We start from the raw sequence: 55199 nt of genomic DNA, 5'->3' as shown, positions 1-55199 counted from the left end.
TTGCGGCGAATGCGATCAGTGCAAACGCGGCAATTTCTCGGTCTGCGAAACCACCAATCGCAAGCGCCATTTGGCAGACAAGGCGTTCGGACACACGACAGCCGGCCTGTTCGGCTACACGCATCTGACCGGCGGATATCCCGGCGGCCAGGCCGAATATCTACGCGTGCCGTTCGCCGACGCCACCCATATCAAGGTGCCCGACGGCATACCCGACGAGCAATTGCTGTTTCTCAGCGACATCTTCCCGACCGGCTGGCAGGCCGCCGCGCAATGCGACATCGAGCCGACCGACACGGTCGCGATCTGGGGCTGCGGGCCCGTGGGACAGATGGCGATCCGCAGTGCCATTTTGCTCGGCGCAAACCAGGTGATCGCGATCGACTGCCTGCCCGAGCGGCTCAGCATGGCGGAAGCCGGCGGCGCCACCACCATCAACTTCGAAACCGAAAGCGTCCTGGAGCGGCTCGAGGAGCTCACCGATGGCAGAGGCCCCGAAAAATGTATCGATTGCGTCGGGATGGAGTCGCATGTGATGGCCTCCCTGCCCGACACGCTGCTCGACCGCGCCAAGCAGATGGTGATGGTGGAGAGCGACCGACCGCACGTGCTGCGCGAGATGATCTATGTCTGCCGGCCCGGCGGCATCATCTCGGTGCCGGGCGTGTATAGCGGATTCTCCGACATGCTGCCGATGGGCGCCTTCATGAACAAGGGCCTGCAGATGCGCACCGGCCAGACCCACGTCAACCGCTGGACCGACGACCTGCTCCGCCGCATCGAGGAAGGCCAGATCGATCCGTCCTTCGTCATCACCCACACCGTCCCGCTTAGCCAAGGCCCCGAGATGTATCAGGTGTTTCGCGACAAGCGCGACTCCTGCGTCAAGGTCGTGTTGAAGCCCTGAGGAGCAAAAACCATGTTTCATTTCTCCAACATCGTTCGCACCAAGGGCGACCCCAAGATCGTCGCGGGCGGGCCCACCCTCAAGAGGCCGGAAGACCAGCTCGCGCGTGCGCTCGGCTGGTTCAGCATCGGTCTCGGCGTCGTGGAATTCTTCGCGCCGCGACGCGTCACGGAAACGCTGGGCATGGAAGGCCATGAGACGCTGGTCCGTGCCTTCGGCGTGCGCGAGATCCTGGCCGGGATCACGACCCTCTCGGTCGAGAAGAACGCCGGCCTGTGGGCTCGCGTCGGCGGCGACGGCCTCGATGCCGCCGCGCTGCTTTCGGGGTTGACCGCGGACAATCCCAAAAAGGGCAATATTGCGCTGGCGCTGCTGATGGTCGGCGGAATTGCAATGCTCGACTACCGCGCCGCGCAGGACACCAAGCCGCGGCGGCCGCCGCGCGACGCACGGCGCAAGCTGTATCCGAACCGCAGCGGCTTTCCCAAGGGCATCGAGAGCGCCCGAACCGCGGCCAAGCAGATCGCGGCGCACGTCACGGCGGGGCGGACCTGAGGACGCACGACGAGGTAATGCAAGACGAGGTGATACAAGGCAATGAGCGAGCCGTCCCGTAACGAAGGTGCGTGGTGGGAATCCGCCGTCATCTACGAAATCGCACTGATCTCGTTCCAGGACTCGGACGGCGACGGCAAGGGTGATCTCGCCGGCCTGACATCGCGGATCGACTATCTGAAATGGCTCGGCGTCGACGCGGTGTGGCTGACGCCGATCTACAAGAGTCCGTTCCGCGACCTCGGCTACGACATCTCCGACTACTGCTCCATCGACCCTGCGTTCGGCAACCTCGAGGCGTTCGACCGCCTGCTCAAGGCCCTGCACGCGGCGGTGATCCGCGTGATCCTCGATCTCGTCCCTAATCATACTGCGAACGATCACGCCTGGTTCGTCGAGAGCAGCAGCTCACGGAACAGCGCGAAGGCCGATTGGTACATCTGGGCCGACGCGGCCGAGAATGGCGGCCCGCCCAACAACTGGCTGAGCCGCTTCGGCGGCAGCGGCTGGGAATGGTGCGAGGCGCGGCGGCAATATTACTACCATTCGTTCCTGGTCGAGCAGCCCGATCTGAACTGGCGCAACCCGCAGCTGCGCGCCGCGATCGCCGATGTCATGCGCTTCTGGCTCGATCGCGGCGTCGACGGCTTTCGCGTCGATGCCAGCGCCGTCCTGATCAAGGACGAGCTGCTGCGCGACAATCCGCATAACCCGCAAGCGAAAGGCAAGCCGCCGCCGCAGCGCCAGACGCCCGTCTTTACCGACGATCGCCCGGAGACGATGGATTGCATCGAATTCATCCGCGAGGTGATCGACGGCTACCCTGGGCGGATGTTGTGCGGCGAAGTCCAGGGCAAGACCGACCGCATCGGCCACTTCTACGGCAACGATCGACCGCGCCTGCATCTGCCGCTCAATTTCGCGCTGCTGGACTCGCAATGGGACGCGCTGTCCCTGCAAGCAACGATCGATGCGTATTTCAACGCCATCCCGGATCATGCATGGCCGGTCTGGGTGATCGGTGGTCACGACAAGCAGCGGGTCGCGAGCAAGATCGGCGAGCCGCAAATGCGCGTGCTGGCGATGCTGCTGATGACGCTGTGGGGAACGCCGTTCTTCTTCATGGGCGACGAGATCGGCCGCAAGCGCGTTCCCATTGCGCCCGACCGCGTCCACGATCCCTTCGAGAAGCTCGTGCCGGGGTATGGCCTTTGCCGCGATCCCGAACGCGCGCCGATGCGATGGGATGACAGCAGCAACGGCGGCTTTACCACCGGCGATCCATGGCTGCCGCTGGAGCCTCCCGAAGGGGCAGCCAACGTCGCCGCGCAGCAGCGCGACGGGCGTTCGATCCTGGCGCTGTTTCGCGCCCTGATGACGCTGCGGCGCGAGCACGTGTGCCTGCGTCACGGCGGCTACGAGCCGCTGCGCTCGCAGAACGACGTTCTTGCCTACAGGCGAACGGGTGACGGCCGCGACATTCTGGTCGCGCTCAACATCGCCGGCGAGCCGCGGAAATGGCACTGGCAAGGTCGCGGCCGCCTGCTGATGTCGACGCATCTCGACCGGCCGTCCGAGCCGTTGCCGGACGCCTCCATCCTGCTCCGCGGCAATGAAGGCGTGATCATTGCACTCGAGGCAAGATGACGCCGAGGAACCATCCGCGCGTCAGAGAGTCTCATCAACGCTTCCGACGCCCCCCTGCCGGAGGCTGAATAGACGAAACCGCGGCCCCGGCGCTCATCCCCCTTCAAGCGCCGGGGTTAGCGGCGTGAGCCTGGAGGCAGACCATGAGCAAGACCAAGGGCCTCGGTCAGCGGATCGCTGGCAAGGCGAAACAGGCGGTCGGCGAGATCGTCGGCGATCAGGATCTCCATGAGGAAGGCAAGGTGCAAGCGGAGCGCGGCCGGGACGAACAGGGCAAGCCGAGCGAGCTCAATCCATTGAAGAAACTCAATCAGCTGACGTGAACGCCGCCGCGCCGTCAACCATTTCCAATTCAATTCGCTCCGGTGATGAAGGCGCCTCACGGCGACGCTCGCGCTGGGTCGCCGCTGCCGAACTCGGCCTGATCAGCAGCACCTTCTCGACCATCGTCAGCCAGCTCTTCGCCGCGCGCATCGGGCGCGATGCCGCCGTCGACTGGATGACGGTCGCCGCCATCCCCGCGCGCGATTGGGCAATCAGCGCAGAGCCGTCGTGGAGCGCGATCCTTGCCGGGATCGCCTTCCACCAATGGGCCGACTTCTCCTGGGCGCTGGTGTTCTTCGGTGTGCTCGGGCGCTGGACCGCCGACCTGCGGCCGCTCACGATCCTGCTGCTCGCGCTGCCCTGGGCCGTATTCTCTTCGAGCATGGAATGGTTCGTGCTGGTGCCGCTGTTTCCGTTCTGGCAGCCGCTGTTCACGCTGCAGCAACCCTACTGGATCGGCCTGCTCGTCCACAGCTCTTCTGCCGTGATGTATCCGCTGTTCGCCCGGCTGCGCTGGAGGCGAGGCGCGGCACCTGCGCGCGATGTTCGCTTCACCAATGCCTGGATCACGGGCGCGCTGGCTTTGATCGCACTGCTCGGCGCGACCGCGTTGTTCGGCAGCCATGGTTACGAGCCGCCATGGATGGGCCGCGACAGGGACGCGGACCAGACTTACATCCGTCACATGACCGCGCATCACGCCCAGGGCATCGCGCTGGCGCGGATCGCCGCGGAGCGCGCGCAGGACCCGCATCTGCGAAAGTTGGCGATGCTGATGGCCGCAAGCCAGACCGGCGAGAACCGGATTTTGGAGACGTGGTGGCTGAGCTGGTTCGACACCGAGATGCCCGATTGCAGCTCGGACGAACGTGCCGCCATGCCGGGCTTCCTGACGCAGGCCGAGATGCGGCAGGTCAAGGCCGCGCCGGCGGACCAATTCGACCCGGTGTTCGTCGAGACGATGACCAAGCATCATGCCGGCGCGGTCAGGATGGCCGACCAGATGTGGCATAGCGGCGGCGATCTGCGCCTGCGTGTGATGGCCCACGCCATTCGCCACGAGCAGCAGGGCGAGATCGCGCTGATGCACGGCGCCAGCGGCATTGCCGCCGTCGCCACCGCGTTCCGCAACATGCTCGGCGACAATGTCAATTGAGCGGATCGTCCCCTACTCCCGCCAGAACTCCGCCAATTCCTCGGCGGTCATCAGGTCGACCTGGCCGTGAAAGCGGGTGCGGTACATCGTCATGAGCGCATCATGGCCGACGTCGGACGAGCTGCACAGCGCATCCTCGACGATGACGACCCTGAAGCCGAGATCGACGGCGCTCAGGACCGTCGAGAGCACGCAAACGTCGGTCTCTGCGCCCGTGATCACGACTGTGCCGACGTTCTTCTCGGTCAGGAGGCTCGCGAGGCCGGGATTGCTGAACGCCGAATAGGCCGGCTTGTCGATGACGGCCGACGGCGGAACGAACCGGCTCAGGGCCGGCACGAGTTCAAGACCGGATGGCGGCAGATGTTTGCGGGTCGCCTGTCGCCAGCGTCGAAAATAGCTTTGCCATTGCCCCGGACGATCTTCCGGATCTTCGGGCGTAATGAATCGCGTGAAGATCGTTCTGGCCTGATGGCGCGAAACGATCGAGGCGATCGTCGGCAAGACTCTCGCCATCCATGGCGTCTCCCAGAGACCGCCCGGAGCGAAGATGTTCTGCATGTCGATGCACAAGTGAACGGCGTCGCTGATGTCGGTCACTTCCGACGCGCTGTCTCTCATCGTCCTTCACTCCTGTGGGCGTGATCGACGGCGCTCACGACGCCGAGATCGGAGTCTCTCCGCTCTCGACGATCTCTGGAAGAATGTCCTTGAACAAACGCACCGGAATGGATTTCGCCGCAGGGACCTTGCTGCCCTCAGCCTGATGCCAGAGCGGAATGAGCACGTTGCACTCCGGATAGTAAGCCGCAATGCTCCTGCGTGGGATGCCATAGGGGACGATTTGGAGCTCGCTCAAGCTGCGCATGACGCCATCGCCCGCCTCCGTCACCAGCGTGACGGTATCTCCTGCTTTCAACCCGTCTTCCTCCATGTCAGCGGGATTCATGAACACGACGTAGCGGCCCCCTTCGATGCCGCGAAAGCGATCGCCTTCGGCGTAGATCGTCGTATTGAACTGTCCGTCGGCGCGCAGTGTCATCAGCTCATAGACGCCGTCGGTCTCGCGGGGTGGCGCGAAGGCCGACTTTGGAACGGTGAAGTTCGCCTTGCCGTTCGGGGTCTTCCACTTCCGCTCGCGCGCCGCGAGCGGCCGCGCAAAACCGCCAGGCTGAAACATGCGCGCATTGAAGTCCTTGAATTGTTCGGGATAGGTGCGCTCGATGGCGTCCCGAACCCGCGAATAATCGGCGACCCAGGCGTCCCAATCGATCTTGGGATTGGGCTTCAACGTCGCCTTCGCCAGGGCGGCGACGATCGCCGGCTCCGACAGGAGGTGGTCGGCCACCGGTTTACGCTGGCCGCGCGATCCGTGAATGCAGGTGGTGGAATCCTCCATCGACACCGCTTGTTCGCCGCTGGCCTGCCAGTCGATCTCGATCCGGCCGAGACACGGCAGCAGATAGCTGACCTCGCCGGGCACGAGGTGAGTCCGGTTGAGCTTGGTCGCGATCTGCACCGACAGGCGCAGGCCCGACCACGCGGGCTCCATCAGGGACCGCTCCGGAACGGCGCGCAGGAAATTGCCGCCGAGGCTGACGAAGCCGCGAACGTCGCCCTTCAGAATGCCGTCGCAGGCGTCGACGGTGGACAGTCCGTCCCACCGCGGCGGCTCGAAGCCGTAAAGCTCCGCAAGCTTGTCGAGCGGCACCAGCTTGGTCTTCTCGGAAATGCCGACGGTGCGCTGGCCCTGCACGTTGGAGTGGCCCCGGATCGGCGAAATGCCCGCGCCGGGCTTGCCGATATTGCCGCGGAGCAGCAGCAGGTTGACGATCATCTTGTTCGTCTCGACGCCGTGCTTGTGCTGGGTGATGCCCATGCCGTAATTGGCGATCACGGCCTTGGCCTCCATATAGGTGTTCGCGGCCTCGCGCAGGGCCCCGCGCGAGAGCCCCGAGGCTCGTTCGATCTCGTCCCAATCCTGCGCGCGGCAGAATGCGGCGAACTCCTCGAAGCCCGCGGTGTGCTGCCGGATGAATTCGACATCCACCACGCGCGGACTTTCATTCTCCCGCGCGAGGTCGTCCGCCTCGATCACCCATTTGCAAATCCCGATGATCGCCGCCGCGTCGCCGCCGACCCGCACCTGATAATATTGCGAGCTGATGCGCGTGCCGCCAGCGATCATCTGGACCGGATTTTGCGGATTGACGAAACGCTCGAGGCCGCGCTCGCGCAGCGGATTAAACGTTATGATCGGCACGCCGCGCTGCGCCGCCTCCTGGAGCGGATGCAGCATGCGCGGCGCGTTGGTGGTGGTGTTGTGGCCGAAGAAGAAGATGCAATCGGTGGTCTCGAAATCCTCCAGCAGCACCGTGCCGACCGGAACTCCGATCACCTCCGGCAGCGCCACCGACGTCGTCTCGTGGCACATGTTCGAGCTGTCGGGGAAATTGTTGGTGCCGTACATGCGGCCGAACAATTGGTACATGTAGCTGGTTTCGAGCGAGGCACGTCCGGACGTGTACATCACGACAGAATGGGGATCGAGCCGGTTCAGCTCGGCGCCGATATCCGCAAAGGCCTCGTCCCAGTCGACCGCTCGATATTTGTCGCTTGCCCGGTCGTAACGCATCGGCGTCGTCAGGCGCCCCTGCTCCTCCAGTTGATGATCGGACCAGGTTCGTAGTTCAGCCAGCGTATGTTGCGCAAAGAACTCCGGTGTCGCGGTCTTGCGCGTAATCTCCCAGGCGGTCGCCTTGGCGCCGTTCTCGCAGAACTCGAAGGGACGTGGCTTGGCCGGCTTGGCCCAGGAGCAGCTCACGCACATGAATCCGTCGGGCTTGTTCTGCTTGAGCAGGATCTCGCTGCCGAGAATGGCGACCTCTTCCTGCGTCAGGATGCTTGCAACGGCTTTGAGTGAGCCCCAGCCGCCTGCCGGCGCATCATTGTTCTCGACCTTTGCCTTTTGCCTCATGGCGTTTCCTTCAACCGCAACCCCCGCACGCAGAACCCGAGATGGGAGGGCAAGTTCCAAGCGTTCGGAACCTTGCTCCGGTTTGTGCGTCGATGAATCGACGTAGGACGAACACCCATGCACGGCTCTCGATCCGGCGCACCCGATCGCGCATCCATGCCCACGGCATCCGTGAGAATGCCCCGGCTCACGTCGAGCGGGACGCAGGATGAGCGGATGCTGGCCGAGGAATGTCCCGTGGCACTCGTCTACGACGGAACGACCGTCGCCGTTGTGATGGCCACTCCCGCCGATCTGACCGACCTTGCTGTGGGATTCAGTCTGACCGAAGGGATCATCGGCGACATCGGCGAGATCGAGGAGCTCACGGTCGTTCCCGGCCCCGACGGGATCGAACTGCGGCTATGGCTGCGACCGAACGCCGGGCGACGGCTGAAGGAGCGACGGCGACATCTGGTCGGGCCGACGGGTTGCGGCCTGTGCGGCATCGACAGCCTGCGCGAAGCCGGCCGGATCGCTCAGTGCGTCGAGCAACCGGCGAGCCTCACGCCGGAGCAGATCAGCACGGCCATCGCGGCCCTCACCGAGTCACAGATCCTCAACCACAAGACACGTGCCGCTCACGCCGCGGGTTTTTTCCGGCCAGGCAGCAAGACCATGATGGTGCGCGAGGACGTGGGGCGCCACAACGCCCTCGACAAGCTTGCCGGCGCTCTCGCCATCGAAGGCGCATCCGGCGGCGCCGGCGCCGTCATCCTCACCAGCCGGATATCGGTCGAGATGGTGCAAAAAACCGCCGCGATCGGCGCCGGCATCGTCGTTGCCATGTCTGCACCGACCGCGCTTGCGGTCCGAACGGCGGAGGCCAGTGGCATCACGCTCGTCGGGATCGCACGGGGCGACGAATTCGAGATCTTCAGCCATCCGGCGCGGGTGTTTATGCCCGCGGCCACCCAGATCGAGCCGGAGTTTCGACCGCAGGCAAACTAAGGGAACCCGGGCGTGAGGATAGCAAACTTCGCCACGCTCACCTTGCTTGACGTATGTCGATGGTGGAATCGGCTTGCGGTGCTTCCTCACGAAGCGTAATTTTCAACTCTACGTAGCTCATTCGAAAGCATCTATCGGGTTCGGCCAAGCGGGAGACAGCAATGGCGGATGTCCCATGGCACCTTTCCGGTGACTATTTCGAGAATTGCAATTGCAGCATCGTGTGCCCCTGCCTGGTGTCGGCGGCGCCGCCGTTGACCGCGCGACCGACCGAGGGCTTCTGCAACGTACCGCTGATCTTCCACATCGAGACCGGCCGCTATGGCGATATCGCGCTCGATGAGCTGAATGTGCTCGTCATCCTCCACGCACCTGGCGTCATGGCAGACGGAGACTGGTCGGTGGCCGCCTATATCGATGAGCGCGCCAACGATGACCAGACCGAGGCCCTGGCTGCAATCTTCACCGGCGGTGCCGGCGGTCCCATGGCCGCGTTCGCGCCGCTGATCAGCAAGAACCTTGGGGTGCGCAAGGTCCCGATCACGTTCCGGATCGAGGGCAAGACGCGGTCCGCGGAAATCCCGGGCATCCTGCACATGTCCGTCGATCCACTACCGACCATGCATCCGAGCGGCGAGATGTGGGTGAACATCGGCCATCCGGTCAGCCCCGACGCCATGGTGATGGCCGTCGGCGCCGCCGGCAATACCTTCAGCGATCATGGCATGCGCTGGGATAATTCCGGCAGGAACGGCCTCTATGCGCCGATCCGCTGGTCGAACCAGGCGTGATGTAAACTCCAGATACCGGCTTGCATCAGCGGCCGGCAACATCGATCGCACAACATCGATCGCAAATGACGGACAGCCCCCTGGAAGCCGTGCTGCGGCGCGATCGCTGGATCGTCGGCGGCGCGATCGTCCTCATTGTCGCGCTGGCATGGAGCTATGTGCTCTGGCTCGCCAACGACATGGACATGGGCGGCATGGACATGGTCGAATTCCGCATGATCCCGGCGGGGATCGGAATCATGCTGCCAGCCGACGAGCCGTGGCGAACGATCGAGTTCGCCTACGTGTTCCTGATGTGGGCGGTGATGATGGTCGGAATGATGGCTCCCTCGGCCGCGCCCATGATCCTGATGTACGCCCGCGTAGGTCGACAGGGCAAAGCGCAAGGCAAGCCATTCGCCGCGACCGGCTGGTTTGCCGCCGGCTATCTCCTGGCCTGGTGCGGCTTTTCGCTGGCAGCCACCCTGCTCCAATGGGCGATCGAGCGGGCCGCCCTGCTGGATTCCCGGATGGCGATCGCGAGCAACCTGCTCGGCGGCATCGTGCTGATCGCGGCGGGCGTCTATCAATGGACACGGCTCAAGGACGTCTGCCTCGCCCAATGCCAGTCGCCGCTTCTGTTCCTGATGCGCCACGGCGGCTTTCGCAGCGACCTGCGAGGCTGCTTGCTGCTGGGCTTTTGGCATGGAGGCTATTGTGTCGGCTGCTGCTGGGTCTTGATGGCGCTGTTGTTCGTGGGCGGCGTGATGAACGTGCTCTGGATTGCGCTTTTGTCGTTGTTTGTACTTTTGGAGAAAGTCACGCCGGTGGGACGCTGGATCGCGCGCGCTGCCGGCATTGCCTGTGTGGCCGCGGGCGCGTGGCTCCTGCTGACCTTGCCGAAGTGATTGCGAGGCGCGGACGACGATCGCGCCGACTCTCGGCCGCGAGATCGAACATCGGAGATTTGGGGAGGCCTCGTTCCAGGGTCCGCAGCGCGAACACGGCGGGCACCGAAAATCGCGAAACAATCTTTCGCGTGTCTGTTTGCTTGGTGCGCTCGGAGGGACTCGAACCCCCACGATTTTACTCACTGCCACCTCAAGGCAGCGCGTCTACCAATTCCGCCACGAGCGCTTTTGGGGATGCCGGCTTGAGGCTTTGAAGGCCAACCGGATCAACGGCGCCGATCTAACAAATCCATCAGAGGGGTACAAGCCTCCAAAGGCCCTGAATTCCACAAGCTTGGCGGGAAAGTTCCGGCTCCTTGCGCCGGGATCAGGCTTTTCCGCCTGCCCGGGCCGCTACCGCGTGCCCGGGATACGGGGCAGCATCTGCTTGACCTCGACCGCGATGCGGTTGCGGTCGACCAGCACGACGCCGGAGGCGACCGGCAGATTATTGGCCAAAACCTTGACCTCGTCGGCCTCGGTTGCGTCCAGCTCGATGATGGCGCCGCGGGAAAGACGTAATACTTGATGGATCGGCATGGTTGTCGTCCCGAGGACGACCATGAGATCCACGGTCACTTTGTCGAGAGTCGGCACTTCAGCACCACCGCAACTTGGGACTAGGACTAGGGACTTGGTATTTGCGCCTGGGATCATCACCCGGTTATGGTTAGCCAATGGTTAATTCACCCCAAAACCCCCGCCAAGAGCTCGATTTAACGTCGTTTTCCGCCTCCTCCGGCGAGCCCGTGGAGTGGCGGATTTCGGACGCGCCCGTGCCCTATCCGGAGGCCGTGGCCGAAATGGAGGCGCGCGTCGCGGCGATCGCAGCCGGTGAAGCTCCGGAGCTGGTCTGGCTGCTCGAGCATCCCCCGCTCTACACCTCCGGCACCTCGGGCAAGGAATCAGACCTGCTCGATGCCCGATTCCCGACTTTTGCCACCGGGCGCGGCGGCCAGCTCACCTATCACGGGCCCGGCCAGCGCGTGGCCTATGTCATGCTCGACCTGAAGCGCCGCCGGCCGGATGTCCGGGCCTATGTCGCGAGCCTGGAAGAGTTGATCCTGCGGACGCTCGCCGCCTTCAACATCCGTGGCGAGCGGCGCGAGGACCGGGTCGGCGTCTGGGTCAAGCGGCCTGACAAGGGACCCGAACACGAGGACAAGATCGCGGCGATTGGCGTCCGGCTGAAGCGCTGGGTCTCGTTCCACGGCATCGCCATCAATGTCGAGCCGGAGCTGTCGCATTTCGACGGCATCGTGCCCTGCGGCGTCGCCGATCCCCGCTACGGCGTCACCTCGCTGGTCGACCTCGGCCAGCTCGTGACGATGAGCGATGTCGACGTCGCGCTTCGGCAAGCCTTCGAGGAGCTGTTCGGGCCGACCCGGGCGCTGATGCCGGAAGCCATCGCCTAGGCGGGCGCCGGTGCGTTCGCCGTCAAGTCCTGGCTATCCGATTCAAGGCCGCAGTCATGCGGCCTTCTAGATAGCTTTTGGCGACGCTCAATGGAGTGAACACAGCTGCATCGGTCACCGACTTGTCGTGCTCAGACCGCCAGTCGAACCTCGGTCGCTCGCTGTCGGGTACCGCGAGTTTGGCTACCCCCCAATCTTCCTGTTTCAACTCACTCTGCTCAAAGATACCTCGATACAAGCAGGCTTGGGTCACGAGAATTCGCCAGAATATGGGCCGTGAACGCGGATGGAACTCGTCGATAAGGAAGCTGATCTCATCGAACTGCTTTCGCACACTGCTTGCTTTCTTCGCGTAGGCCGCCTCGCATTCCGAATAGGACAGCAGACGCATCTTGCCGTCCTCCGCAATGAGAAGAGCTTCGATTGCGCCCTCGATGGCCCCGAGCGGCAGACCTTGTCGGTAGTATTTTTCAGGATTTGCCCTGGCCTTTTGATCCGCGTCCTCGTCGAAAGGATTGTAGTCGAGCGTCGGATCGAGCTTTGCCAGCGAAAACTCTGCGCCGAATGCAAAGAAGGCTTGTCGTGCGAGGGCATACTGCCGCCAGATCAATGCATCCAAAGACAGATCCACAGACGTGATACTGCGCTGCAATAACTTGAGCGTCGCGGAGGGAGCCAAGAGCCGATAGAGTGTGGACGTATGATAGTATTCGTCACGCAAAAACGAATCCTCATCGTTGGGCTCTAGGTTGCCGGACTTCGCCGTCTCGGCAAGACCAACGATCCTGAAATATGCCGCCTCGCAATGCTCGACCAATTGAAAAAGGATCGGGCCACATTGCTCGTAAAGCCGTTTGCGCGCCTCATATTCGTAGTCGCGCTTGGCGTCTCTTTCGGCTTTTTCGCTGCCAATCTTATCCCGAAGCTCCTCGATGGCGACCTGGTTCCTGCGAGTGAAAAACTGTGAGATCACCGCGATGACGAGTGATGCTGTAGCGGCAACCAACGCAACAACTATCGATGGCTCGATCTTCACACCTATTATCCCCAAGCAATGCGTTACCGCTCAAATCATCAATCGCAGGCTGGATGGGCCGGCGCTTAGTGTCAATCAGTCGGGCCGGCGAACTTTTGGCCTCGCCCGCGAAATAGCGCCGCAGGTTAGGACGGTACGATCGCCTCGCTGTTCGACTCACCCGGCTCGTGACTATGGTCGATTTTGACACCGCGGTAAGGCCTTTGAGGAGCTGTTCGGGCCGACCCGGGCGCTGATGCCGGAAGCAGCGGCGTAACTTCCGGTCTCCCTCATTTTCCGAAAGCCCGGAATCAGCTACGCTTGATCTCGGTGTCGCCCACGCCTCCCCCCTCCGCCGGGAAAGTAGATGTCATGCCGGGCGAATTGATCATCGGACCGACTGTTCGAGCGCCAGGCATAAGGAGGGGTTGCGTTTCAGCTCGCAATGGGAGGTTTTTGCGATGAGACTGTCTGCACCCATCTATCATCTGAAGCGAAGAGCGAAGCGCCTGTCCCGCGGGGAAGGCATTCCGCTGCACGATGCGCTCGACCGCATCGCCGCGACGGAAGGTTTTTCCGCATGGAGCATGCTCGCGGCGAAAGCCGCCGCAGCGACGCCGGCCAACCGGCTTTTCCCGCAATTCCAACCGGGTGACCTGGTGCTGGTTGGCGCGCGTCCCGGCCAGGGCAAGACCCTGATGAGCCTCGAGCTTGCCGTGGAGGCGATGCGGTCGGGCCATCGCGCCGCGTTCTTCTCGCTGGAATACACCGAGAAAGACGTTCTGGATCGGTTCCGGGCGATCGGCGTGAACCTGGCGCAATTCGAAAAGCTCTTCGAGGTCGATTGCTCCGACGCCATCAGTGCCGATTACGTCGTCAAGCAGATGGCCGCAGCACCGCGCGGTACGGTCGTGGTGATCGACTATCTGCAACTGCTCGACCAGCGGCGGGAAAATCCCGACCTCACCCTTCAGGTGCGCGCGTTGAAATCTTTCGCGCGCGACAAGGGATTGATCGTCGTCTTCATCTCGCAGATCGACCGTTCCTATGATCCCTCGCTCAAGCCTTGCCCTGACCTCGACGATGTCAGGCTGCCGAACCCGCTCGACCTGAAGCTGTTCGACAAGACTTGTTTCCTGAACAAGGACGAAGTTCAGTTTCGAATAGCGAGCTGACGATCAGGAGGCCCAACCGGTTCAGGCCGCGGGTGCGGTTATTCACCCGCGGCCTCCCTCCTCACGCCTTCTCGGGCGAAACCTCGAGCTTGCCGGCGATGTAGCGCCGCTCCTGGGTCAGGCCGCCAAAGCCGTAGGCATCGCCCTTGACCTCGTCGACGTGCAGATAGGTCTCGTGATGCAGCGGGCCCAGGATCCCGGCCATGCGCTGGAACATCGCGGCGAGATAGGCGGCCTTCTCGTCCTTGGTGTTGGTGCCTTCGCTGACGTGGATGTCGATCCAGTAGCTCGCGAGCTTTTGCTCTGCGAGCGACTTGCCGCCGGCGAACCAGTCGGCCGCCTCCACCGACTTCACGATGATGGCGGTGACCTCGGGATCCTTGTGCAGGATTTTTGCGGTGAGCTCAGACACGGCGCTCGCGATGTCGGCCTTCAGCGAGGGCGACTGGCGGGAGGTGGTGTAGGACACGGTGATCAGCGGCATGGTCGTTCTCCTCGGATGTCGCGCAGGTGTTGCGCGGCGTTGGTGAGAAGCTAGACCCACCTCGACATTTTGGTATCTTATCTCTGTTGATACCAGTGATAAGATATCATAATGACAGCAACGCTCGACATCGCCACTGTCCAGGCCTTCCTGCTGGTCGCCGACCTCCAGAGCTTTACGCGGACCGCCGAAGCGCTCGGCACGACCCAGGCGGCGGTCAGTCTGAAGCTGCAACGGCTGGAAACGCTGCTCGGCAAGCGCCTCGTCGAGCGCTCGCCGCGCGCGGTCCGGCTCACGGCAGACGGCGCGACGTTCCTCGATCGCGCCCGCGCGCTGATCGCTGCACATGACCGCGCGCTATCGGGCGAGACCTCAGTCGCGCAGTCGCTCTCGCTTGGCATCTCCGACCATGCCGCGGGCCCGGAGCTGGTACCGCTGCTCGAACGCCTGCATGCGATGTCCTCGAACCTCACGCTCGCCGTCACCATCGGCTTCTCCCGCGAGATGCAGGAGGCCTATGATTCGGGCCGACTGGATGCAGTGATCGTACGTCAGGAAGGCAGCCGGCGCGGCGGCGAGAAGCTGGCCGAGGACGAGTTCGGCTGGTTCGCGTCACGACGCTTCACCGTGCCAAAAGGGCAGCCTTTGCCGCTCGCGACGCTCGCCCCGCCCTGTGGGGTCCGCGCCATCGCCGTGCGCGCGCTCGACAAGGCCGGCCTGAAATGGCGTGAGCGCTTCGTCGGCGGCGGCGTCACCGCCGTGGTTGCAGCCGCGCTCGCCGGACTTGCAATCGCGCCGCTGGCGCGACGGATCGCGCCCCCCGGGCTGGTCGACATCGGGCCGACCCACAAGCTGCCGAAACTCGGCAGCTCGAAGGTGATGCTACATTCGAAGGTCAGCGATCCCGGTAAGCTCGCGGCATTGCGCGCGGTGGCGGCGACGTTCCGGAGTGCGGCGGCGGTCTGACGCCGCACGGCCCTACAAGATCGCTTCAAACGCGCTGCGCAGCGTCTCGTGCCGGAACACAAAACCGCGGCTCAGCGCCTTGTTGGGCAGCACGCGCTGACCGCCGAGCAGGAGCTCGTCGGCGAAACCGCCGCCGATCCGGCGCAGCAGGCCGCCGGGAATCCGGAACACCGCGGGCCGATGCAGACGACGGCCTAGCTCCTCGCTGAACTTTGCGTTGGTGACGGGGATCGGCGCGGTGGCGTTGACGGGGCCGGCGAGATCGGGCGTCGCCATCACATAGGCGATCAGCCGGATCAGATCGTCGCGCTCGATCCAGGACATCCACTGCCGCCCGTTGCCGATGGGACCGCCGAGCCCGAACTCGAACGGCGTCAGCATGCGCGTGACGAAGCCGCCTTCGGTGCCGAGCACGAGGCCGATGCGCAAATTGACCACGCGGACGCCGAGCTCCTCCGCCGGCCGCGCCGCCGCCTCCCAGGCCGCACACAGCTCATGGCTGAAGCAAGCGTGCGACTTCGCCGATTCCGTCAGCACCTGGTCGGCCCACAGGCCATACCAGCCGATCGCAGACCCGCTGACGAGCACCTGGGGCTTGCGTTCGAGCCGCGCGATCAGCTTGACGATCTCGCCGGTCATGTCGATGCGCGAGCCGAGAATCTTCGCGCGCTTCGCCTCGGTCCACAGGCCGTTGCCGATGGGCTCGCCGGCGAGATTGACGACAGCGTCGATAGGCGCGTCAGAGGCGAGCTGATCGAGGCTCGTGATCAGCGTGACCGGGGGCGGCAGCATCTCCGCCTTCGCGGGATTGCGGATCAGCGCAATGACGTGATGCCCCGCTCCGCTGAGGCTCGCTGCGAGGCGGCTGCCGATGAAGCCGGTGGCACCTGATATCAGCACCGTCTTGCGGCCGGACAGCTTTTCGACGAGCCCATGCGCGGGAACGCTTTTCATGCGGCTGAGCCGGCGCATCGCCGCAAAATCCCTGACACCGCACAGCGCCGCGCCGACCGCACACGCCGTCGCGGCAATGCTGAGCAGGCCCTGATACACGACCATCACGCCGAGGGGCTGCGCGGCCCAATCGATCAGCACCGGCAACAGCAACACCAGGATGGCGCCGTAATTGATCGCGAGCAGCGTGTGATTGATCCGCTCGCTCGGAGGCAGTTTTCGGCTGAGATCCTCCTCGACGAAATCCATCAGTGTGATGACGACCTCGGCGACCAACACCGCGACGATCAGCAGCGCCAGCGCGCCATGGACTTCGAGCCAGCCGAGCACGAGGAACAGCAGCGCATAAAGCATGTTGCGAATGCCGTGCAGCTTCAATTCGAAACGCTGCGACGGACGCCAGGCCAGGCGCTCGGTGAATTCGTGGTGATAGAAGGTGTCGAACACGCCCATCACGATCTGGATGGCGATGAGCGTCCACAAGAGCGGTGTCATGACACGGCCTCCCTGAACATTGCGGACTGGTGGATCAGCGCGCCGTAACGCGGATGAATGACATCGAGGGTAAAGCGGAAGGCACCCTCGCCGAGATCGCTGTGCGTCACCGTGAGATCGCCCGGCGTCAGCCATCGCGGCAGCGGAATCCACAGGCGTCCAAACTGGAGACCGTAGCCGGCGCTGCGAAACGTCAGCGCTTGGTCCTCGACCGTGATGCGGAGCGCCATCGAGACGCCGAAGCCGACATATTCTTCCAGCCCGGTCGGGCCGGCAAAACGTTTGGCGGAATGGATCACTTGCGGAAAGCCGCGCTTGCGCGCGCAGATGCGGGTCCAGGTCTGGCCGCCGCCGCCGGCGTCTTCGGTCACCGTGACGATGATGGGGACGCCGGTGTCGCGGCCGGTCGGCAGCGGACCGCCGATCAGGCGCGCGGCTTGGGCGAACCACCAGCCGATGTCGCTGAAGCTGATCTCGTCGACCACACCGACATAGACGACGCTGTCGCCGTCGGCGACGCGTTTCGAAAAACGTCGCCACGTCGCCAGCGGCAGCCGGCCCCAATCCTCGTCCGACAGCAGCGCGCGGAAACGGCGATCGTCGAGCAGTTTTGTGTGAGCGAAGGTCGATGCGTTGGAGCCTGATAATCTTGCCGACGTCATCGCACCCTCCTCAAACCTATTTGGCCTTGCCCAGCGGCAGCAGATTGGCGATCTTCTCACCAAGCCGCATCAAGGCGGCCAGCCGCGGCCGCGGCACCTTCAGCATCTGCATGAACCAGTGGTCGGCGAGCTCGGTGAAGGCGAGCATCTCCTTCAGCCGTTTGCTCGCGACCGGATTGATGGTCGGATCGTCCGCGGCATCGGACACGCAGGCTCTGAGCGCTGTGATCGCCGGATCAAGCTCCCGCTCCTTGCGCCGCGCCGCGATCCTGGCCGCGACTTCCCAGATGTCGGTCTCGGCCTCGTAATGGTCGCGGCGATCGCCGAGAATCGGGACGCGCCGGATCAGGTTCCAGGCAAGCAGCTCCTTCAGCGAGTTGGAGACGTTGGAGCGGGCCATGCCGAGGGTGTCGGCGATGTCCTCGGCCGTCATCGGCGCCTCGGCCAGATAGAGCAGCCCGTGGATCTGGCTGACCGAGCGATTGACGCCCCACTCGTCTCCCATGTCACCCCAATGCAGGATGAAGCGCTCGACGGCGGCTGGGAGTTTCTTTCTTCCGGGTGTTTCTGTCATGACAGAAATATCTGGCGGATAGGATCGACTGTCAAGAGCATCCGCTCGCTTGCGTGCTGCATACGGGCTCGCAATATTGCCTAAAAACGTTCCAAGCTCGGGGAACAATCCGCCATCTGCGGCGTTTGCCCCCGTTGAGGCAGGGTCCGGGAATGGTCGAGAAGTCTAGTCAGCAGAGGGACTTGTTCGAAAGCGAACGCAGTTTCCGCCTGTTAGTTGAAGGAGTTGCCGACTACGCGCTCTACATGCTGGATCCCACCGGGAGAATCACCAGCTGGAACATCGGCGGCGAGCGCATCAAGGGCTATTCGCCCGGGGAGATCCTCGGCCAGCACTTTTCCCGTTTCTACACCGAGACCGACCGCGCCAACGGCAAGCCCGCCCGTGCGCTCGGCATCGCGCGGGACAAGGGCCGCTACGAGGAGGAAGGCTGGCGCGTCCGCAAGGACGGCACCTTCTTCTGGGCGAGCGTCGTGATCGATCCGATCTACGAGGACGGCAAGCTGGTCGGCTTCGCCAAGATCACCCGCGACATCACCGAGCGCCGCAATACCCAGATCAAGCTCGAGGCGATGCAGAAGCAGCTCGCCGAATCGCAGAAATTCGACGCGCTCGGCCAACTCACCGGCGGGGTCGCCCACGATTTCAATAACCTCCTGATGATCATCAGCGGCAGCCTCCACATGCTGAAGCGAGGGGCCGACGACGAAGCCAAGCTTCAGCGCGCGATCTCGGCCATCGAGACCGCCACCAGGCGTGGCGCCGCGCTGACCAACCAGCTCCTCACCTTCGCACGGCGGCAGAGCGTCAATCCGCAGGCGATCGACTTCGCCGATCGCATCGCGGCGATCCGCGAGGTGCTCGATGCCGGCGTCGGCAGCTCCGTGCGCCTGGCTTTCGACGTCAGCGGCGACGTCTGGCCAATCAGGACCGACGTTTCCGAGCTCGAGACCGCCCTGCTCAACCTCGTCATCAATGCCCGTGACGCGATGCCCGACGGAGGTACGGTGACGATCGCAGCGCGCAATCTCGTGCTCGACGAGGCCCCCCTCGTGGGCGAATTCATCGCGATCGACGTCACCGATACCGGCCTCGGCATTCCCTCCGACGTTCTCGACAAGATCTTCGAGCCGTTCTTCACGACCAAGCCGATCGGAAAGGGCACCGGCCTCGGTCTCTCCCAGGTGCACGGCTTCGCCCATCAGGCCGGCGGCACGATCCGGGTCGCGAGCGCGCTCGGCAAGGGCACGACGTTCACCATCCTCCTGCCCCGCGGAGAAGACGAACCATCGCGCGAAGCGGCGGGAGAACCGGCATTCCAAGGCAGCGGCACGGTGCTGCTGGTCGAGGACAATCCGGACGTCGCCGCCGTCAGCATCGGTCTTCTGGAGCAGCTCGGCTATCAGGTGCGCCGGGTCGCGGACGCCGAAGCCGCCTTGAGCGAGATCGAGAAGAACGGCGTCGATTTCGTGTTCTCGGATATCGTCATGCCCGGCAAGATGGACGGGCTCAGCCTCGCCCATCACCTTCGCCAGATCCGCCCCGGCCTGCCGATCCTGCTCGCCACCGGCTACAGCGAAGTCGCCGCAGGCGTGCGCGGCGATTTCCCGATCCTGCGCAAGCCCTACGAGATCCACGAATTGAGCGAAGCGATAGCCAAGCTGCCGCGGTGATTCTTTAGCTACACCGTCGGCAACACCGAAAACGCCTCGCCTGCCCGGCGCAAGTTCAGCTCATCGACGTCGGCCGTCTCGCTGGTGACGCTGTCGACGCGCGAGGACGGCGGGCCGTGGCGGCACAGCGCAACCATGTCGGCGACGTGCTTTGGCGGCCCCGCGAACAGCGCTTCGACGCTGCCGTCGCGGCGGTTGCGGACCCAGCCTTCGAGACCGCACGTCGTCGCCTGATGCTCGAGCCAGGCTCGATAGCCGACGCCCTGTACGCGGCCGCGGATCATGACCTGGAGGATCGCCCGGCTCATTGTTTCAGTCCGAGGACAAGGGCGCTGCGCGCCTTGACGTCGGCCTCGCGCGTGACGCGGCTGGTCAAGTCCGACGACGGCAGGCCTTTGAGATTCTTCGGCGCAGTGCCGTCGCGCAGCGCCTTCTGCGTCTCGTAGACGGCCTGCGTTGCGGCCGCGATCGGCGCGTGGCCCTGAAGCGCGATGCGCACGCGCTGGCCAGCGAGGTATTCGAGCACGTTCAACTCCTCCGGCGCGCCGCCGAGCACGATCGGCAGGCGCGTCGCGGATGCGATGGCTTCGAGCTCGGCGCGCGACTTGATGCCGGTGAAGAACAGCGCATCGACGCCGGCGGCCTCATAAGCTCTGGCGCGGCGGGTCGCGTCCTCGATCGAGGTGATCGAGGCCGCACCGGTGCGGCCCATGATGACGAGCGAAGGATCGCCGCGGCCGTCAAGCGCCGCCTTCATCTTGCCGACGCCCTCCTCCAGCGAGATCAGCTGGGTCTTCGCTTCGCCGAAGCCAGCCGGCAGCAGCGTGTCCTCGATGGTGAGGCCGGCGGCACCCGCCGTTTCCAGCTCCTGCACCGTGCGGCGCACGTTGAGCGCGTTGCCATAACCGTGATCGGCATCGACCAGCACCGGAAGGGCCGCCGCACGCGACATCCGCCGCATCTGCTCGGCAAGCTCGGTGAGCGTGATCAGCGTGATGTCGGGGTCGCCGAGCACCGCGAGTGAAGCCACCGAGCCGCCGAACATGCCGAGCGGGAAACCGAGATCCTCGGCGATGCGGATCGAGATGGCGTCGTAGACCGAGCCGGGATGGACGCAAGTCCCGCCCGACAGGATCGAGCGCAGTTTTTCGCGGCGGGAACGAAAGGCCATGGTGCCCTCTCAACTGTTGCGACGCAGCCGCAACATACACCGTCATTGCGAGCGCAGCGAAGCAATCCAGAATCTTTCAGCGGCGGCAGTCTGGATTGCTTCGCTGCGCTCGCAATGACGAAGTCAGTGGACCCCTCGCAAGAGTCCCACCCAAACCCTAAGCAAACTCCAGAATCAGCGCATCCACCGCCAGAGTCGCGCCGGCGCTGGCGTGGACTTTCTTCACGGTGCCGTCCTGCTCGGCGCGGAGCACGTTCTGCATCTTCATGGCTTCGACCACCGCGAGCGTCTCGCCGGCCTTGACCTCCTGCCCTTCCGTCACCGCGATCGAGACCACGAGGCCGGGCATCGGACAAAGCAGCTTCTTGCCGGTGTCGGCAGCCGTGGTCACCGGCATCAGCCGCGCCGAGGCAGCTTCAGCTTCGGTCCAGACATAGACCGGCACCTCGACGCCCTGATGCGCGAGGCGGATGCCGTTCGCGATCGGGCGTACCTGCACCGCGACGACGTGCCCGTCGATGGTGCCCTGCCAGACCGGATCGCCCGGCTTCCACGGCGACTGCAACAGATGCGCATTGCCGGCCTTGCCGTCGGCATCGAGGAAACGCACCGCGACCGCCTCGCCCTCGCGCGCGATCTCCAGCAGGATCTCCTGGCGCTCGAGCCAGACCGCTCGGCGACGCTCGCGTTGCACGATGCGGCCGCCCATCTGACCCGAGATCTGCCGCTTGCGCTCGCCCAGCACGTGATCGATGGCGGCGCCGACCGCGGCAAGCCGCCGTGCGATCTCGCCTTCCGGCACGCGCACGGTAAAGCCCTTGGGGAATTCCTCGGCGATGAAGCCGGTGGAGAGCCGGCCTTCGCGCCAGCGCGGATGATGCATCAGCGCCGACAGGAACGGGATGTTGTGGCGGATGCCGTCCACATAGAACGAGTCCAGCGCGGTGGCCTGCGCCTCGATCGCGGCCGCGCGCGACGGCGCGTGGGTGACGAGCTTGGCGATCATCGGATCGTAATGGATCGAGATCTCGCCGCCCTCCTGCACGCCGGTGTCGTTGCGCACGGTGATGCCGTCCTGGCTCGCTTCCGCCGGCGGACGGTATTTCACCAGGCGCCCGATCGAGGGCAGGAAGTTGCGGAACGGGTCCTCGGCGTAGAGGCGCGACTCCACTGCCCAGCCGGTCAGCGTGACGTCCTTCTGCGTGATCGCGAGCTTCTCGCCGGCGGCGACGCGGAGCATCTGCTCGACGAGGTCGACGCCGGTGACAAGCTCGGTGACCGGATGCTCGACCTGGAGGCGCGTGTTCATCTCCAGGAAGTAGAAGCTCTTGTCCTGCCCGGCGACGAATTCGACGGTGCCAGCGGAGTCGTAATTCACCGCCTTGGCGAGTGCGACCGCCTGCTCGCCCATCTTGCGGCGGGTGGCTTCGTCGAGCAGCGGCGACGGCGCTTCCTCGATGACCTTCTGGTTGCGGCGCTGGATCGAGCATTCGCGCTCGCCGAGATAGATCACGTTGCCGTGCTTGTCGCCCAGCAGCTGAATCTCGATGTGGCGGGGGTCGACGATGAACTTCTCGATGAAGACCCGGTCGTCGCCGAATGAGGCCTTGGCCTCGGCCTTGGCGAGGTTGAAACCCTCTGCGACCTCGGAGGTCGAATGCGCGATGCGCATGCCCTTGCCGCCGCCGCCGGCGGAGGCCTTGATCATCACGGGATAACCGATCTCGTCGGCGATCTTGACCGCGTGCGTGGCGTCCTCGATGACGCCGAGATAGCCGGGCACGGTCGAGACTTTTGCCTTCGCGGCGGCCTTCTTGGATTCGATCTTGTCGCCCATCGCTGCGATCGCGCCCGGGTTGGGACCGATGAAGACGATGCCGGCCGCCTCCAGCGCGCGCGGAAACGCCTCGCGCTCGGACAGGAAGCCGTAACCGGGATGCACGGCCTCGGCGCCCGTCTTGCGGCAGGCCTCCACGATCTTCTCGATCACCAGATAGCTCTCGGCCGCAGCTGGCGGCCCGATCAGCACGGCCTCGTCGGCCATCTCGACATGGAGGGCGTCGCGGTCGGCCTCGGAATAGACTGCGACCGTTTGAACTCCCATACGGCGAGCGGTCTTGATGACCCGGCAGGCGATTTCGCCGCGATTGGCGATCAGAATGCGTTTGAACATGCTTTTCTTGAGTCTCGACCTTGGGCGGGACCCTTCCCTGGCCGTTGGAGCCTATGGGACGGGCCGTGTGGCTCCCGTGGTACATCAAAATAGGCGGGAGGCAACGGTCAAAATCCGGCCCCTCTGGCGTACCAGCGCAAGACCAAAGCAAGACCGAAACGGGCCTGGCAGGCCCCTGGGTGGCCTACGGCTTCCCGGCCTTGCCCACATTCCGGACCAGGCCGTGAATGAAGCCGAGCTTCGCGACGACGACCGGCGAGAGAATGAACGGATAGAGGTCGCGCATGCCCATGGCGCGGTTGACGCTGTTCATGGCGAAGGTGAAGGGCAGCCATGCGCTGACGATCGCCTCGACGTCCCTCGCCTCGTAAGGGTTGAATCGGATGCGCGTCGTCAACTCCCCGTCGCGGTCGACCTTGGGGCGCACCTCCATGCCGAACTCGCTGGCCATCTCCAGGGTGTCGACGATGTGAAGATAGTGCGCCCAGGTTTCGGCGAAATCTTCCCAGGGGTGCGTGGTCGCGTAGGCTGAGACGTAGTTCTGCTGCCAGTCCGGCGGGGCGCCTTCGGCATAGTGGCGCTGCAAGGCCTGGCCATAATCGGCGGAATCGTCGCCGAACACGGCGCGGCATTCGTCCAGCTTGCCGCCGTCGCGCACCAGCACGTCCCAGAAATAGTGCCCGACCTCGTGGCGGAAATGCCCGAGCAGCGTCCGGTAGGGCTCGCCCATCTCCAGCCTGCGCCGCTCGCGCTCGATGTCGTCGGCCTCGGTCAGCGCGATCGTGATCAGGCCGTTGTCGTGGCCGGTCAGGACCTTCTGCCCGCTCTGCGGATCGTCGGCGAGGAAATTGAAGATCAGGCCATGTTCGGGATTGTCCTGCCGGGTCTGGAGCGGCAGCTTCCAGCGGATCAGGGAATAGAACAGCCGGTGCTTCGCCATCTCCAGCTCGCGCCAGCCAGCGAGTTGCGCCTGATCCGACAGGTCCGGCACGACGCCGTTATGGCGGCAGGCGCGGCAATAGCCGGTGGTGTCGCCCGCGTCCGTCAGCCAGTTGCAGGCATCATGCTCGGCATTGCTGCACAGCATGCGACTTTCGCCCTTGGTCGCCAGCGTCTTCCAGGCCTCTCCGTCGGGCTCGATCGCCGACATCGTCTCCTTCTCCGGCAGGAACGCGACGCGGTGGCCGCAGCGCTCGCAGGCGCGGTTCTCAAAATAGATGACGTTGCCGCAGGCCTGGCAGACAAAAAGCTTCAAGATTTAGCCTCTTCGGAAAGCGAGTCTTTATGAGTGAAAGTTGTGGCGCCTCGCGGATACGCGCGCGGAGGGCTCATCGTTCCAAGGTTCGGAACAAATAGCCAGACCCGGCGTTCTTTCATGCCCACCACACTGCATTCGGCGACGTCTTTCTTTCCATATACCCTTTGGGCAATGGCCATCACGCTTCGTCTGTGTGAATATCCGTCTGCCACGTGCGCTCTCGCATCACCCCGGCCAATGCCTTGAACGATCCTTTGCCCGAGACCATCGCCGCCGAAAGGCTGCGCCAGCACCTGGAAGACGTCGCGCGCGAGCGCGACAACGCCTATCGCGCGCTCCAGGAACGCGAAGCCGAGCTTGCGCGCATCCAGCGCATCGGCAAGGTCGGCGGTCTCGAGGTCGACTTCCGCGAAGGCTTCAAGAACCGCCGTTCGCCGGAATATCTGATGCTCCACGGCCTGCCGCCGGAAGCCGCCGACGAGTCGCACGAGGACTGGATCAATCGCATTCATCCCGACGACCGCGACGCTACGGTGAAGCACTTCATCGATGCGCTGTCCGGCTGCAGCGAGGACTACACCGCCGAATACCGCATCATCCGCCCCAGCGACGGCGAGACCCGCTGGATCCGCGTCGTTGCCAAGATCGAGCGCGACGGTGGCGGCCGCGCCCTGCGCCTCATGGGCGCCCATATTGACGTCACCGACCAGATGCTGGTGCGCGAGACCCTGCGCGAGAGCGAGGAGCGCTTCCGGCTGATCGCCGACAGCGCGCCGGTGCCGATCTGGGTCACCAAACTCGACCGCACACGGTCCTTCGCCAACCAAGCCTATGTCGATTTCGTCGGCCTGCCTTACGACCAGGCCATCTCCTTCGACTGGCGCAAGGTGCTGCATCCGGACGACCTGCCGCATGTGCTGCAGCAATCCGTTCAGGGCGAAGCATCGCTCAAACCGTTCGTGCTGGAAGCCCGCTACAAGAATGCCGACGGCGAATGGCGCTGGCTACGTTCGGAATCGCAGCCGCGCTGGGATCCGACCGGCAGGCATATCGGCTTCATCGGTGTTGCCCATGACATCACGGTGGCCAAGCAGGCCGAGATCGAGCTGCGGCAGCTCAACGAGACGCTGGAAGAACGCATCGCCGAGCGCACCGCCGAGCTCGAATCCAACGAGGCGCGGCTGCGCGCGATCCTGGAGACAAGCAACCAGTACCAGGGTCTTGTCAATCTCAGGGGCGAGCTGCTTTACGCCAACACGACCGTGCTCGACGCCATCAAGGCGAGTTCTGCGGACGTGATTGGAAAGCCGTTGTGGCAGACGCCCTGGTTCAGCACGACGGAGGGCATGAGCGCGCGGGTGCGCGAGGCCTTCGACACCGTGCTCAAGGGCGAAGCCGTGCGGCTGGAGATGCGCCTGCGCCTTCCCATCGGCGAGCGCGATTTCGAGTTCGGCATGCGCCCGGTGCTCGACCGCCATGGCAACATCACCGGCGCAGTGCCCGAGGCTGTCGACATCACCGAGCGCCGCCGCGGCGAGGAAGCGTTGCGGCAATCGCAGAAGATGGAGGCGATCGGCCAGCTCACCGGCGGCGTCGCGCACGACTTCAACAATTTGCTCACCATCATCCGCTCGGCTACCGATTTCCTGCGCCGCCGCGAGCTGCCGGAGGAGCGCCGCCGCCGCTATGTCGATGCTATCTCCGACACCGTCGAACGTGCCTCCAAGCTGACCGCCCAGTTGCTGGCGTTTGCGCGCCGGCAGCCGCTGAAACCGCAGATATTCAACGTCGGCAGCCAGGTCGAAGGCGTCGCGCAACTGGTACGGCCGCTAGTCGGTGGCCGCATCGAAATCGCGGTGGAGGTTCACGATGGCGACTGCTTCACGGTCGCCGATATCGCGCAATTCGAGACCGCGCTGATCAACCTCGCCATCAACGCCCGCGACGCCATGGACGGCGAAGGCCGTCTCACCATAGCGGTCCGGAAAGTTCAGGGCATCCCTAACCTGCGCACGCAATCGGCGCGCGGCGGCGACTATGTCGCGATCTCCGTTGCCGACACTGGCAGCGGCATCGCGCCCGAAAACATCGAGGCGATCTTCGAGCCGTTCTTCACTACCAAGGAGGTCGGCAAGGGCACCGGCCTCGGCCTGAGCCAGGCTTTCGGCTTCGCAAAGCAGTCCGAGGGCGACATCGCCGTGACGAGCACGCATGGTGAAGGCGCGACCTTCACCATCTATCTGCCGCGGGCGCATAGCCCCGCGACAGCTCAAGAAGCCGCGGCGCTGACCTATGAGGCCGCGGCCACCGGGCGCGGCTATCGCGTGCTCGTGGTGGAAGATGACGACGAGGTCGGCCGCTTCTCCACGGAGCTGCTGGAAGACCTAGGCTATGTCGTCCGCCGCGTCGCCAACGCCAACGCGGCGCTCGCCATCCTCGGCGAGAACGAGTTCGCGGTCGACCTCGTCTTCTCGGACGTCATCATGCCCGGCATGAACGGCGTCGAGCTCGCCGGCATCATCCGCGAACGCTATCCGGGCCTGCCCGTCGTGCTCACCTCTGGTTACAGTAACGTTCTCGCCGAGAACGCCGATCGCGGTTTCGAGCTGATCCAGAAGCCGTATTCGGTGGAATTGCTGTCGCGCATCCTGCGCAAGGCGATCACGGCAAAGCCGTCGGTGACGCGGTGAGTGCTATGATTGCACGAAGCTGGCACAAACTCCCTCATTGCGAGCGCAGCGAATCAATCCAGAACCTTTCCGCGGGAACAGACTGGATTGCTTCGTCGCTGCGCTCCTCGCAATGACGGCGCTCGCGCCTCCTCCAGCCCTACAGGCTTGTGAACAAATTGTGGACTGAAGCTCGGCCCGAGACGCGGCAAATCGCAGATGGCCGTCCGCGCCCGCGGGGGAAGACATCGGCATTGGCTTCCGCTATCGCTGCCGAATGAACCGACACATCTTAGGGATCGACCGTGCCGTCTGACGCCATCCTGGCCTGGAGCATCATCGTCGCCGCGACAGCAGGTGTCATCATCCGGCCCTTTCGCCTGCCGGAGGCGATCTGGGCTGTCATCGGCGCCAGCGCACTGGTGCTGCTCGGCTTGCTGCCGTGGCGGGATGCGCTCACGGGCATCGGGAAAGGCGTCGATGTCTATCTCTTCCTGATCGGCATGATGCTGATCGCCGAGCTGGCGCGGCTCGAAGGCCTGTTCGACTATCTCGCGGCGCTCGCTGTGGAATATGCCGGCGGTTCGCCGCAGCGGCTGTTCCTGCTGATCTATATCGTCGGCACGCTCGTCACCGTCCTGCTCTCGAACGACGCCACCGCGATCGTGCTGACGCCCGCCGTCTACGCCACGACGCGCGCCGCCGGCGCCAAGCCGCTGCCTTATCTCTTCGTCTGCGCCTTCATCGCCAACGCCGCAAGCTTCGTGCTGCCGATCTCCAACCCGGCCAATCTCGTCGTGTTCGGGGCGCATATGCCCGAGCTCACCGAATGGCTGCGCCTGTTCGCCCTGCCCTCGGCGGCTTCGATCCTGCTGACATACGTCGTGCTGCGGCTGACCCAACACCGCGTCCTGAAGGAAGAGACCATCGCGCACAGTGTGCCGCATCCAAAGCTCGGCCGCGGCGGCAAGCTGACGGCCATCGGCATCGTGGCGATCGGTGTCGTGCTGGTCACGGCCTCCGCGCTGGATAAGCAATTGGGCCTGCCGACCTTCTTCTGCGGCGTGACGACGGCCGCCATCGTGCTGCTGCTCAGCCGGCAATCGCCGCTACCCGTGCTGCGCGGCGTCTCCTGGAGCGTGCTGCCGCTGGTCGGCGGACTGTTCGTGATGGTGGAAGCGCTGATCAAGACCGGCGTGATCGGGCAGCTCAGCGCGCTGCTGCATGAAGCTGTCGGGCAATCCGTGACGAAGGCGGCCTGGAGCGTCGGCATCGCCACCGCGATCGCCGACAATATCGCCAACAATTTACCCGTCGGCCTCGTCGCAGGCTCGGTCGCCGCCAGCGATCATTTGCCCGCACCTGTCGTGAGCGCCATCCTGATCGGCGTCGATCTCGGGCCCAATCTGTCGGTGACCGGTTCGCTCGCCACCATCCTGTGGCTGGTGGCGCTGCGGCGGGAGAAGATCGAAGTCGGCGCCTGGCCGTTCCTCAAGCTCGGACTGCTGGTGACCCCGCCAGCCCTGATCGCGGCATTGGCTGCCGCGATCAGGTAACTCGCGAGATCAGTCGTTCTCGTAGCCGTAGACTTCCGGCAGGATGAAGATCGCGGCAAGCAATCCGATCAGCGGGAAGATCGCGACCATCAGCGTCGCATTCGCCTGCCCGATCGCAGCGAACACGGTCGGGAACAGGAAGATCGCCAGGAACGACGGCAGCTTCACGAACATGTAGGCGAAGCCGCTGGCGGTGCCGCGATATTGCGGCTTGGCGACCATGGTCGGAATCGTCATGCAGTTCGACGCATCCCAATAATGGCCCCACAGCATCGCGGCAGCCGCGAACGGCAGCAGGATCTTGTTGTCGGTGTAGAGCGCGAAGGCCGCGACCAGCAGCGAGACCAGCACGATCGAGAAGCCCGCGATCGAGATACCGCGATGGCCGATCTTCGGCGTCAGCAGCGGACCGACCCAGCCCGACACGGCGGCGAACGAGAACAGCGCCATCGTCACCAGATTGATGCCGAGCACGCTCGACACGCCGACCATCACAAAGAGCACCGGCAGGTAGAACGCGAAGGTCGAGAACTCGCTGGCTTGCGCGAAGCAGGCGACCCAGCCGTAGATCGTGGCGCGCCAGCGGATCGGATCCTTCTTGAGGTCGGCCAGGAACGCGCGGGTGGAGACCTTGGGCACCTCCACGTCATGGTCCGGCAGCATGGCGAGATCGTCGTTGAACATCTCGCGCGCGACCTGCTTGGCCTCGCGGTAGCGTCCCTTCTGCACCAGCCACACCGCCGTCTCAGGCACGTCGTGACGCATCACCAGGATGATCAGCGCCGGAAGCGCGCCGAGGCCGAGCGTCACCCGCCACAGCGTCTCGTGGTGAATGTCGAGCAGCAGGAAGATCACGATGACGCCGATCGTCAGGACCTCGCCGACCGCGAACATGAACTGCCAGCGGTTGCCCATGACTTCGCGCTCACCCTTGGCCATGGATTCCATGATGTAGGTGTAGCCGGTCGAAATGTCCGAACCGAGCGGAATGCCGAGCAGGAAGCGGATCACGACAAGCCAGCCGACGCTGGGGACGAAGGCCTGCGCCAGCGCCAGCACGATGAACATCACCATCGTCACCAGGAACATGACGCGGCGGCCGATCTTGTCGGAGAGCCAGCCGCCGAGCAGTGCGCCGATCATGGCGCCGCCTTGCGTACCGGCCGCGGCCAGGCCCAGCATCAGCGGATCGGGATTGAACTGCTCCTTGATGAAGATCAGCACGAAAGCGATCGAATAGAGGTCCCAGGCTTCGACCAGGATCGAGGCCATCATCAGCCAGCCGACCTTGTTGCCCTTGGGACTGTAGTTCGTGATGAGGTAGCGGACCGCGGCTTCGCTCGCGGTCGGTTGTGGCATCGCCATCGTCGACATCTTTGGTCCTCTCTTCAAAACTCTCTAAAGCGCGATGAGATCAGGATCGTCAACGCGCTTTGGCTTCATTGTTTGAGCATGATCTCTTCGGAAAACCGCTACACACTTTTCCGGATCATGCTCTACGTGCCAAGCAGCGGCTCGATGCTGCAATCGAGCAGGCGCGGGTCGATCCCGACCTCCATGCCGGTGAACATCTCGCCCATGTAGTCGATCAGTGCATCGCTCGCCTTCACCCCATCCTCGACACGACGATTGGCAACCGCATTAAGAATAGCCAGATGATGGTCGATTGTTCCTGACAGCTCGGCCTGTCCCGGCATGAACCGGTGGTGGATGTAGCCGATGCGCCGGTACAGCGTGTGCAACGGCCGCAGCGTGTGCACCAGAAACGGCTCGCCTGCCGCCTCCAGTACCAGCGCGTCGATGCGACGGTCGATATGATTGAACTCATCGAGGGTCAGAGTGGCGCGGCGTTCGCGCAAGAGTCGCTCGATATGCAGCGCCTGATTGCGATGCGAGAGGCTGGCGCGATCGGCCGCGAGTCGGATCACGAAGCGCTCCATGTCGCGGCGCAAGGCCAGCAGCATGCGCTCGCGTGCCAGATCGATCGGCGCGATGCGCAGACCGTGGCGCGGACGGATGATGATCAACGTATCGGCGGAGAGACGATTGACGGCGTGATGAACCGGCGTACGGCCGAAGCCGGTGATGTGCTGCAATTCCAGCATCGTCATGAACTGGCCGGGCTTGAGCTCGCAATGGACGAGCAGCTCTTCGATCCTCTGATAGGCGAGCTCGAAGAAGTTGAGACGGTTGCGCCGGGAGGGCTTGCCCTCGCCGTCGTCGTTCCTCACCACCTCGAGCGCGCGCTTGCGCGTTGCCATGTCGTCTCTCCCCTCAGCCCGCGCCGTCGTTGCAGAGCGGCGCCTTGTTGGTGATATCCCTAAAACATGTTGTGATATATTACAAGCGGGCGTAAGACTCCGCCCGTGCCCGCACCATGCTGCGGTGCAGAATGACAACAAGACGGCGCTGCGCGCGCCTGCGATGGGAGGAGTATTGCCGTGAAGATCACGTCGATCGAGACGCTGCGCACCGAAGAATTCTCCAACGTCATCTGGGTGCGCGTCCACACCGACACCGGCATGATCGGTCTCGGTGAAACCTTCTACGGCGCCGGTGCAGTCGAAGCCCAGATCCACGACACCTTTGCCGGCCGCCTGCTCGGCCGCAATCCGCTGCACATCGAGGCGATCCATCGCGACATGCTGAACCTGCCGATGGCGCAGTCGTCCACCGGCGTCGAATATCGCGCGGCTTCGGCAATCGACATCGCGCTATGGGACCTGTTCGGCAAGGTCTGCAATCAGCCGGTACACCAGATGCTCGGCGGCCTCTGCCGCGACAAGCAGCGCATCTACAACACCTGCGCCGGCACCCAATATGTCCGCTCGACCAATATCAGCCCGGTCGCGAATTGGAATCTCGGTGGCTCCAAGGGTCCCTACGAAGACCTCGACGGCTTCATGAACAACGCCGATGCGCTCGCCGAAAACCTGCTGGAGAGCGGCATCTCCGCCATGAAGATCTGGCCGTTCGATCCGGCGGCCCAGGAGAACAAGGGTCTCTACATCTCGGCCGCGCAGATGAAGCAGGCGATCGAGCCGTTCGAGAAGATCCGAAAAGCCGTCGGCGACAAGATGGAGATCATGGTCGAGCTTCACTCGCTCTGGAACCTGCCGACCGCCAAACAGATCGCGCGCGCGCTCGAGCCCTACAAGCCGACCTGGTACGAAGACCCGATCCGGATGAACTCGCCGCAGGCGCTGGCCGAATACGCCCGCTGCACCGACGTCTGGGTCTGCGCCAGCGAGACGCTGGGCTCGCGCTTCCCCTACAAGGACATGCTCGACCGCGACGCCATGCACGTGGTGATGGCGGATCTGTGCTGGACCGGCGGCCTCACCGAAGGCCGCAAGATCGCGGCGATGGCCGAGACCTATCACCGGCCCTTCGCGCCCCACGACTGCATCGGCCCGATCGGCTTCATCGCCGCCATCCACATGTCGTTCAGCCAGCCCAACACGCTGATCCAGGAATCGGTGCGCGCCTTCTACAAGGGCTGGTACAATGAACTCGTGACCACCATGCCTACGATCAAGGACGGTTTTGTCTATCCGATGGAAGGCCCCGGCCTCGGCGTCGACCTTCTGCCCGCCGTATTCGACCGCTCCGATTTGACCGTGCGCCGTTCCAACGTCTGAGGATTCTTGAGATGAGCACCGCCCTCTTCGACCTTTCCGGCCGCACCGCGCTCGTGACCGGCTCCTCCCGCGGCCTCGGCCGCGCCATCGCCGAGGGCATGGCCAAGGCCGGCGCCAGGATCATCGTCAACGGCGTCGATCCCAAGCGCGTCGAGCAGGCCGTCGCCGAGTTTCGCGCCGCCGGGCATCAGGCCGAAGGCGCCGCGTTCAACGTCACCGACGAGCCCGCGATCGTCGCCGCCTTCAACGACTTCGACAAGAGGGGCATCGCGGTCGACATCCTCGTCAACAATGCCGGCATCCAGCACCGCAAGCCGCTGGTGGAGTTCACCACCGACGAGTGGCGCAAGGTGATCGAGACCAACCTCACCAGCGCCTTCGTGATCGGTCGCGAGGCGGCCAAACGCATGATCCCGCGCAAGCACGGCAAGATCATCAATATCGGCTCGCTCGGCAGCGAGCTCGCGCGTCCCACGATTGCGCCCTACACCGCAGCCAAGGGCGGCATCAAGAACCTGACCCGCTCGATGGCGGTGGAATGGGCCCAGCATGGCATCCAGGCCAACGCGATCGGCCCCGGCTATATGTTGACCGACATGAACGAGGCGCTGGTCAACAACACCGACTTCAACAACTGGCTGATGGGCCGCGTTCCCTCCAAGCGCTGGGGCCGACCGGACGAGCTGGTGGGCGCTGCGATCTTCCTGGCGTCGGAGGCTTCGACCTATGTCAACGGCCAGATCATCTATGTCGATGGCGGCATGATCGCCGCGATGTGAGCCGCGAAACGCTGAGGGAGCCGACCATGCGCGCCGTCGTCATTCACGCACCGAAAGATCTGCGGATCGATCTCTATCCGGATGCTGCGCCCGGTCCGGGTGAAGTCCGCGTCAAGATCGCGAACGGCGGCATCTGCGGGTCCGATCTGCACTACTATCATCACGGCGGCTTCGGTGTCGTGCGCATCCAGCAGCCGATGGCGCTGGGGCACGAGATCGCCGGCGTGGTCGCAGCCGTCGGTGACGGCGTCACGAATGTGAAGCCGGGCACCCGCGTCGCCGTCAATCCGAGCAAGCCGTGCGGCCGCTGCCTGCATTGCCAGGAGGGTATGCGCAACCAGTGCCTGGACATGCGCTTCCTCGGCAGCGCCATGCGCTTTCCCCATGTGCAGGGCGGCTTTCGCGAATTCATCACGGTCGATGCGGCGCAGGCCGTTCCGATCGCCGACAAGCTGTCGCTGGCGGAAGCCGCGGTCGCCGAACCGCTCGCGGTGTGCCTGCATGCCGGCAAGCAGGCGGGGCCCCTGCTCGGCAAGCGCGTGCTGATCACCGGATGCGGCCCGATCGGCGCGCTGATGATTTTGGTCTCGCGCTTCGGCGGCGCCGCCGAGATCGTCGTCACCGATGTCGCCGACGCGCCGCTTGCGGTCGCCAGAAAGCTCGGCGCCACTCACGCCATCAATGTCGCGGCCAACGCCGCAGCGCTTGATCCCTGGCGCACCGGCAAAGGTGTGTTCGACACGCTGTTCGAAGCCTCGGGCAACCAGGCCGCACTCCGCACCGCGCTCGATGTGCTCAGGCCCGGTGCCACACTGGTGCAGCTCGGCCTCGGCGGCGAGATGACGCTACCGATCAACTCCATCGTCGCCAAGGAATTGCAGCTCCGCGGCACCTTCCGCTTCGATCCCGAGTTCGAGCTGGCGGTGCGGCTGATGGGTGACGGCCTGATCGACGTGAAACCGCTGATCACGGCGACCATGCCGTTCGAGAACGCGGTCGCGGCGTTCGAGCTCGCCAGCGACCGCTCGCAGTCGATGAAGGTGCAGCTGACGTTCTGAGCGAGGCCGCTGCTATTGGTTCTCGATCAACCGGTCGCTGACCAACCGCACCGCGCCCCGTTTCCACGAATAGTCCGCGCCCAGGCGCAGGCCGCTGTCGCCGCGTGCCAGCACCGCGCCGGTCCTGGCATCGCGCACCTGGAAGCCCAGCGTATATTCGGTGCGGCTGACCCGCCGCACTACCCCGATCAGCGACTGGTCCGCGCCGAGCTTCTGTGCAATCGCCGCCTCGCAGCCGTCGCAGTCGCGCAACGTACGCGCCTTCAGTGCCCCGCCGCCGACATCGACGATGCGGTAACGGCCGGATCGACCCAGCGCCTCGCGCACGCTGCCTGTGACCTCGGCCAGATATGACGCATCCGATGTGGCCGACGCGCCAGCCGAAGCGGCGGTCGTATCCTCCAGCTCGAAATCGAAGACGGCCATTGCAATCGGCGCGGGCGTAGCGAGTGCGGCCATGATCTCGCGCGACACGAAGATCTCGGCACGCTCCCATGATTCATCATTGTCGCCGCGGAAGGTGTAGAGCTTGTCCATCACGACCTTCCTGGCGCCGACGTCGATCACGGCGATCTTGGCCCATTGCACCAGCGTGCTCGTCTTCTGGATGCCGCCGATCACCTTGAACGCCGCGCCGTCCTGGCCCGACGGCACCAGCCGGTAGTGCCGATCTCCGCCGATATCTTGCCGGAGCGCGGCCATAAAGGCCGCCAGCCGTCGCTCGTGGGCGGCGGTCTGGTTGGCGGGTTCAGCCGACGTATCGGTATAACTGAAATCGTCCATGGCGATGCCGATGGCGGTCTCGGCGCCGGCCGGCGCGTGAGACGCCGGGAGAAGGAGGAGGAGACAAGCAGACAAGATCAACCGGCGCAGGTGCATAATGTGCCTCGTATGACGGAGCGGCGCGCCAATCTGGACGGCGCAATCAGGCCATGCAGCGGTGCCGGTCCCGGCGATGGCCGGGAAAATTTCACGACGGTGCACCGCACTGGCGCCAGGCGGCTTTGCGCCGGATGCGTTCTGCCGTTTAATGCGGGCGCGACAACCCGTTCGCACCAGGTGCCCGCCGATGTGGAACCGTCCGAGGTTCGATCTCAAAGTCCGTCTGACGTTGCGCGTGGCCGCGATATCGGCCGCCTGCTTCGCAGTTATCTCCGCCTACTTCCTGATTACCGCCGACCGCGCGGCGCATGCGCGCCTCGACGATATCGCCGCCATCGTGGCCAAGACGCTGGAGCTTCAGCAGGGCAAGATCCAGTGGGTTGCGAGCCCGCGCTCGGACTTTCCCAACCTCGACCCCGTTTCGGCTTATGTGATGACGCCCGGCCTGTGCCTGGCGTTCCGCGGCACCAGCGGCGACGTCCTCCAGCGCTTCTGCAGCGGCGCGCCCGTTCCGGCGAACCCGCCGCCGCAAGCCTTCACGGCCTTCTATCGCGGCTTGTTCGACCCCGGCCGAGAAGCGGCACGGCCGGTAATCGTGCGCGGGACGAAGCTCGGCGAGGCCGTGGTCTCGGTCGAGCCGGCCGTGCAGACCGCGGAGGCCTGGCACGAGGCCGGCCGCCTGATGCTCGCGCTGGCGATCGCCCTGCCGCTGCTCTGCGCGCTGGTCTACGCCGCGCTGGCACGCGCGCTGCGCCCCACCCGCATGATCCGCACCGGCCTCGAGCGGATTGCCGCCAACGATCTCACCACGCGGCTGCCGCCGTTCGACCTTGCCGAGCTCTCCGCGATCCGCGACGGCTTCAACCATCTCGCCGAAAGCCTCGAGACCGCGCTTGCCGAGCGCAGCGAGCTGACGCGGAAGCTGATCGCGCTCCAGGACGAGGAGCGCCGCCATCTCGCGCGCGAGCTGCATGACGAGTTCGGCCAGTCGCTCGCCGCCATCCGCGCGCTCGCCTCCTCCGCCCGCCAGACCGCCGCGCAGGACTGCCCTTCCCTGCTTGGCGAATGCGACGGCATCGCACGGACCGCAACCGGCATGATGGAGACGTTGCGCGGCACATTGTTCCGGCTGCGGCCGCCCGATGTCGAGGAGCTCGGGCTCGTCGCCAGCCTCGAAGGCCTCGTTGCGGGCTGGAACGGGCGCAGCCGCGGCGAGACGCGCTTCTCGATCCGGTTCGACGGCGCATTCGAGACCCTGCCGGCCACGATCAGCGCCAGCCTCTACCGGATCGTGCAGGAGGCGCTCACCAATGCCGCCAAGCATGCCGTCGCCACGCGAGTCAGCCTGGAATTGACGATGGGGGCGAGCGAGATCGCGCTTGCGATCGACGATGACGGACGCGCGACCGATTCCGTCGCGAAATCCGGAATGGGCCTGCTCGGCATGCGCGAGCGCGTCGCGGCTTTGCGCGGCCAATTGAGCTTCGAGGCCGCGCCGAACGGCGGCTCCGCACTGCGCGTGGTCATTCCGCTCGCAGCCGCCGATCGGCCGCCGCTGGAGCACGCCGCATGAGCGCGGCCGACGCCACCATTCTGCTGGTCGACGACCATTCCGTCGTCCGCGAGGGCTACCGCTCCGTGCTCCAGAAGCAGCCGGGACTACGCGTCATCGCCGAAGCCGCCGATGGCGCGGAGGCCTACCGTCTTTACAAATCGGAGGCGCCCGACCTCGTCATCATGGATTTGAGCATGCCCGGCATCGGCGGCATCGAGGCGGTCAGGCGCATCAGGCAGTGGGACAAGGGCGCGAGAATCCTCGTCTTCACCATGCATGAAAACGCCGGCTTTGCCGTGCAGGCGATCCGCGCCGGTGCCAGGGGCTACGTCACCAAGACCAGTCCGCCAGAGACGCTGGTGCGCGCCGTGATGGACGTGCTCGCCGGCAAGATCGCGATCAGCCCCGACATCGACCATGAGCTCGCGCTGAGCCGGCTTGCCGGGGAAAGCTCTGCCGCCGACGTCCTCACGCCGCGCGAGTTCGAGGTGCTGCGGCTGCTGCTCGCCGAGAACACGACAGAGGAGATCGCCGAGACGCTCCATGTCAGCCCCAAGACGGTGGCGAACCTGCATTCCATGATCAAAGACAAGCTCGGTGTCGGCTCCGACATCGAGCTGGTCCGGCTGGCGCTGCGTCAGGGCATCTTGACGGAGGTCGATCTCGGCGAGGCCTGATCGCTCAGGCCAGATAGCGCGTGAGATAGCCGTCCATGGCGTAGAGCGCACAAAGGGCGAGGCTCGACCACACGGCGGCGGTGAAATACAGGAACATCCAGGTCAGCTCGCCCTTCCAGTGCGCGATGTCGTGGGTCACGACCCACCTGGTCGAGACGTCATGCAGGCCTTCGAGGAAGCCGAGCAACCTGTTGCCCTCCTCATGCCCTGCCCGCCAGCGGCTAAGATACATCGGCACGTCGACGGTGACGAGGAAGGCCAGGAAGCAGGCGATACCGACGATGCCGGCAATCAGCGCCCAACGCACCACGCCCTGGAATTCCGGCATCAGCCGGCACAGCGCGATGCCCGCGAGGAAGAATGTCACCGCCCACAGCGAGTTCTCGATCGCGTTGAAGAGGAAGTTGGTCGTCACCACCGCATACCAGGAGAAGCACTCCGCGATGATGATGATGGGCACGATCACCCACGCGATGTTCACGACCGTCTCGGCGCCCGTCATGGTCCCGAGTTGATGCAGGATGACCGCCCATTGCGCCGCGAAGCACAGTTCGGCCACGGTCGCGACCGTGCGGCCGACGAAGACGCTGGAGAGCCAGGTGTCGAACAGACAGATGCGCTGCACGTCGGCGCGCGGCAGGAACGAGCGGAAGGCGCAGCCGAAGACATAGCCGGCGCAGAGCAGGAACATCAGCCCGATGTCGGAGCCGCCGCTGATGCTGCCTGAAGGCGTCGGGTAGAACTCGCGGTAAAGCATGAACCAGACGAGAATGTTGGCAGCACTGACCAGCGTCAGGGACCCCCACCACCACGCGAGGGGATTTGTCCGCGCCTGCCACTGCAACATGAATCGCTCCGCTGTAATCGATGTGACATTCAGTCGTAATAATCCTGTCACAACAAGCCACGGAATCACGACGAAAATCTGTGTGCGGCGGAGCTCTTCGCGCACATTTTATTCCCCTCGGCCAAGCGGCCGCACGTCCGGATAGTGGACATAAAGGTCCATTTTCTGAATCTATTGGACAACAGGGGACCAGGTTCATTAAAAGCCTGCATGGCCAAAACCGCGTCCAAACCGATCCGCGCCTCCTCGTCCGCCGCCGCCGTGCTGGCGGACAGCGTCCACGACGCAGCGTTCGCGACCACGCTCGCAAAAGGCCTCGTGGTGCTCGAGGCGTTCAAGGCGGGGGCGACGCAGCTCGGCAACATGGAGCTGTCGACGCTGACCGGGATACCGCGCCCGACCGTGGCGCGGCTGACGCATACGCTCGCCGAGCTCGGCTACCTCCGCTACGATGCTGAACGCGCCAAATATCGCGTCGGCGCGCGTGCACTTCGCATGGCGCATCCGCTGCTCGCCGACATGCAGTTCCGCCAGGTCGCGCGTCCGATGATGCAGGAGCTGGCACAAAGCGTGCGCGGCACGGTCTCGATCGGCCTGCTCGATGCGACCTCCATGATCTATGTCGAGACCGCGCGCTCCGGCGACGTCGGCCCGCACGTCCCCGACATCGGCATGCCCATTTCCGTGGTGATGACGGCGATGGGCCGTGCCGCGGCGGCGACCCTGCCGCAGGCCGATGCCGCGCAGCTCGAAGAGCGCATTGCAAGCGAGGATACCGAGCTGTGGTCGGCGTTCCGCGAGACCTATCGCGCCGGCCTCACACAATGCGCCAGCCGCGGCTTCTGCACCTGCTTCGGCGAATACATCGCCTCGATCCATGCCGTCGCGGCGCCGCTGTTTCATGCGCGTGAGGCGAAGCAGGCCTTTTCGATCAATTGCGGCATTCCCGCATTCCGGCTCCAGCCCGGCCAGCTGGAGGGCGAGATCGGCCCGCGCATTGCAGCTCTTGCCGACAGCATCCGCACCATGATTTGGGCGGCGCCGGCGACCGAAACACAAAAGCAAAACAAGAAGAGCGCCAGGCGATGAACAAGACAATCGGCGCTCCGCCACCGGGAGGCCATCATGACCGTCACACGGCGAACATTCCTGGGCACCATCGCCCTGTCGCTATCCGGACTTCCATTCTCCGCACGCGCTGAGGACGCCTGGCCGTCGCGTATGGTGCGGCTGATCTCGCCTTATGGGCCCGGCGGCTCCAACGACATCTCGCTGCGGCTGCTGGCCGAAGAGTTCGGCCGCAACCTGCACCAGCAGTTTATCGTCGAAAACAAGCCGGGCGCCGGCACGCGCATCGCCAACGACACGGTCGCGCATGCGCCGGGCGATGGCTACACACTCCTCTATGTCGCGGCCCCCTACGCCACCGCCGAAGCGCTGTTCGGCAAGCTGACCTATGAGCGCAAGGATCTGCAGCCCGTCGCGATGGCGGTGATCGCGCCGCTGTTCCTGATCATCAGCGCGGACGCGCCGTTCAAGACGCTTCCCGAATTGATCGCCTACGGCAAATCGAAGCCGGATGGCCTGACCTTCGCCTCGCCCGGCGCCGGCTCGCAGCCGCATCTTGCCGGCGAACTCCTGTTCAGGGATGCCGGTGTCAAGGGGCTCAACATCCCCTTCCGTGGCGATGCCGCGTCCTACACCGAGCTGCTCGCCGGCCGCGTCGATGCCACGCTGACGGCGCTGCCGACCGCACTGCCTTACATCCAGAGCGGCAAGTTCATTGTGCTCGGCGTTGCATCGGCCGAACGCAGCGCGCTCTACCCGCAGGCGCCGACCCTGCGTGAGCAGGGTTTTCCCAACGTGGCTGCGGCCGGCTGGTACGGCTTCATGGCGCCTTCGACGACGCCGCGGGCCATCGTCGACAAGCTGCAGGCCGAAGTGTTGCGCGCGCTGGCCGAGCCGGCGATCAAGGACAAGCTGACCGCCCAAGGCCTCGAAGTGCGCGCCGGCAGCGCGGCCGAATTCGGCCAGTTCATCGACAACGAAACAAAAAAGTGGACCGGGCTGATCCGCGAGGCCGGCCTCAAGGGCGAGTGACAGTCGGAACAGGGAATGGAAATGAAAAGCATGTTTTTCAGACATGTCGCGGCAGCCGCGATCGCTCTCGCGCTATCGATCCCGGGAGCACAGGCGCAGAAGAAATACGATCCCGGCGCTTCCGACACCGAAATCAAGGTCGGCCAGACCGTCCCGCTCAGCGGGCCGGCCTCGGCCTATGCCGTCATCGGCAAGACCCAGGCCGCCTACATGAAGATGATCAACGACCAGGGCGGCGTCAACGGCCGCAAGGTCAATCTGATCCAGTATGACGATGCCTATTCGCCTCCGAAGACGGTTGAGCAGACCCGCAAGCTGGTCGAAAGCGACGAGGTGCTGCTGACCTTCCAGATCATCGGCACGGCGCCGAATGTCGCCGTGCAAAAATATCTCAACGCCAAGAAGGTCCCGCAGCTCTTCGCGGCAACGGGCGCGGCGCGTTTCACCGATCCGAAGAACTTCCCCTGGACCATGGGCTTCAACCCGTCCTACCTCGTCGAGGGCCGGATCTACGCGCAATATATTCTGAAGAACCATCCGAACGCCAAGGTCGGCGTGCTCTATCAGAACGACGATCTCGGCAAGGATTACCTCGCCGGCTTCAAGGCAGGTCTCGGTGACAAGGCGAAGATGATCGTGGCCGAGACGTCCTACGAGATCACCGAGCCGACCATCGACTCGCAGATCCTGCGGTTGAAGGATGCAGGTGCCGACGTGCTGTTCAGCGCCACGACGCCGAAACAGGCCGCGCAGGCGATCAAGAAGGTCGCCGAGATCGGCTGGAAGCCGCTGCACATCATCGACATCAACGCCTCCTCGGTCAGCGCGGTGCTGAAACCCGCCGGACTCGATAACGCCAAGGGCGTCGTCAGCGTCGGATATGTCAAGGATTCGGCCGATCCGGAATGGAAGGACGATCCCGGCATGAAGCGATATCTCGCCTTTATGGCCAAGTACTATCCGGAGGGCGACAAGGATTCGAACCTGAACGTCTACGGCTATATCACCGCGCAGCTGCTGGTGCAGGTGCTGAAGCAATGCGGCGACGATCTCACGCGCGAGAACGTGATGCGCCAGGCCGCCAGCCTGAACAACATCACACTCGACCTGACGCTGCCGGGCATCTCGGTGACGACGACGCCGACCGACTACCGCGTCAACAAGCAGTTCCAGATGGTGCAGTTCGACGGCCAGCGCTGGCAGAAACTCGGCGACATCGTCACGGACGAGGCGAAGGAATGAGGCGCCCCTCACCCTGAGGGGCGCGCGCCTTGAAGAATAAAGGCCTCACCGATGGTCCTCGTGCTTCGAGGCGGCCGCTCCGCGGCCTCCTCGGCATGAAGGAGGAAGGTGGCTGCTCGCCCTACCTCTTCATCCCACCCACATAGGCCGCGAGCTTGTCGAGCGTCTGGTAGCCGTATTCGACGGCACCGAAGCTGATCATGCCGTCGCGCTGCGCCGTGCTCGACGCCAGCTGCCGCATCATCAGAACCGTCTTGCCGTTGCTCTGTTCGGCGAAGGTGATTGTGAAACGGAACAGTCCGGGATCCTCGTCCTGGTCGGCGCCATGGTCCATCTCCATCAGCGACGGCCGTTCGATGCGGCGAAAGCGCATGCGGTTCGGGTAGACCGTGCCGTCCGGGCCGATCATGTTGAAGCGCCAGACGCCGCCAACCCGCACGTCGATCTCGAAGGTCTCGAGCTTGAAACCCTTCGGCCCGAACCATTGCGGCAGGTGCTTGGGGTCGGACCACGCTTCGAACACCAGATCGCGCGGCGCGTCGATCACGCGCGACATCACGATCTCGCGGTCGAGCGACCATTGCGACAAAGCGGGATTGGCAGAATTCGTCATCGTCAGGAACCTTTCCGTTTGGTTGTCTTGCCGGTCGTCTTGTTGCTTGTCTTGGACGGCCGCTTGGCAGCTGCCCTGTCTTTCTTCAGCTTCATCACATAGGCTTCGAAGCGATCAAGCCGCGCCTCCCAGATCGCGCGCTGATGCTGGAACCAGTCCTCCGCAGTGAGGAGCGCGTCAGGACTGAGGCGGCAGGTGCGCACGCGCCCCGATTTCTCAGATAGGAGGAGACCGCTCATCTCCAGCACGTGGATGTGTTTCATGAAGCTCGGCAGCGCCATCTCGAAAGGATCGGCAAGCTCGCCGACCGACGCTTCACCTGCGCAGAGCCGCATCACGATCGCCCGCCGGGTGGGATCGGCAAGGGCCGCGAAAACCTGATCGAGTTGGGATAATTGGTTAGCCATGAGGCTAACTATAGGACTGTCGCCACCCGGCGTCAATAATTGTTAGCCAATTAGCTAAGTTAATTTTGCCGGCTGGTAGCCTGGATGGAGCGAAGCGTAATCCAGGAATCTCTCCGTGAGGCGATAACCCGGATTGCGCTTCGCTCCATCCAGGCGACGAACCATTCGTGCGGAACCCACCACGCGCAATCGTGAATAGGGAGGCACGGCCCTTCCCGCTACAAGAGACCGGGGGCGCATCGAATCCTGCGCCAGAGCCGTGCCGTCTGTTGTCACCTCATCGTACCTCACCCGACGGGCGCTCGCCCGGGCTGCGCTCGTTCCCCTCGCGCTTGCCTGGCCGCGCGGCGCCGCGGCGGATTCCGACATGATCGCGCAGATGCGCGACATAGTTGCGAACGAGCTGGCGCCGACCGCGACGCCGGACCAGCCGGGCGGTCTGGCCGCTGCGCTTTATGCCGGCAGCCATCTCGAGTTCTTCAACTACGGCTTTGCCGACGACGCCACGCGAAGGCCGGTCACGCCGGACACGCTGTTCAACCTCGGTTCCCTGCGCAAGCCGTTCGAGGCGACACTGGTCGCGCTCGCCACCCTCCGCGGCGAGCTGCGGCTCGACGATCGTCTGGCGAGATATCTCCCCGAGCTCACCGGCGACTATGTCCGCCGCGTCACCGTCGGCGAGCTCGTCACGCACACCTCAGGCATGCTGCTGCCGACCGACCATCCGCCCTGGCCGAGCGACATTTTTTCCCGCGCGCAGCTCATCGACATGTTCAACAGCTGGCGACCGCAAGCCGGCGAGGTACCGGGCAAGCAGCGCGTCTACAGCCACGCCGGCTACGTGCTGCTTCAGCTCGTGCTCGAGCGCCGTTACGGCACTCCGATCTCGACTCTGTTCGAACAACGCATCCTCAGGCCGATCGGCATGAATGCGACCTCCGTACCCGAACGTGGCGAGGACGGCCGTGCCGTCATGGAGGAGGCCTGGATGCAGCGCGCGGTCCAGGGCTATTCGGATCAGGGCATGGCGATCGGCCCCATCGGCAACCAGCAGAGCTATTTTGATTTCCCCGGCACGGGCCAGATGTTTTCCTCACCGCGGGATCTCGCGACATTCGTTGCTGCCTGCGTCGATGGCCGATCGATCGATCCGCAGTTGCGGGAGGCATTGCGGATGACGCAGCACGAGATTTTCCGCGTCGACGAGAAGTTCGGACAAGGAATGGCCTGGGAGACGGTGCATCTTCCAGGCGTCGCCGTTGTCGACAAGCCCGGCGGCCTCAACAACGCCTCCGGCTATATCGGCCTCGTGCCGGCGCAGCGGATCGGAATCGTGCTGCTCGCCAATCGGGGCGAATATCCCCACGAGATCGCCCGCTACAAGATCCTGCCCGCGTTGGCGCGCCTCGTGGCTTCGCACTGATGCGCCCCGCGAAAACAGGAAAGCCCCGGCCAGGCCGGGGCTTTCCACGCCAGGATGGAACGGGATGAAGCTCAGTACCTGGCGACGACGGGTCCGCCAAACTTGTAGTTCACGCCCACGCGCACGATGTTCGACTTGAGATCGACCGAGTGGGTGAAGACGTTGGTTGGAAACGCGCCGCCAAGCAGATTGGTGCTGGTCACGGTGCTCCGTCCGAGATCGACGTAGAGATATTCCGCCTTGAGCGACCAGCCGCCGCCGAAGGCATATTCGGTGCCCACACCTGCGGTCCAGCCGACCCGCGTGTCGCGGATCGCGGCCGACTCGGTCGCGGCGGCGAACGTGTCGGTGAAGTTGAAATTGCCCTTCACCTCGGCGATGGCCGCGCCGCCGGTGGCGTAGAGCAGCCAGGTCGGAGCCGCGAGGAAGCCGATACGGCCGCGGATAGTGGCGAGCCAGTCGGCCGAGACCGACGACGACACGGTGAAGCCGGTCGGCGCGCAGCAGGGATAGAGCGCCGAACCCGTCGCACTGCCCTTGAAGCCGAAATGGTTGATGTCGCCTTCAAGGCCGAGCACGGCGTTGTTGACCTGCCAATTGTACCCGGCGGTAAGACCGCCCGTGACGCTGGAGCTGTTGACCCGCTGGGCGCCGACTGCCGCAATCGCAGTAACACTGGTGTCCGCGAAATAGCCGGCGGGAGCGAACGCGGTCGAGGTGGCCGGATCGGCGCTGCCCCACTGCCCACCGACATTGCCGCCGACGTAAAAGCCGGTCCAGTTGTAGGCCGTCGCCATCATCGGCGCCTTGGTGTAGTGCGCCGCGAGGTCGGCCGCCTGCACGGATGCGGAGCCCACAACAACCGCGGCAGCCGCCAGCAAAATCTTCTTCATTCCAGTCTCCTTGCCTCACGCGATTGATCTCGCGTTTCGAATGCGCGCGGGCGGAAGTTGTCCGGCGCAGATCGGGCATAGGGCGTGGACTGCTTGCCGTCTTGGGCTGCGGCGAAGTTCATAGGGACTGTGACGTAGTGCGGGCCGTGCGGCACGCGAACGCGGGGCTGGTGTGACCGAGGAGCCACGCGTGATCCCACATCCGTGGCGCGCGACGCACGCCAATGTCGCATCGCGACAACAGCGCGAAACGCGATTCGAATCCCCGCCTCTCAGACCGAACGCGTCAGTCCGCCGTCAACGCGGATGTTCTGTCCCGTGATGTAGGCCGCGCCGTCGGACGCCAGGAACGAGATCGTCGCGGCGATCTCCTCGACCTTGCCGTAGCGCCGCATCGGCACGCTGTCGCGGCGTGCATCCAGCTGCGGCAGGCTGTCGATCCAGCCCGGCAGCACATTGTTCATGCGGATGTTGTCGGCGGCATGGGTGTCGGTGAAGATCTTGGTGAAGGCGGCAAGGCCAGCGCGGAACACGGCAGACGTCGGAAACATCGCGCTCGGCTCGAAGGCCCAGGCGGTCGAGATGTTGATGATCGCGCCGCCCTTTTGCGTTTGCATGATTGGCATCACCAGCCGGGTCGGACGGATCACGTTGAGCAGATAGGTATCGAGGCCGGTGTGCCATTGCTCGTCGGTGATCTCCGTGATCGCCGCCCGGGGCCCATGGCCCGCGCTGTTGACGAGCACGTCGATGCGTCCCCATTTGGCCATCGCGCCGTCGACAAGCCGCTTCAGATCGTCGTTCGACTTGTTGGAACCGGTGACCCCCAATCCGCCGAGCTCGGCTGCCAGCGCCTCACCCTTGCCGGAGGAGGACAGGATGGCGATGCGAAAGCCGTCGGCTGCGAGCCGGCGCGCAGCCCCTGCCCCCATGCCACTGCCGCCGGCGGTCACGAGCGCGACCTTCTCTGCTGCCATCTCTGCTGCCATGACCGATCATCCTCTATGATATCGTGAGGCGAGCCGCAGGCCCGGCCTATCATGAGGCCTTCTACCGCCGGACCGGCCGGAAGGTCCACCGTCGAAAGCGACTTGAAAGATGAGCGATTTGCAGATCCGCAATTTGCGCCCCGAGGAGATCGCCATGGCCGTCGAGTGGGCCGCGGCGGAGGGCTGGAATCCGGGCCTCTCCGACGCCGCCTGTTTCGCAATCCCGGACGCGAAGGGCTTCTTCGTCGGCGAGATCGACGGCGAGCCGGTCGCGACCGTCTCCTGCGTCAATTGCGACGATCGCTTCGCGTTTCTCGGCTTCTACATCGTGCGATCGGATCTTCGCGACAGAGGCCACGGCCTGCGCATCTGGAACGCGGCGATCGCGCATGCGGGCGATCGCGTGATCGGCCTCGACGGCGTCGTCGCGCAGCAGGACAATTACAGGAAGTCCGGTTTCCAGCTTGCTTACGCCAATGTCCGCTATGGCGGCATCGTCGCCGCGCTACCGAAGCCGCCCGCCGAAATCGTTGCGCTCGACACGATCCCGTTCGCGCTGGTTGAAGCCGACGATGCAACGGTGTTCCCGGCTCCGCGCAGCGCCTTCCTGCGGGCCTGGATCGGCACCTCAGGACATCTCGGCCGCGCGTTGCTGCGCGACGGCAAGCTCGCCGCCTGGGGCGTGATCCGGCCGTGCCGCACCGGCCGCAAGATCGGCCCGCTCGTCGCCGACGACCGCGCGGCGGCGGAGGCGATCGTGCAGGCCTTGCTGGAAAGCGCAAACGGCGGCGAAATCTTCCTCGACGCCCCCGCCGTCAATCGCGAGGCGATTGCGCTCGTGGAATCGCTAGGGCTGAAGCCGGTGTTCGAGACGGCGCGGATGTACACGGGACCGATCGCGCCGCTGCGGATCGACCGCGTCTTCGGCGTGACCAGTTTCGAGCTGGGCTAGCTCAGTAGCAGCGCATGATGTTGACGGTGTGCTCGCCGCCGCCGCGGCCGGGCACAGTCACCTGCTCCGTCGGACAGCTCGGCACGTAGGGTCGGTCCGACGGCACCACGTTCGGCGGGAAGCGATGCGTCCAGTCCCAGGGAACGTCGTACGTATAGGTGTAGCGCACGTCGTTCGAGACGGGTTGGGCGGTCTCGGCGAAAGGCTGACCGTAACCTGCATTGTCGTAGTAGAACCCGCCGCCGCCCGGCCAGTAGACCCAGGGCGTATTGCGGCCACGGAACCTGGCGCCCGGCGCAATCGGCGGACGCGCCGCCGAACCGGAAGGCGTGGCGGCATGCGCGACGGTGCCGCCGGGCCTGGCAAAACTGTCGCTGGGGGCAAGGAGCAGCGCGGCTGCGCTGAGCGAGGCGAGCAACGCCCCAAATGATCTGGACATCATGATACGCACCAACTCGTTTGGCTTCGCGGATAGCGGCTCCCCACCGCACGCTAGGCCGGGCTGTCGCCCGCCCGCAAACGTATAATTAATTATTGGTTAAGGCACGGCATTAACGGGGAACAAGCTGCGGCAAGACGCCCGGGATTGCGGCTGATGTCGCCTTGTTCCGTGGACGACGGACTTCATAACCAGTTGATCGGAGTTGATCGCTTCGGCCGATAACGCCCGGAACGCTCCCGCACTGCGGTCGTTGGCTCCCGACACAAGCAAGGAGCATCTCCAATGCAGAACAAATCGAAACTCCTCTGCCTGATCACGGCTTCACTCGTCGCGGGCACGACGGCCGCCTCGGCCCAGGGCTATGATTGGAACGGATCGCGCGCGGGCTGGGACCGCACCGCCCCCGCTTACCAACCGGTTCAGCCCCGCGCGTACTATCCGGATGTCGCTGGACCATACGGTGCACTCAACGGCACCAACCATCCTGCGCCGAGCTCAACGCAGGGCGATGTCGGCCCGGAGGGCAACAACAACGGCACGCTGACCGGCGTCTATCGCAGCTGGTAACGCCCGCTCACGATCTGGCCCATCGTCCATCGCGGACGGTGGGCCTTCGTGCGTCAGCGGCCCTGCTGCTTGCGCAGCCAATCCAGCATGTCCTGCGCATTTCCGGTGCCCTGCGTCACGATGGCGGTGTTGCCACCGCTGCGGCGATAGACCGTGGTGCGCCCAGGCTCTTTCTCGATCTTGACCTCGGCCTGCGCCGGATCGCCGCTCTGGGTGATGACGGACGTGCCGTTCTCGTCCTGAACTACGGTCGTGTGGCCGTCACCTGACTCGCCGGCTCCGGCCGGCCCCGCTGCCATTGCCATCATGATGCTCATTCCCGCTGCAAGCGCGATGAACCTCATATTGCACCTCGCCTTCTCGATCACCGGCTGAACTGAAATATAGACAGCCAGTTGAAGCGCCCGAATTGTCGCACCGTTCCCGTGTTCATGTCTCCGATCTGGAGCAGAAGGGCGTTGGTGGAATTGCCGACCTGGGTGATATCGGCAATGTTGCTCACGCCCGACTGACCGATCGCCACATTGGTGGTGCCACCCACCTGGATCACATCGACATAATTTCGCGTGCCGTTCTGGATGATCGTCGCATCGACCGTTCCCGTGCCGCCGATCTGGATGACACGCGCGATATTGATGCGGCTGTTCTCTTCGATCGTGACCGGCTGGACATTGTTGCCGAACTGCACGACCGTTTCGATGCTCACGTTCCGGTTCGTTACGCCGCGCTGGACGGATCCGGCGGATGCCTCGGACGCGACGCTGACGGCGAACAATGCCGCCAATGCCAGGAGTAGCCTAGCGCATTTCATCGCTTGCCCCCATTACATTTCTGACGACGAGCTCGCGCCCGGCTCAATGGCTATTCTGGACAATAGTCGCCGAGTTGAACGCACCGAACTGGGACAGGAAGCTGCTGGTGGACTGGCCGGCCTGGCCGACAAACGCGACATTGTTCACGCCCGCCTGCCCGACCGATGCCGACGTCGTCCCGCCGAATTGCAGGATTCCGGTCGCGTTGTTCGTGCCATTTTGAGTGACGGTCGCGCTGGTGCTACCGCCGATCATGAACACGCCCGCCATGTTGAGCTGGCTGTTCTGGTTCAGCACGACGGGCGGGCCGCCGAGCGACACGATGGTCTTGATGTCGGCGGTCTGCGCACCGGCCGATCCGGCGCCCACGCAACACAAGGTGAGGAATGCGCCACAAGCGGCGCCGGAAAAATGTCTCATAACATGCCTCGCGACTGAAAATGGATTTGCGATCACGGAGTCTGCTGCAAAATTGTCGAGCCGTTCAGGATTCCGAGCTGTCCGACCGCCGCCGCGTTGTTCGCGCCGATCTGGCCGATCAGGCTCGAATTGGAGCCCCCGGCCTGGCCGAGTAATGCGGTGTTGGTCGCCGTCGCGGTGGTGCCGCCCTGCCCGATCACCGAAGTGTTGACCGTGAGGAGCGAGCCCGTCTGCAACGTGGTCGCAGTATTGGTGGCGCCGAATTGCATCGTGGTGGCGCTGTTATTGGTGCCACCACTCTGCGAGATGAAGGAGTTGTTGGTGGTGCCGAATTGCAGCACGCTGGCCGAGTTGCCGGCCTGGGCATCGACAACCCTCAGCAAGCTGAACGCGACGATCGTGGCAACGAGATATTTTTGATGCATGACATTTCCTCCGCGAAAGTCGGCGGACAAGCTCTCACCGAGTCGTCCGGCCCGAGGCGGTGCTTTCAAGGATGGCGCGGACGCGCCGCAGTTGACGCGTCCGGCCAAACGGGGCTGGCTTAGTGCGCCGTCTGCGAGACGGTGCTGCCGTTGACGCCGAACACGCTGAGCTGTCCGACGGCGGCGGCGTTGTTCTGGAGCGGGGCAGGCCCGAACGAGTTCTGGGTGATCGAGCTGCCGTTGTTGCCGAACGCCACCTGGCCGGTCGTCGCCGAGTTCTGCACGCCGATCTGGTTGACCGTGCTGCCGTTGTTGAGCGAGGCCGCGCTGGTGCCCTGCATCGTGGTCGCGCTGTTGATGATGCCGAGCTGGCTGGTCGACGAGGTGTCGTTGGTGAGGCCCTGCTGCGAGACGCTGGAACCGTTCACGACGCCCACTTGCACGGTGGTCGAGGTGTTGGCGGCCTGCGCGGCGGAGGACAGGGCGAGCACTGCAACGGAAGCAAAAAACAATTTGCGCATGGAATATCCTTTCTGGCTAAGATCTCTGACTGGGGTTCGGATGCCGTCTTGGAGGAGGCCGACATCGCAGGACAGACTTTGAACCGATCGTGCTGCGTGCGACAGACTGCAGTTCATGCTAATCGGTACGGACTAGACGTTGCGCGATGCCTTGGTGCCCACGGCACTAGCTGTAAGGTTGTCCCGTGCCGGTTCGTGCCGTCTCTTCTTCGCGTCCCATGCTGTCGACCAACCGCACCACCTCGATCGGCGAGCGAAGCTCCAGTTTTCGCATCATCCTGGTGCGATGGACCTTGGCGGTCACTTCGCTCACTCCGAGCCTCGCCGCGATCTGCTTGGCGACGAGACCTTCGGCCATCAACAGCATGATCTCGCGCTCCCTCGCCGTCAGCGTCTCGACGCGCTGGCGCGCTTCGCGCACGCTATCTTCGCGTTCGAGCCGCCTGCGGTCTCGCTCGATGCCATGCCTGATCGCATCGAGGATCTCCTGCTCGCGGAAGGGTTTTGGAAGAAACTCGACTGCGCCGCGCTTCATGGCCTCGACCGAGACGCGGACGTCAGAATGGCCGCTGATGAAAACGATCGGGATGAGCACGCCGGTCTCGGCGAGCCGACGCTGAAGCTCGAGGCCGGTCGGCGCGGTGCCGGGAAAGCGGACGTCGAGCACGAGGCATGAAGGTCCGCTCGAAATACTGTCAGCGACGAATTCGTCCGTCGATGCAAACAATTTTACCTGATGCCCGGTCTCCTCGCAGAGACTTCCTATCGCAGTTCGAATCTGAATTTCGTCGTCAATGATATAAACTGTAGCTTGACCTGAACTCATGGCAACGGGCTCCCCGGCTTGGGGCTCGATGAACAAGCAACGAGCCATCCATTCTTCTTGCAAGCGAGATCAAGGTGCTTGGATGAATTCGCGGGGACCGGGCGAGTCGCTCCGATCCGCCGCTTCGACGTCTTAGGGCCAACACCCGTTCAAGACGAGTGAAGGCGTTCACATATCGGGTTTCGTGATTGCGGGGAGTCGCCTTCGCGACCTGCGGCCTCATGGCGAGGCGCGATATCGACAATGCGACGATCTGGCGTCGGAACTTCGGTATCGCCGGCTGCGTCATGGCGTCGCCACCCACGTGCCGACTTGAACGCCAGGCGCTGGCCGCTTCGGCCAGAGCAGACGGGACGTTCAGTCAGCTTGTCGAGTTCGATACCGCGCGCATCATATCGATACGCTCCGTATGCATTTCCGGCAAGTCACGAAAGATAGCACCCCGCAGACTTTACTTCTGGATCATCAAGCGCACCCGACCGACGCCCCGGCAGCAGCGACACACTGACGATCGACTGCGTTTTCTGAGATTTACAACCATAGCGCGATCTTTCTCCGTGCCGCCAACGATGCCATTTCAAGAGGCGGGTTTTTGATATGCGATTTGTGCCAGTTATTGCCTTGCTCGGAACTGCATGTGGCCTCGCCGCGGTCTACGCCGCCCGGCCAGCCGTGATCAGCGACGCGGCCGGGGCCGCAGCGCAGAAGGCGGCCCGCGCCTATGAATCGACCCAGCGGCTGCTCGGACCGGGCGGGCGGGAAACACGGACCTTCGGATCGGACGCCCCCGTATTCCGCTATGCCTCGATCCAGCGCGGCAGTATCGAGCAGACCATCACCGTCACCGGCGCCCTGCAGCCGGTCAAGACGATCGAGGTCGGTTCCCAACTGTCCGGGCAGCTCGCCCGGGTCTATGTCGATTTCAACGACACCGTCACGAAGGATCAGCCGCTCGCCCTGATCGATCCGCGCAGCTTTGCGGCCAAAGTCGACGAAGCCAGGGCGGCGGTGGCGGTGGCGAACTCCTTTGTCGACATCGAGCGGGCCAAGCTCGACCGCGCCAGGATCGATCTGCAAAACGCCAGGGGCAGCAGAGACGTCCTCGTGGCCAAGCTCGACAGCGCGCAGGCGGTCAAGGCGTCGGCGCAGAAGACCTTGCAGCGCAAGCTGGCTCTACAGTCGCAAAACGTCGTGGCGGTAACGGCGGTGGATGACGCCCAGACCGAGTTCACCGCGAGGCTTGCCCAAGAGCGCGAGGCCGAAGTCCTCATGTCCTTGAACGCCTACTCAGTCGAGGGCGCGCAGGCCGATATCCGCCGGATCGAGGCGGAATTGCAGCAGGCACGCATGGCCGTGCCCGAGAAGGCGGCCGTTCTCGCTGCAGCCCAGGCCGATCTCGACCGCACCGTGATCCGCTCGCCGATCGATGGCGTCGTCGTCGGCAGGTTCGTCAACGAGGGCCAGACGCTCGCGGTCGGACTGGAATCGCGCACCACGTTCGTGGTCGCACACCGACTGGAGGACATGGAAATTCACGCGCAGGTCGACGAAGCCGATATCGGGCGCATCGCCCCCGACCAGCGCGCCCATTTCACGGTGGATGCCTACCCGGACCGCCGCTTCGAGGCGGTGGTGCGGCAGGTGCGCAAGGCGCCGCAGAACCAGCAGCACGTCGTGACCTACACCGTCGTCCTGGCGACCTCCAATCTCGACGGCGCGTTGCTGCCCGGCATGACCGCCCTGGTGAAGATCGTGATCGAGCGGCAGGACGACGTGCTGAAAGTGCCGCTTGCCGCGTTGCGCTTCCAGCCCTCCGGCACGCAGCCGGATGCCGCGGCGCGCAGCGGGGTGTGGGCGCGCACCGCAAGCGGCTCACTCCGGCGTATTCCCGTGACCGTCGGCGCGGCCGGCACCGAACAGGTCGCGCTCAGGAGCGGAGACCTCGTCGAGGGCAGTCAAGTCGCCGTGGGTCAGGCCATCCGGCCGGCCGGCATGGAGTTTCTCGGGATCAGGTTCGGATCATGACGGCCCACCCGCCCCTCATCAGCCTGCAGTCGGTCTCCAGGACCTATCGCGCCGACGGAGTGGCGGTGGCCGCGGTGCGCAATGTCAGCTTCGACATCGAACGAGGCGAGATCGTCGCGGTGATGGGACCGTCCGGCTCGGGAAAATCGACGCTGATGAACATGCTAGGGCTGCTCGACCTGCCGAGCGAGGGCGCGCTCTATCTCGAGGGAGCCGACGTTGCCGATCTCTCGGAAGATCGCCGGTCGTCCCTGCGCGCCCGCAGCATCGGCTTCGTATTCCAGTCCTACAATCTGCTCGCGCGCCACAATGCGATTGAGAACGTCGCGCTGCCGCTGGTCTATTGCGGCATCGGCCGCAAGGAACGTCTGGCCCGCGCCGAGCAGAGCCTGGAGGCCGTCGGCATGGTGCATCGGGCCCACCACTTCCCGCGGCAGCTCTCGGGCGGTGAGCAGCAGCGCGTCGCGATCGCGCGCGCCCTGATCGCCTCCCCGCTGATCGTGCTCGCCGACGAGCCGACCGGCGCGCTCGACAGCCGTACCGGCGCCGAGATCCTGGCCCTGTTCGCCGCGCTCAACCGCTCCGGCCAGACCATCGTGATGATCACGCATGATCTTGGGATCGCGACCCAGTGCCGACGTACGATCCGCCTGCATGACGGCGAGCTCGTCGCTGACGAAACGCCGGCTCCGATCCTGCCGAAACGGAGTTCTGCACCATGACGATGCTCCAGGGCTTTCAGATCGCGTTGCACGCCTTGCGCCTCAATCCGTTGCGCAGCATCCTCACCATGCTCGGCATCGTGATCGGCGTTGCCTCCATCGTGACCGTGTTTGCGATCGGGTCCGGCGCGCAGCTTCGCCTCCAGGAGCAGATCCGCTCGATCGGCGCCAACGTGCTGATGATCAACCCCGGCGCGGTCTACCAGGGCGGCGTGCGTCTCAAGGATGGCAGCAAGCTGACCATGACCGAAAGCGACGTGCAGGCGATCCTCGAGCAGATCCCCGAGATCCAGGCAGCGGCCGGCTCGATTGCCGGAACGGCGCAGGTCATTCACGAGAGCAAGAACTGGAACACGACCATCAACGGGACGACGACCGGGCACTTCATGGTCCGCGACTGGCAGCTTGCGACCGGGCGCTATTTTTCCGGCGCCGAGGAGGCAAGCGCCGGCAAGGTCGTGATCCTCGGCAGCACGGTGGCGCAGGAGCTGTTCGCCCCCGGCGAGGACCCGATCGGCGCCCAGATCAGGATCATGAAGGTGCCGCTCGAAGTGGTCGGCGTCCTCGATCGCAAGGGACCGGCGCAGGACGACGTCGCCTTCGTGCCGCTGACCACGGCCAAGTTGCGCTTCCTCGGCAGCGCAAGCAACATCAACCGGGATTCGGTCGCCTACATCATCGCCAAGGTGGCCGCGGACGGACAGATGGCGGGGGCGCGAACCGAGATCGAAAACCTGCTGCGGCAGCGCCACCGTATTCCCGCTGGCCAGGAGGACGACTTCAAGGTCCAGGATCCGGCCGCCGCCATGGAAGCGCAGCAGGGAGCGATCCGCACCGTCGCGCTCCTGCTCGTCGCCATCGCCTCGGTCTCGCTGCTCGTTGGCGGCATCAGCATCATGAACGTCATGATCGTGTCGGTCACCGAGCGCACGCGCGAAATCGGCATCCGCCGCGCGCTTGGCGGGCGGATGCGGGACATCCGTCTTCAGTTTCTCTGCGAGGCGCTCGTGCTCTGCCTGCTCGGCGGCGCGATCGGCGTCGGTGCCGGCGTCACGCTCTCGATGACGGTCGCTCGCATGGCAGGATGGATCACCTCGATCGACGGCCAGGCGATCGGCCTTGCCCTCGCCTTCTCGATCGCGACCGGCCTGATCTTCGGTTTTTATCCCGCCCACAAGGCATCGAAGCTCAGCCCGATCGAGGCACTCAAGACGGAGTGAGAACATGCTGCGGTGTTCGCATCGACCAAAGGCCACGGAGGAGCAGTTATGAGTCCGGATCCCAAACATTCGATCACACCAACGCCACGCGAGCGGGACCTGATGATGCTGATCGCACGCGGAATGCAGAACAAGAACATCGCCTACGAGCTCAAGATCTCGGAGAACACGGTGCGGGCGCATATCGGCAACATCATGCGCAAATACCGCCTTCAGAACCGGACCCAGATCGCGATCATCTTCGCCCTGCAAGCGGCGCCGCCATCGCTTCGCCGCAACCTGGCCAATGGCGGCCGCAATTCCACGACGGTCGCGCCGGCCAAGGCGGTCGCGCAGAATACGCCGGTCCCGACCGCGCCGGACTGACGGCTCCGGCCACAATCCCTTGCGTCGTCTCAGACGAAACACCCAAATCCGGGGTCAACGGACCGCCGACAAAATATTTCTCTTTATTAGAATTCGGATTTTTGTTAGGAATTTCTCAACCCGGCCCAAGGAAGAGGGGCGTATCGCGATCGTCACGAACGCGGGCCGGACGGCGGTGGACGTTGGTCACATCGGCGCGAGGGGCTTCGCAGGGCGGGCAACCGTGAGTGAAGGCCTCGCGCACACGACCGGTGTGATCGGCGTACGGCAAAATCGTGT

General features: G+C 64.4%; 56 protein-coding genes, 1 tRNA gene and 1 pseudogene (1 of these 58 running past the window's edge). 30 read left to right on the top strand and 28 right to left on the bottom strand.

Annotation, left to right across the window (positions count from 1 at the left end):
• The 5 genes from AC0L3J_RS32125 to AC0L3J_RS32105 all read left to right on the top strand — a co-directional run.
• Nucleotides 1–907, top strand: the 3' portion of a protein-coding gene (locus tag AC0L3J_RS32125) for a zinc-dependent alcohol dehydrogenase (protein WP_473291425.1). It extends 269 nt beyond the left edge of the window; the window shows 907 of its 1176 coding nt (coding positions 270–1176); its start codon lies beyond the left edge, outside the window; it ends in the stop codon at nt 905–907.
• A 12-nt stretch (nt 908–919) separates the two neighbouring features.
• Complete coding sequence (locus AC0L3J_RS32120) at nt 920–1462, top strand: hypothetical protein (protein WP_473349718.1); 543 nt, start codon at nt 920–922, stop codon at nt 1460–1462.
• A gap of 42 nt (nt 1463–1504) precedes the next feature.
• Entirely contained in the window at nt 1505–3109 is a 1605-nt protein-coding gene (locus tag AC0L3J_RS32115; RefSeq protein ID WP_473349717.1) for an alpha-amylase family glycosyl hydrolase, read from the top strand.
• A 143-nt stretch (nt 3110–3252) separates the two neighbouring features.
• A complete protein-coding gene (locus AC0L3J_RS32110) occupies nt 3253–3432 on the top strand; it encodes a CsbD family protein (RefSeq protein WP_473349716.1) in 180 nt (59 codons plus the stop codon).
• The gene (locus AC0L3J_RS32105; RefSeq protein ID WP_473349715.1) at nt 3429–4589 is read left to right on the top strand and encodes a DUF305 domain-containing protein; all 1161 of its coding nucleotides are present in this window, start codon (nt 3429–3431) and stop codon (nt 4587–4589) included. Before AC0L3J_RS32110 ends, AC0L3J_RS32105 begins: the two co-directional genes overlap by 4 nt.
• 12 nt (nt 4590–4601) lie before the next feature.
• Here the strand turns inward: AC0L3J_RS32105 and AC0L3J_RS32100 are convergent, their stop codons facing one another.
• Together AC0L3J_RS32100 and AC0L3J_RS32095 are read right to left on the bottom strand one after the other, a co-directional pair.
• On the bottom strand, nt 4602–5210 hold the full coding sequence (locus AC0L3J_RS32100; protein ID WP_473349714.1) for a cysteine hydrolase family protein: 609 nt from the start codon (nt 5208–5210) through the stop codon (nt 4602–4604).
• Between the two features lie 34 nt (nt 5211–5244).
• Nucleotides 5245–7566, bottom strand: coding sequence for an FdhF/YdeP family oxidoreductase (locus AC0L3J_RS32095; protein WP_473349713.1), 2322 nt, complete (start codon nt 7564–7566; stop codon nt 5245–5247).
• Nucleotides 7567–7782: 216 nt separating this feature from the next.
• Between AC0L3J_RS32095 and fdhD the strand changes: the two genes are divergently transcribed.
• From fdhD to AC0L3J_RS32080, 3 genes are all read left to right on the top strand, one after another.
• A complete protein-coding gene (gene fdhD / locus AC0L3J_RS32090; RefSeq protein WP_456769525.1) occupies nt 7783–8556 on the top strand; it encodes a formate dehydrogenase accessory sulfurtransferase FdhD in 774 nt (257 codons plus the stop codon).
• Between the two features lie 161 nt (nt 8557–8717).
• A complete protein-coding gene (locus AC0L3J_RS32085; RefSeq protein ID WP_473349712.1) occupies nt 8718–9347 on the top strand; it encodes a DUF1326 domain-containing protein in 630 nt (209 codons plus the stop codon).
• A gap of 65 nt (nt 9348–9412) precedes the next feature.
• On the top strand, nt 9413–10234 hold the full coding sequence (locus AC0L3J_RS32080) for a DUF2182 domain-containing protein (RefSeq protein ID WP_473349711.1): 822 nt from the start codon (nt 9413–9415) through the stop codon (nt 10232–10234).
• A gap of 144 nt (nt 10235–10378) precedes the next feature.
• Here AC0L3J_RS32080 and AC0L3J_RS32075 read toward each other — a convergent pair.
• Nucleotides 10379–10463: transfer RNA gene (locus AC0L3J_RS32075), tRNA-Leu, on the bottom strand.
• Between the two features lie 167 nt (nt 10464–10630).
• Nucleotides 10631–10873, bottom strand: a complete 243-nt coding sequence (locus AC0L3J_RS32070; RefSeq protein WP_007603171.1) for a FliM/FliN family flagellar motor switch protein — start codon at nt 10871–10873, stop codon at nt 10631–10633.
• A gap of 80 nt (nt 10874–10953) precedes the next feature.
• Here AC0L3J_RS32070 and lipB point away from each other — a divergent pair, with 80 nt between their 5' ends.
• Complete coding sequence (lipB, locus tag AC0L3J_RS32065; protein WP_473349710.1) at nt 10954–11691, top strand: lipoyl(octanoyl) transferase LipB; 738 nt, start codon at nt 10954–10956, stop codon at nt 11689–11691.
• A gap of 22 nt (nt 11692–11713) precedes the next feature.
• Here the strand turns inward: lipB and AC0L3J_RS32060 are convergent, their stop codons facing one another.
• Complete coding sequence (locus AC0L3J_RS32060) at nt 11714–12727, bottom strand: hypothetical protein (RefSeq protein ID WP_456769521.1); 1014 nt, start codon at nt 12725–12727, stop codon at nt 11714–11716.
• Between the two features lie 149 nt (nt 12728–12876).
• Between AC0L3J_RS32060 and AC0L3J_RS32055 the strand changes: the two are divergent.
• Nucleotides 12877–12983 (top strand): annotated as a pseudogene (locus AC0L3J_RS32055) (lipoyl(octanoyl) transferase LipB); the annotation flags it as partial.
• 184 nt (nt 12984–13167) lie between these two features.
• Nucleotides 13168–13881 carry a DNA helicase gene (locus tag AC0L3J_RS32050; protein ID WP_473349709.1) on the top strand — a complete coding sequence of 238 codons (714 nt, stop codon included), beginning with the start codon at nt 13168–13170 and terminating at the stop codon, nt 13879–13881.
• A 61-nt stretch (nt 13882–13942) separates the two neighbouring features.
• On the opposite strand, the gene AC0L3J_RS32045 is transcribed toward AC0L3J_RS32050, so the two are convergent.
• On the bottom strand, nt 13943–14365 hold the full coding sequence (locus AC0L3J_RS32045) for a tautomerase family protein (protein ID WP_456769519.1): 423 nt from the start codon (nt 14363–14365) through the stop codon (nt 13943–13945).
• A gap of 111 nt (nt 14366–14476) precedes the next feature.
• Here AC0L3J_RS32045 and AC0L3J_RS32040 point away from each other — a divergent pair, with 111 nt between their 5' ends.
• Entirely contained in the window at nt 14477–15331 is an 855-nt protein-coding gene (locus tag AC0L3J_RS32040) for a LysR family transcriptional regulator (RefSeq protein WP_473349708.1), read from the top strand.
• 12 nt (nt 15332–15343) lie between these two features.
• Here the strand turns inward: AC0L3J_RS32040 and AC0L3J_RS32035 are convergent, their stop codons facing one another.
• From AC0L3J_RS32035 to AC0L3J_RS32025, 3 genes are read right to left on the bottom strand one after another with little or no spacing between them, the layout of a single operon-like run.
• Complete coding sequence (locus tag AC0L3J_RS32035; RefSeq protein WP_473349707.1) at nt 15344–16780, bottom strand: TIGR01777 family oxidoreductase; 1437 nt, start codon at nt 16778–16780, stop codon at nt 15344–15346.
• Nucleotides 16777–17442: a DUF4166 domain-containing protein gene (locus tag AC0L3J_RS32030; protein WP_473349706.1), complete on the bottom strand. Its 666-nt coding sequence runs from the start codon at nt 17440–17442 to the stop codon at nt 16777–16779. The genes AC0L3J_RS32035 and AC0L3J_RS32030 overlap by 4 nt, the downstream gene beginning before the upstream one ends.
• Before the next feature lie 16 nt (nt 17443–17458).
• Nucleotides 17459–18016 carry a GbsR/MarR family transcriptional regulator gene (locus tag AC0L3J_RS32025; protein ID WP_473349705.1) on the bottom strand — a complete coding sequence of 186 codons (558 nt, stop codon included), beginning with the start codon at nt 18014–18016 and terminating at the stop codon, nt 17459–17461.
• A 152-nt stretch (nt 18017–18168) separates the two neighbouring features.
• On the opposite strand from AC0L3J_RS32025, the gene AC0L3J_RS32020 reads away from it, so the two are divergent.
• Nucleotides 18169–19689 carry an ATP-binding protein gene (locus tag AC0L3J_RS32020; RefSeq protein ID WP_473349704.1) on the top strand — a complete coding sequence of 507 codons (1521 nt, stop codon included), beginning with the start codon at nt 18169–18171 and terminating at the stop codon, nt 19687–19689.
• Nucleotides 19690–19697: 8 nt separating this feature from the next.
• Here AC0L3J_RS32020 and AC0L3J_RS32015 read toward each other — a convergent pair whose 3' ends face one another.
• From AC0L3J_RS32015 to AC0L3J_RS32000, 4 genes are all read right to left on the bottom strand, one after another.
• On the bottom strand, nt 19698–19997 hold the full coding sequence (locus tag AC0L3J_RS32015; RefSeq protein ID WP_027518495.1) for an acylphosphatase: 300 nt from the start codon (nt 19995–19997) through the stop codon (nt 19698–19700).
• Nucleotides 19994–20860 (bottom strand): isocitrate lyase/PEP mutase family protein, encoded by an 867-nt coding sequence (locus AC0L3J_RS32010; protein WP_473349703.1) that lies wholly within the window; start codon nt 20858–20860, stop codon nt 19994–19996. Before AC0L3J_RS32010 ends, AC0L3J_RS32015 begins: the two co-directional genes overlap by 4 nt.
• Before the next feature lie 157 nt (nt 20861–21017).
• Nucleotides 21018–23033 carry an acetyl-CoA carboxylase biotin carboxylase subunit gene (locus AC0L3J_RS32005; protein WP_473349702.1) on the bottom strand — a complete coding sequence of 672 codons (2016 nt, stop codon included), beginning with the start codon at nt 23031–23033 and terminating at the stop codon, nt 21018–21020.
• Between the two features lie 184 nt (nt 23034–23217).
• Nucleotides 23218–24288 carry a zinc-binding metallopeptidase family protein gene (locus AC0L3J_RS32000; protein WP_473349701.1) on the bottom strand — a complete coding sequence of 357 codons (1071 nt, stop codon included), beginning with the start codon at nt 24286–24288 and terminating at the stop codon, nt 23218–23220.
• Between the two features lie 215 nt (nt 24289–24503).
• On the opposite strand from AC0L3J_RS32000, the gene AC0L3J_RS31995 reads away from it, so the two are divergent.
• Both AC0L3J_RS31995 and AC0L3J_RS31990 read left to right on the top strand, forming a co-directional pair.
• The gene (locus tag AC0L3J_RS31995; RefSeq protein WP_473349700.1) at nt 24504–26981 is read left to right on the top strand and encodes a PAS domain S-box protein; all 2478 of its coding nucleotides are present in this window, start codon (nt 24504–24506) and stop codon (nt 26979–26981) included.
• A 284-nt stretch (nt 26982–27265) separates the two neighbouring features.
• Nucleotides 27266–28516 carry an arsenic transporter gene (locus AC0L3J_RS31990; RefSeq protein ID WP_473349699.1) on the top strand — a complete coding sequence of 417 codons (1251 nt, stop codon included), beginning with the start codon at nt 27266–27268 and terminating at the stop codon, nt 28514–28516.
• A gap of 9 nt (nt 28517–28525) precedes the next feature.
• Here the strand turns inward: AC0L3J_RS31990 and AC0L3J_RS31985 are convergent, their stop codons facing one another.
• Together AC0L3J_RS31985 and AC0L3J_RS31980 are read right to left on the bottom strand one after the other, a co-directional pair.
• Nucleotides 28526–29890 (bottom strand): MFS transporter, encoded by a 1365-nt coding sequence (locus tag AC0L3J_RS31985; protein ID WP_473349698.1) that lies wholly within the window; start codon nt 29888–29890, stop codon nt 28526–28528.
• A 122-nt stretch (nt 29891–30012) separates the two neighbouring features.
• Complete coding sequence (locus tag AC0L3J_RS31980) at nt 30013–30777, bottom strand: GntR family transcriptional regulator (protein WP_473349697.1); 765 nt, start codon at nt 30775–30777, stop codon at nt 30013–30015.
• A gap of 180 nt (nt 30778–30957) precedes the next feature.
• Between AC0L3J_RS31980 and AC0L3J_RS31975 the strand changes: the two genes are divergently transcribed.
• The 3 genes from AC0L3J_RS31975 to AC0L3J_RS31965 are packed head-to-tail and all read left to right on the top strand — an operon-like array spanning nt 30958 to nt 33994.
• Nucleotides 30958–32157 (top strand): mandelate racemase/muconate lactonizing enzyme family protein, encoded by a 1200-nt coding sequence (locus AC0L3J_RS31975; protein WP_007603145.1) that lies wholly within the window; start codon nt 30958–30960, stop codon nt 32155–32157.
• 11 nt (nt 32158–32168) lie between these two features.
• A complete protein-coding gene (locus AC0L3J_RS31970; RefSeq protein ID WP_473349696.1) occupies nt 32169–32936 on the top strand; it encodes an SDR family oxidoreductase in 768 nt (255 codons plus the stop codon).
• A 26-nt stretch (nt 32937–32962) separates the two neighbouring features.
• On the top strand, nt 32963–33994 hold the full coding sequence (locus AC0L3J_RS31965; protein ID WP_473349695.1) for an L-idonate 5-dehydrogenase: 1032 nt from the start codon (nt 32963–32965) through the stop codon (nt 33992–33994).
• Between the two features lie 12 nt (nt 33995–34006).
• Here the strand turns inward: AC0L3J_RS31965 and AC0L3J_RS31960 are convergent, their stop codons facing one another.
• Entirely contained in the window at nt 34007–34873 is an 867-nt protein-coding gene (locus tag AC0L3J_RS31960) for a DUF3280 domain-containing protein (RefSeq protein WP_473349694.1), read from the bottom strand.
• 190 nt (nt 34874–35063) lie between these two features.
• Here AC0L3J_RS31960 and AC0L3J_RS31955 point away from each other — a divergent pair, with 190 nt between their 5' ends.
• Together AC0L3J_RS31955 and AC0L3J_RS31950 are read left to right on the top strand one after the other, a co-directional pair.
• Nucleotides 35064–36449: a HAMP domain-containing sensor histidine kinase gene (locus AC0L3J_RS31955; protein ID WP_473349693.1), complete on the top strand. Its 1386-nt coding sequence runs from the start codon at nt 35064–35066 to the stop codon at nt 36447–36449.
• Entirely contained in the window at nt 36446–37108 is a 663-nt protein-coding gene (locus AC0L3J_RS31950; protein ID WP_007611428.1) for a response regulator, read from the top strand. Before AC0L3J_RS31955 ends, AC0L3J_RS31950 begins: the two co-directional genes overlap by 4 nt.
• A 4-nt stretch (nt 37109–37112) precedes the next feature.
• On the opposite strand, the gene AC0L3J_RS31945 is transcribed toward AC0L3J_RS31950, so the two are convergent.
• Entirely contained in the window at nt 37113–37955 is an 843-nt protein-coding gene (locus tag AC0L3J_RS31945; protein ID WP_473349692.1) for a hypothetical protein, read from the bottom strand.
• Nucleotides 37956–38165: 210 nt separating this feature from the next.
• Between AC0L3J_RS31945 and AC0L3J_RS31940 the strand changes: the two genes are divergently transcribed.
• The 3 genes from AC0L3J_RS31940 to AC0L3J_RS31930 are packed head-to-tail and all read left to right on the top strand — an operon-like array spanning nt 38166 to nt 41297.
• A complete protein-coding gene (locus tag AC0L3J_RS31940; RefSeq protein WP_473349691.1) occupies nt 38166–39044 on the top strand; it encodes an IclR family transcriptional regulator in 879 nt (292 codons plus the stop codon).
• Nucleotides 39045–39080: 36 nt separating this feature from the next.
• Nucleotides 39081–40055, top strand: coding sequence for a Bug family tripartite tricarboxylate transporter substrate binding protein (locus tag AC0L3J_RS31935; RefSeq protein WP_473349690.1), 975 nt, complete (start codon nt 39081–39083; stop codon nt 40053–40055).
• 30 nt (nt 40056–40085) lie between these two features.
• Complete coding sequence (locus AC0L3J_RS31930) at nt 40086–41297, top strand: ABC transporter substrate-binding protein (RefSeq protein ID WP_473349689.1); 1212 nt, start codon at nt 40086–40088, stop codon at nt 41295–41297.
• A gap of 121 nt (nt 41298–41418) precedes the next feature.
• Here AC0L3J_RS31930 and AC0L3J_RS31925 read toward each other — a convergent pair whose 3' ends face one another.
• Nucleotides 41419–41910, bottom strand: a complete 492-nt coding sequence (locus tag AC0L3J_RS31925) for an SRPBCC family protein (RefSeq protein ID WP_473349688.1) — start codon at nt 41908–41910, stop codon at nt 41419–41421.
• A gap of 2 nt (nt 41911–41912) precedes the next feature.
• Nucleotides 41913–42317: an ArsR/SmtB family transcription factor gene (locus AC0L3J_RS31920; RefSeq protein ID WP_473349736.1), complete on the bottom strand. Its 405-nt coding sequence runs from the start codon at nt 42315–42317 to the stop codon at nt 41913–41915.
• 259 nt (nt 42318–42576) lie between these two features.
• On the opposite strand from AC0L3J_RS31920, the gene AC0L3J_RS31915 reads away from it, so the two are divergent.
• A complete protein-coding gene (locus tag AC0L3J_RS31915) occupies nt 42577–43740 on the top strand; it encodes a serine hydrolase (RefSeq protein WP_473349687.1) in 1164 nt (387 codons plus the stop codon).
• Between the two features lie 71 nt (nt 43741–43811).
• Here the strand turns inward: AC0L3J_RS31915 and AC0L3J_RS31910 are convergent, their stop codons facing one another.
• Together AC0L3J_RS31910 and AC0L3J_RS31905 are read right to left on the bottom strand one after the other, a co-directional pair.
• Nucleotides 43812–44633, bottom strand: a complete 822-nt coding sequence (locus AC0L3J_RS31910; RefSeq protein WP_473349686.1) for an outer membrane protein — start codon at nt 44631–44633, stop codon at nt 43812–43814.
• 272 nt (nt 44634–44905) lie between these two features.
• Nucleotides 44906–45610 (bottom strand): SDR family oxidoreductase, encoded by a 705-nt coding sequence (locus AC0L3J_RS31905; RefSeq protein WP_473349735.1) that lies wholly within the window; start codon nt 45608–45610, stop codon nt 44906–44908.
• A gap of 121 nt (nt 45611–45731) precedes the next feature.
• Between AC0L3J_RS31905 and AC0L3J_RS31900 the strand changes: the two genes are divergently transcribed.
• Complete coding sequence (locus tag AC0L3J_RS31900; RefSeq protein ID WP_473349685.1) at nt 45732–46574, top strand: GNAT family N-acetyltransferase; 843 nt, start codon at nt 45732–45734, stop codon at nt 46572–46574.
• Nucleotide 46575: 1 nt separating this feature from the next.
• On the opposite strand, the gene AC0L3J_RS31895 is transcribed toward AC0L3J_RS31900, so the two are convergent.
• Nucleotides 46576–47016 carry a hypothetical protein gene (locus AC0L3J_RS31895; protein ID WP_473349684.1) on the bottom strand — a complete coding sequence of 147 codons (441 nt, stop codon included), beginning with the start codon at nt 47014–47016 and terminating at the stop codon, nt 46576–46578.
• A gap of 282 nt (nt 47017–47298) precedes the next feature.
• On the opposite strand from AC0L3J_RS31895, the gene AC0L3J_RS31890 reads away from it, so the two are divergent.
• Nucleotides 47299–47583: a hypothetical protein gene (locus AC0L3J_RS31890; protein ID WP_377830111.1), complete on the top strand. Its 285-nt coding sequence runs from the start codon at nt 47299–47301 to the stop codon at nt 47581–47583.
• 53 nt (nt 47584–47636) lie between these two features.
• Here the strand turns inward: AC0L3J_RS31890 and AC0L3J_RS31885 are convergent, their stop codons facing one another.
• From AC0L3J_RS31885 to AC0L3J_RS31860, 6 genes are all read right to left on the bottom strand, one after another.
• Entirely contained in the window at nt 47637–47927 is a 291-nt protein-coding gene (locus AC0L3J_RS31885; protein WP_247462783.1) for a hypothetical protein, read from the bottom strand.
• Between the two features lie 20 nt (nt 47928–47947).
• Complete coding sequence (locus tag AC0L3J_RS31880; RefSeq protein ID WP_456769496.1) at nt 47948–48289, bottom strand: curlin; 342 nt, start codon at nt 48287–48289, stop codon at nt 47948–47950.
• A 148-nt stretch (nt 48290–48437) separates the two neighbouring features.
• Nucleotides 48438–48815 carry a curlin gene (locus tag AC0L3J_RS31875; RefSeq protein ID WP_473349683.1) on the bottom strand — a complete coding sequence of 126 codons (378 nt, stop codon included), beginning with the start codon at nt 48813–48815 and terminating at the stop codon, nt 48438–48440.
• A 32-nt stretch (nt 48816–48847) separates the two neighbouring features.
• The gene (locus AC0L3J_RS31870; protein ID WP_473349682.1) at nt 48848–49240 is read right to left on the bottom strand and encodes a curlin; all 393 of its coding nucleotides are present in this window, start codon (nt 49238–49240) and stop codon (nt 48848–48850) included.
• A 119-nt stretch (nt 49241–49359) separates the two neighbouring features.
• The gene (locus AC0L3J_RS31865) at nt 49360–49761 is read right to left on the bottom strand and encodes a curlin subunit CsgB (protein WP_473349681.1); all 402 of its coding nucleotides are present in this window, start codon (nt 49759–49761) and stop codon (nt 49360–49362) included.
• 166 nt (nt 49762–49927) lie between these two features.
• Nucleotides 49928–50587 (bottom strand): response regulator transcription factor, encoded by a 660-nt coding sequence (locus AC0L3J_RS31860; RefSeq protein ID WP_456769492.1) that lies wholly within the window; start codon nt 50585–50587, stop codon nt 49928–49930.
• Nucleotides 50588–51184: 597 nt separating this feature from the next.
• Between AC0L3J_RS31860 and AC0L3J_RS31855 the strand changes: the two genes are divergently transcribed.
• Genes AC0L3J_RS31855 through AC0L3J_RS31840 form a run of 4 tightly spaced genes read left to right on the top strand, consistent with a single transcriptional unit; the run spans nt 51185 to nt 54920 of the window.
• Nucleotides 51185–52612 carry an efflux RND transporter periplasmic adaptor subunit gene (locus tag AC0L3J_RS31855; RefSeq protein ID WP_473349680.1) on the top strand — a complete coding sequence of 476 codons (1428 nt, stop codon included), beginning with the start codon at nt 51185–51187 and terminating at the stop codon, nt 52610–52612.
• Nucleotides 52609–53334, top strand: a complete 726-nt coding sequence (locus AC0L3J_RS31850) for an ABC transporter ATP-binding protein (RefSeq protein ID WP_473349679.1) — start codon at nt 52609–52611, stop codon at nt 53332–53334. Before AC0L3J_RS31855 ends, AC0L3J_RS31850 begins: the two co-directional genes overlap by 4 nt.
• Nucleotides 53331–54554, top strand: coding sequence for an ABC transporter permease (locus AC0L3J_RS31845; RefSeq protein ID WP_473349678.1), 1224 nt, complete (start codon nt 53331–53333; stop codon nt 54552–54554). The genes AC0L3J_RS31850 and AC0L3J_RS31845 overlap by 4 nt, the downstream gene beginning before the upstream one ends.
• A 48-nt stretch (nt 54555–54602) precedes the next feature.
• Entirely contained in the window at nt 54603–54920 is a 318-nt protein-coding gene (locus AC0L3J_RS31840; protein ID WP_473349677.1) for a response regulator transcription factor, read from the top strand.
• Nucleotides 54921–55199: the final 279 nt, after the last annotated feature.

The sequence above is a fragment of the Bradyrhizobium sp. Kon37 genome (genome assembly GCF_055807535.1).
Note: the sequence above shows the minus strand (reverse complement) of the source record. Positions and strands in the feature narration are given on the sequence as shown.

Coding starts and splice junctions, on each gene's coding strand:
- AC0L3J_RS32045 (WP_456769519.1), bottom strand. CDS start 14,365: ATGCCGCTGATCACCGTGTCCTACACCACCTCCCGCCAGTCGCCCTCG.
- AC0L3J_RS32025 (WP_473349705.1), bottom strand. CDS start 18,016: ATGACAGAAACACCCGGAAGAAAGAAACTCCCAGCCGCCGTCGAGCGC.
- AC0L3J_RS32115 (WP_473349717.1), top strand. CDS start 1,505: ATGAGCGAGCCGTCCCGTAACGAAGGTGCGTGGTGGGAATCCGCCGTC.
- AC0L3J_RS31840 (WP_473349677.1), top strand. CDS start 54,603: ATGAGTCCGGATCCCAAACATTCGATCACACCAACGCCACGCGAGCGG.
- AC0L3J_RS32080 (WP_473349711.1), top strand. CDS start 9,413: ATGACGGACAGCCCCCTGGAAGCCGTGCTGCGGCGCGATCGCTGGATC.
- AC0L3J_RS32085 (WP_473349712.1), top strand. CDS start 8,718: ATGGCGGATGTCCCATGGCACCTTTCCGGTGACTATTTCGAGAATTGC.
- AC0L3J_RS31940 (WP_473349691.1), top strand. CDS start 38,166: ATGGCCAAAACCGCGTCCAAACCGATCCGCGCCTCCTCGTCCGCCGCC.
- AC0L3J_RS32015 (WP_027518495.1), bottom strand. CDS start 19,997: ATGAGCCGGGCGATCCTCCAGGTCATGATCCGCGGCCGCGTACAGGGC.
- AC0L3J_RS31875 (WP_473349683.1), bottom strand. CDS start 48,815: ATGAGACATTTTTCCGGCGCCGCTTGTGGCGCATTCCTCACCTTGTGT.
- AC0L3J_RS31985 (WP_473349698.1), bottom strand. CDS start 29,890: ATGTCGACGATGGCGATGCCACAACCGACCGCGAGCGAAGCCGCGGTC.
- AC0L3J_RS31930 (WP_473349689.1), top strand. CDS start 40,086: ATGTTTTTCAGACATGTCGCGGCAGCCGCGATCGCTCTCGCGCTATCG.
- AC0L3J_RS31870 (WP_473349682.1), bottom strand. CDS start 49,240: ATGCATCAAAAATATCTCGTTGCCACGATCGTCGCGTTCAGCTTGCTG.
- AC0L3J_RS31950 (WP_007611428.1), top strand. CDS start 36,446: ATGAGCGCGGCCGACGCCACCATTCTGCTGGTCGACGACCATTCCGTC.
- AC0L3J_RS32030 (WP_473349706.1), bottom strand. CDS start 17,442: ATGACGTCGGCAAGATTATCAGGCTCCAACGCATCGACCTTCGCTCAC.
- AC0L3J_RS32005 (WP_473349702.1), bottom strand. CDS start 23,033: ATGTTCAAACGCATTCTGATCGCCAATCGCGGCGAAATCGCCTGCCGG.
- AC0L3J_RS31960 (WP_473349694.1), bottom strand. CDS start 34,873: ATGCACCTGCGCCGGTTGATCTTGTCTGCTTGTCTCCTCCTCCTTCTC.
- AC0L3J_RS31895 (WP_473349684.1), bottom strand. CDS start 47,016: ATGATGTCCAGATCATTTGGGGCGTTGCTCGCCTCGCTCAGCGCAGCC.
- lipB (WP_473349710.1), top strand. CDS start 10,954: ATGGTTAATTCACCCCAAAACCCCCGCCAAGAGCTCGATTTAACGTCG.
- AC0L3J_RS32095 (WP_473349713.1), bottom strand. CDS start 7,566: ATGAGGCAAAAGGCAAAGGTCGAGAACAATGATGCGCCGGCAGGCGGC.
- AC0L3J_RS31860 (WP_456769492.1), bottom strand. CDS start 50,587: ATGAGTTCAGGTCAAGCTACAGTTTATATCATTGACGACGAAATTCAG.
- AC0L3J_RS31865 (WP_473349681.1), bottom strand. CDS start 49,761: ATGCGCAAATTGTTTTTTGCTTCCGTTGCAGTGCTCGCCCTGTCCTCC.
- AC0L3J_RS31890 (WP_377830111.1), top strand. CDS start 47,299: ATGCAGAACAAATCGAAACTCCTCTGCCTGATCACGGCTTCACTCGTC.
- AC0L3J_RS32010 (WP_473349703.1), bottom strand. CDS start 20,860: ATGGCCTTTCGTTCCCGCCGCGAAAAACTGCGCTCGATCCTGTCGGGC.
- AC0L3J_RS31855 (WP_473349680.1), top strand. CDS start 51,185: ATGCGATTTGTGCCAGTTATTGCCTTGCTCGGAACTGCATGTGGCCTC.
- AC0L3J_RS32050 (WP_473349709.1), top strand. CDS start 13,168: ATGAGACTGTCTGCACCCATCTATCATCTGAAGCGAAGAGCGAAGCGC.
- AC0L3J_RS31925 (WP_473349688.1), bottom strand. CDS start 41,910: ATGACGAATTCTGCCAATCCCGCTTTGTCGCAATGGTCGCTCGACCGC.
- AC0L3J_RS31970 (WP_473349696.1), top strand. CDS start 32,169: ATGAGCACCGCCCTCTTCGACCTTTCCGGCCGCACCGCGCTCGTGACC.
- AC0L3J_RS31935 (WP_473349690.1), top strand. CDS start 39,081: ATGACCGTCACACGGCGAACATTCCTGGGCACCATCGCCCTGTCGCTA.
- AC0L3J_RS32040 (WP_473349708.1), top strand. CDS start 14,477: ATGACAGCAACGCTCGACATCGCCACTGTCCAGGCCTTCCTGCTGGTC.
- AC0L3J_RS31850 (WP_473349679.1), top strand. CDS start 52,609: ATGACGGCCCACCCGCCCCTCATCAGCCTGCAGTCGGTCTCCAGGACC.
- AC0L3J_RS31845 (WP_473349678.1), top strand. CDS start 53,331: ATGACGATGCTCCAGGGCTTTCAGATCGCGTTGCACGCCTTGCGCCTC.
- AC0L3J_RS31910 (WP_473349686.1), bottom strand. CDS start 44,633: ATGAAGAAGATTTTGCTGGCGGCTGCCGCGGTTGTTGTGGGCTCCGCA.
- AC0L3J_RS31955 (WP_473349693.1), top strand. CDS start 35,064: ATGTGGAACCGTCCGAGGTTCGATCTCAAAGTCCGTCTGACGTTGCGC.
- AC0L3J_RS31900 (WP_473349685.1), top strand. CDS start 45,732: ATGAGCGATTTGCAGATCCGCAATTTGCGCCCCGAGGAGATCGCCATG.
- AC0L3J_RS31980 (WP_473349697.1), bottom strand. CDS start 30,777: ATGGCAACGCGCAAGCGCGCGCTCGAGGTGGTGAGGAACGACGACGGC.
- AC0L3J_RS32020 (WP_473349704.1), top strand. CDS start 18,169: ATGGTCGAGAAGTCTAGTCAGCAGAGGGACTTGTTCGAAAGCGAACGC.
- AC0L3J_RS31945 (WP_473349692.1), bottom strand. CDS start 37,955: ATGTTGCAGTGGCAGGCGCGGACAAATCCCCTCGCGTGGTGGTGGGGG.
- AC0L3J_RS31965 (WP_473349695.1), top strand. CDS start 32,963: ATGCGCGCCGTCGTCATTCACGCACCGAAAGATCTGCGGATCGATCTC.
- AC0L3J_RS31920 (WP_473349736.1), bottom strand. CDS start 42,317: ATGGCTAACCAATTATCCCAACTCGATCAGGTTTTCGCGGCCCTTGCC.
- AC0L3J_RS32110 (WP_473349716.1), top strand. CDS start 3,253: ATGAGCAAGACCAAGGGCCTCGGTCAGCGGATCGCTGGCAAGGCGAAA.
- AC0L3J_RS32100 (WP_473349714.1), bottom strand. CDS start 5,210: ATGAGAGACAGCGCGTCGGAAGTGACCGACATCAGCGACGCCGTTCAC.
- AC0L3J_RS31885 (WP_247462783.1), bottom strand. CDS start 47,927: ATGAGGTTCATCGCGCTTGCAGCGGGAATGAGCATCATGATGGCAATG.
- fdhD (WP_456769525.1), top strand. CDS start 7,783: ATGCTGGCCGAGGAATGTCCCGTGGCACTCGTCTACGACGGAACGACC.
- AC0L3J_RS31905 (WP_473349735.1), bottom strand. CDS start 45,610: ATGGCAGCAGAGAAGGTCGCGCTCGTGACCGCCGGCGGCAGTGGCATG.
- AC0L3J_RS32120 (WP_473349718.1), top strand. CDS start 920: ATGTTTCATTTCTCCAACATCGTTCGCACCAAGGGCGACCCCAAGATC.
- AC0L3J_RS32035 (WP_473349707.1), bottom strand. CDS start 16,780: ATGACACCGCTCTTGTGGACGCTCATCGCCATCCAGATCGTGATGGGC.